The organism is Streptomyces sp. NPDC001544 (genome assembly GCF_042894285.1).
GTDB lineage: Bacteria > Actinomycetota > Actinomycetes > Streptomycetales > Streptomycetaceae > Streptomyces.
Genome location: NZ_JBIAVN010000004.1, coordinates 114,054 through 169,405 on the forward strand (window position 1 = coordinate 114,054; position 55,352 = coordinate 169,405).

Annotated in this window: 53 protein-coding genes and 1 pseudogene (2 of these 54 cut by a window edge); 29 read left to right on the plus strand and 25 right to left on the minus strand. The window is 70.8% G+C overall.

All coding sequences use genetic code 11. The features are described from left to right. Positions 1 to 226, plus strand: the 3' end of a protein-coding gene (locus ACFY0F_RS13330; protein WP_388792621.1) for a TrmH family RNA methyltransferase. It extends 524 nt beyond the left edge of the window; only the last 226 of its 750 coding nucleotides appear in the window; its start codon lies off the left edge, out of view; its stop codon occupies positions 224 to 226. A gap of 24 nt (positions 227 to 250) precedes the next feature. On the opposite strand, the gene paaN is transcribed toward ACFY0F_RS13330, so the two are convergent. After that, a complete protein-coding gene (paaN, locus tag ACFY0F_RS13335) occupies positions 251 to 1,942 on the minus strand; it encodes a phenylacetic acid degradation protein PaaN (RefSeq protein ID WP_388792623.1) in 1,692 nt (563 codons plus the stop codon). A gap of 169 nt (positions 1,943 to 2,111) precedes the next feature. Here paaN and ACFY0F_RS13340 point away from each other — a divergent pair, with 169 nt between their 5' ends. Continuing rightward, positions 2,112 to 3,623, plus strand: a complete 1,512-nt coding sequence (locus ACFY0F_RS13340) for a 3-hydroxyacyl-CoA dehydrogenase (protein ID WP_388792625.1) — start codon at positions 2,112 to 2,114, stop codon at positions 3,621 to 3,623. Beyond that, positions 3,623 to 4,213: a TetR/AcrR family transcriptional regulator gene (locus ACFY0F_RS13345; protein ID WP_388792627.1), complete on the plus strand. Its 591-nt coding sequence runs from the start codon at positions 3,623 to 3,625 to the stop codon at positions 4,211 to 4,213. The genes ACFY0F_RS13340 and ACFY0F_RS13345 overlap by 1 nt, the downstream gene beginning before the upstream one ends. Before the next feature lie 17 nt (positions 4,214 to 4,230). Here ACFY0F_RS13345 and ACFY0F_RS13350 read toward each other — a convergent pair whose 3' ends face one another. Further along, positions 4,231 to 4,731 carry an Lrp/AsnC family transcriptional regulator gene (locus tag ACFY0F_RS13350; protein WP_388792629.1) on the minus strand — a complete coding sequence of 167 codons (501 nt, stop codon included), beginning with the start codon at positions 4,729 to 4,731 and terminating at the stop codon, positions 4,231 to 4,233. A gap of 172 nt (positions 4,732 to 4,903) precedes the next feature. On the opposite strand from ACFY0F_RS13350, the gene pdhA (ACFY0F_RS13355) reads away from it, so the two are divergent. The 6 genes from pdhA (ACFY0F_RS13355) (at position 4,904) to ACFY0F_RS13380 (ending at position 11,796) form a co-directional block, all read left to right on the plus strand. Then, complete coding sequence (pdhA, locus tag ACFY0F_RS13355) at positions 4,904 to 6,040, plus strand: pyruvate dehydrogenase (acetyl-transferring) E1 component subunit alpha (protein ID WP_388792631.1); 1,137 nt, start codon at positions 4,904 to 4,906, stop codon at positions 6,038 to 6,040. Then, entirely contained in the window at positions 6,037 to 7,041 is a 1,005-nt protein-coding gene (locus tag ACFY0F_RS13360) for an alpha-ketoacid dehydrogenase subunit beta (RefSeq protein ID WP_388792633.1), read from the plus strand. The genes pdhA (ACFY0F_RS13355) and ACFY0F_RS13360 overlap by 4 nt, the downstream gene beginning before the upstream one ends. Beyond that, positions 7,041 to 8,357, plus strand: coding sequence for a dihydrolipoamide acetyltransferase family protein (locus ACFY0F_RS13365; protein WP_388792635.1), 1,317 nt, complete (start codon positions 7,041 to 7,043; stop codon positions 8,355 to 8,357). Before ACFY0F_RS13360 ends, ACFY0F_RS13365 begins: the two co-directional genes overlap by 1 nt. A 46-nt stretch (positions 8,358 to 8,403) precedes the next feature. Continuing rightward, complete coding sequence (locus ACFY0F_RS13370) at positions 8,404 to 9,324, plus strand: NTP transferase domain-containing protein (protein WP_388792637.1); 921 nt, start codon at positions 8,404 to 8,406, stop codon at positions 9,322 to 9,324. Continuing rightward, entirely contained in the window at positions 9,321 to 10,733 is a 1,413-nt protein-coding gene (locus ACFY0F_RS13375) for a molybdopterin molybdotransferase MoeA (protein ID WP_388792639.1), read from the plus strand. Before ACFY0F_RS13370 ends, ACFY0F_RS13375 begins: the two co-directional genes overlap by 4 nt. Before the next feature lie 82 nt (positions 10,734 to 10,815). Then, complete coding sequence (locus ACFY0F_RS13380) at positions 10,816 to 11,796, plus strand: NAD(P)H-quinone oxidoreductase (protein ID WP_388792641.1); 981 nt, start codon at positions 10,816 to 10,818, stop codon at positions 11,794 to 11,796. A gap of 48 nt (positions 11,797 to 11,844) precedes the next feature. Here the strand turns inward: ACFY0F_RS13380 and ACFY0F_RS13385 are convergent, their stop codons facing one another. Next, positions 11,845 to 12,384, minus strand: coding sequence for a hypothetical protein (locus ACFY0F_RS13385; protein WP_388792643.1), 540 nt, complete (start codon positions 12,382 to 12,384; stop codon positions 11,845 to 11,847). Between the two features lie 193 nt (positions 12,385 to 12,577). Here ACFY0F_RS13385 and ACFY0F_RS13390 point away from each other — a divergent pair, with 193 nt between their 5' ends. After that, positions 12,578 to 13,120 carry a bacterial proteasome activator family protein gene (locus tag ACFY0F_RS13390; RefSeq protein WP_388792645.1) on the plus strand — a complete coding sequence of 181 codons (543 nt, stop codon included), beginning with the start codon at positions 12,578 to 12,580 and terminating at the stop codon, positions 13,118 to 13,120. A gap of 69 nt (positions 13,121 to 13,189) precedes the next feature. On the opposite strand, the gene ACFY0F_RS13395 is transcribed toward ACFY0F_RS13390, so the two are convergent. Next, the gene (locus ACFY0F_RS13395) at positions 13,190 to 14,827 is read right to left on the minus strand and encodes a protein kinase (RefSeq protein ID WP_388792647.1); all 1,638 of its coding nucleotides are present in this window, start codon (positions 14,825 to 14,827) and stop codon (positions 13,190 to 13,192) included. Positions 14,828 to 15,172: 345 nt separating this feature from the next. Here ACFY0F_RS13395 and ACFY0F_RS13400 point away from each other — a divergent pair, with 345 nt between their 5' ends. Further along, positions 15,173 to 16,759 (plus strand): protein kinase, encoded by a 1,587-nt coding sequence (locus ACFY0F_RS13400; RefSeq protein WP_388792649.1) that lies wholly within the window; start codon positions 15,173 to 15,175, stop codon positions 16,757 to 16,759. 48 nt (positions 16,760 to 16,807) lie between these two features. Here the strand turns inward: ACFY0F_RS13400 and ACFY0F_RS13405 are convergent, their stop codons facing one another. Beyond that, complete coding sequence (locus ACFY0F_RS13405) at positions 16,808 to 17,824, minus strand: phosphotransferase (protein WP_388793210.1); 1,017 nt, start codon at positions 17,822 to 17,824, stop codon at positions 16,808 to 16,810. 437 nt (positions 17,825 to 18,261) lie between these two features. On the opposite strand from ACFY0F_RS13405, the gene pdhA (ACFY0F_RS13410) reads away from it, so the two are divergent. The 3 genes from pdhA (ACFY0F_RS13410) to ACFY0F_RS13420 are packed head-to-tail and all read left to right on the plus strand — an operon-like array spanning position 18,262 to position 21,903. After that, the gene (gene pdhA / locus ACFY0F_RS13410; protein WP_388792651.1) at positions 18,262 to 19,479 is read left to right on the plus strand and encodes a pyruvate dehydrogenase (acetyl-transferring) E1 component subunit alpha; all 1,218 of its coding nucleotides are present in this window, start codon (positions 18,262 to 18,264) and stop codon (positions 19,477 to 19,479) included. Between the two features lie 2 nt (positions 19,480 to 19,481). Continuing rightward, positions 19,482 to 20,468: an alpha-ketoacid dehydrogenase subunit beta gene (locus ACFY0F_RS13415; RefSeq protein WP_388792653.1), complete on the plus strand. Its 987-nt coding sequence runs from the start codon at positions 19,482 to 19,484 to the stop codon at positions 20,466 to 20,468. Positions 20,469 to 20,478: 10 nt separating this feature from the next. Beyond that, complete coding sequence (locus ACFY0F_RS13420) at positions 20,479 to 21,903, plus strand: dihydrolipoamide acetyltransferase family protein (RefSeq protein ID WP_388792655.1); 1,425 nt, start codon at positions 20,479 to 20,481, stop codon at positions 21,901 to 21,903. A 91-nt stretch (positions 21,904 to 21,994) separates the two neighbouring features. Here ACFY0F_RS13420 and ACFY0F_RS13425 read toward each other — a convergent pair whose 3' ends face one another. Then, positions 21,995 to 22,951, minus strand: coding sequence for a Bro-N domain-containing protein (locus tag ACFY0F_RS13425; RefSeq protein WP_388792657.1), 957 nt, complete (start codon positions 22,949 to 22,951; stop codon positions 21,995 to 21,997). Between the two features lie 151 nt (positions 22,952 to 23,102). On the opposite strand from ACFY0F_RS13425, the gene murJ reads away from it, so the two are divergent. Beyond that, positions 23,103 to 24,758: a murein biosynthesis integral membrane protein MurJ gene (gene murJ, locus ACFY0F_RS13430; RefSeq protein ID WP_388792659.1), complete on the plus strand. Its 1,656-nt coding sequence runs from the start codon at positions 23,103 to 23,105 to the stop codon at positions 24,756 to 24,758. Between the two features lie 60 nt (positions 24,759 to 24,818). Here murJ and ACFY0F_RS13435 read toward each other — a convergent pair whose 3' ends face one another. Next, positions 24,819 to 25,721, minus strand: coding sequence for a D-alanyl-D-alanine carboxypeptidase family protein (locus ACFY0F_RS13435; protein ID WP_388792661.1), 903 nt, complete (start codon positions 25,719 to 25,721; stop codon positions 24,819 to 24,821). A 234-nt stretch (positions 25,722 to 25,955) separates the two neighbouring features. On the opposite strand from ACFY0F_RS13435, the gene ACFY0F_RS13440 reads away from it, so the two are divergent. Both ACFY0F_RS13440 and ACFY0F_RS13445 read left to right on the plus strand, forming a co-directional pair. Beyond that, on the plus strand, positions 25,956 to 26,630 hold the full coding sequence (locus tag ACFY0F_RS13440) for a GntR family transcriptional regulator (RefSeq protein ID WP_388792663.1): 675 nt from the start codon (positions 25,956 to 25,958) through the stop codon (positions 26,628 to 26,630). After that, the gene (locus ACFY0F_RS13445; protein ID WP_388792665.1) at positions 26,627 to 27,937 is read left to right on the plus strand and encodes a nitrate/nitrite transporter; all 1,311 of its coding nucleotides are present in this window, start codon (positions 26,627 to 26,629) and stop codon (positions 27,935 to 27,937) included. The genes ACFY0F_RS13440 and ACFY0F_RS13445 overlap by 4 nt, the downstream gene beginning before the upstream one ends. A 63-nt stretch (positions 27,938 to 28,000) precedes the next feature. Here ACFY0F_RS13445 and ACFY0F_RS13450 read toward each other — a convergent pair whose 3' ends face one another. Further along, positions 28,001 to 28,522, minus strand: coding sequence for a hypothetical protein (locus ACFY0F_RS13450; RefSeq protein ID WP_388792667.1), 522 nt, complete (start codon positions 28,520 to 28,522; stop codon positions 28,001 to 28,003). Between the two features lie 716 nt (positions 28,523 to 29,238). After that, positions 29,239 to 30,063: a maleylpyruvate isomerase family mycothiol-dependent enzyme gene (locus ACFY0F_RS13455; RefSeq protein ID WP_388792669.1), complete on the minus strand. Its 825-nt coding sequence runs from the start codon at positions 30,061 to 30,063 to the stop codon at positions 29,239 to 29,241. A gap of 180 nt (positions 30,064 to 30,243) precedes the next feature. Here ACFY0F_RS13455 and ACFY0F_RS13460 point away from each other — a divergent pair, with 180 nt between their 5' ends. Next, positions 30,244 to 31,038, plus strand: a complete 795-nt coding sequence (locus ACFY0F_RS13460) for a carbon-nitrogen family hydrolase (protein ID WP_388792670.1) — start codon at positions 30,244 to 30,246, stop codon at positions 31,036 to 31,038. Here ACFY0F_RS13460 and ACFY0F_RS13465 read toward each other — a convergent pair whose 3' ends face one another. Then, complete coding sequence (locus ACFY0F_RS13465; protein WP_388792672.1) at positions 31,039 to 31,530, minus strand: LURP-one-related/scramblase family protein; 492 nt, start codon at positions 31,528 to 31,530, stop codon at positions 31,039 to 31,041. Positions 31,531 to 31,845: 315 nt separating this feature from the next. Between ACFY0F_RS13465 and ACFY0F_RS13470 the strand changes: the two genes are divergently transcribed. Further along, positions 31,846 to 32,679, plus strand: coding sequence for a calcium-binding protein (locus ACFY0F_RS13470; protein WP_388792674.1), 834 nt, complete (start codon positions 31,846 to 31,848; stop codon positions 32,677 to 32,679). Between the two features lie 25 nt (positions 32,680 to 32,704). On the opposite strand, the gene ACFY0F_RS13475 is transcribed toward ACFY0F_RS13470, so the two are convergent. Both ACFY0F_RS13475 and ACFY0F_RS13480 read right to left on the minus strand, forming a co-directional pair. After that, a complete protein-coding gene (locus ACFY0F_RS13475) occupies positions 32,705 to 32,881 on the minus strand; it encodes a DUF397 domain-containing protein (protein WP_388792676.1) in 177 nt (58 codons plus the stop codon). Between the two features lie 10 nt (positions 32,882 to 32,891). Next, positions 32,892 to 33,041, minus strand: coding sequence for a Scr1 family TA system antitoxin-like transcriptional regulator (locus ACFY0F_RS13480; protein ID WP_388792677.1), 150 nt, complete (start codon positions 33,039 to 33,041; stop codon positions 32,892 to 32,894). On the opposite strand from ACFY0F_RS13480, the gene ACFY0F_RS13485 reads away from it, so the two are divergent. From ACFY0F_RS13485 to ACFY0F_RS13495, 3 genes are all read left to right on the plus strand, one after another. After that, positions 33,021 to 33,422 (plus strand): ATP-binding protein, encoded by a 402-nt coding sequence (locus tag ACFY0F_RS13485; RefSeq protein WP_388792679.1) that lies wholly within the window; start codon positions 33,021 to 33,023, stop codon positions 33,420 to 33,422. The two genes, ACFY0F_RS13480 and ACFY0F_RS13485, sit on opposite strands and share 21 nt — an antisense overlap. Positions 33,423 to 33,880: 458 nt before the next feature. Next, positions 33,881 to 34,702 carry a GNAT family N-acetyltransferase gene (locus ACFY0F_RS13490; RefSeq protein ID WP_388792681.1) on the plus strand — a complete coding sequence of 274 codons (822 nt, stop codon included), beginning with the start codon at positions 33,881 to 33,883 and terminating at the stop codon, positions 34,700 to 34,702. Next, entirely contained in the window at positions 34,699 to 36,558 is a 1,860-nt protein-coding gene (locus tag ACFY0F_RS13495; protein ID WP_388792683.1) for a thioredoxin-like domain-containing protein, read from the plus strand. The genes ACFY0F_RS13490 and ACFY0F_RS13495 overlap by 4 nt, the downstream gene beginning before the upstream one ends. Here the strand turns inward: ACFY0F_RS13495 and ACFY0F_RS13500 are convergent. From ACFY0F_RS13500 to ACFY0F_RS13525, 6 genes are all read right to left on the minus strand, one after another. After that, positions 36,555 to 36,719: a hypothetical protein gene (locus ACFY0F_RS13500; RefSeq protein WP_388792685.1), complete on the minus strand. Its 165-nt coding sequence runs from the start codon at positions 36,717 to 36,719 to the stop codon at positions 36,555 to 36,557. The genes ACFY0F_RS13495 and ACFY0F_RS13500 overlap by 4 nt on opposite strands. Positions 36,720 to 36,773: 54 nt before the next feature. Beyond that, entirely contained in the window at positions 36,774 to 37,817 is a 1,044-nt protein-coding gene (locus tag ACFY0F_RS13505) for a glycosyltransferase (RefSeq protein WP_388793212.1), read from the minus strand. Positions 37,818 to 38,121: 304 nt separating this feature from the next. Continuing rightward, positions 38,122 to 38,379: a DUF6458 family protein gene (locus ACFY0F_RS13510; RefSeq protein WP_388792687.1), complete on the minus strand. Its 258-nt coding sequence runs from the start codon at positions 38,377 to 38,379 to the stop codon at positions 38,122 to 38,124. 151 nt (positions 38,380 to 38,530) lie between these two features. Beyond that, a complete protein-coding gene (locus tag ACFY0F_RS13515; RefSeq protein ID WP_388792689.1) occupies positions 38,531 to 38,818 on the minus strand; it encodes a hypothetical protein in 288 nt (95 codons plus the stop codon). A 113-nt stretch (positions 38,819 to 38,931) separates the two neighbouring features. Next, entirely contained in the window at positions 38,932 to 40,230 is a 1,299-nt protein-coding gene (locus ACFY0F_RS13520) for a M18 family aminopeptidase (protein ID WP_388792691.1), read from the minus strand. Between the two features lie 88 nt (positions 40,231 to 40,318). Beyond that, a complete protein-coding gene (locus tag ACFY0F_RS13525; protein WP_388792693.1) occupies positions 40,319 to 42,145 on the minus strand; it encodes an acyl-CoA dehydrogenase in 1,827 nt (608 codons plus the stop codon). Positions 42,146 to 42,357: 212 nt separating this feature from the next. On the opposite strand from ACFY0F_RS13525, the gene ACFY0F_RS13530 reads away from it, so the two are divergent. Next, positions 42,358 to 42,828, plus strand: a complete 471-nt coding sequence (locus tag ACFY0F_RS13530) for an SseB family protein (RefSeq protein ID WP_388792695.1) — start codon at positions 42,358 to 42,360, stop codon at positions 42,826 to 42,828. Between the two features lie 147 nt (positions 42,829 to 42,975). Next, complete coding sequence (locus tag ACFY0F_RS13535) at positions 42,976 to 43,953, plus strand: pirin family protein (protein ID WP_388792697.1); 978 nt, start codon at positions 42,976 to 42,978, stop codon at positions 43,951 to 43,953. A gap of 46 nt (positions 43,954 to 43,999) precedes the next feature. Here the strand turns inward: ACFY0F_RS13535 and ACFY0F_RS13540 are convergent, their stop codons facing one another. Next, on the minus strand, positions 44,000 to 46,087 hold the full coding sequence (locus tag ACFY0F_RS13540) for a SpoIIE family protein phosphatase (protein ID WP_388792698.1): 2,088 nt from the start codon (positions 46,085 to 46,087) through the stop codon (positions 44,000 to 44,002). A gap of 184 nt (positions 46,088 to 46,271) precedes the next feature. Here ACFY0F_RS13540 and aspS point away from each other — a divergent pair, with 184 nt between their 5' ends. Together aspS and ACFY0F_RS13550 are read left to right on the plus strand one after the other, a co-directional pair. After that, positions 46,272 to 48,035 (plus strand): aspartate--tRNA ligase, encoded by a 1,764-nt coding sequence (aspS, locus tag ACFY0F_RS13545; RefSeq protein ID WP_388792700.1) that lies wholly within the window; start codon positions 46,272 to 46,274, stop codon positions 48,033 to 48,035. A 121-nt stretch (positions 48,036 to 48,156) separates the two neighbouring features. Then, positions 48,157 to 49,077, plus strand: coding sequence for a dioxygenase (locus tag ACFY0F_RS13550; protein WP_388792701.1), 921 nt, complete (start codon positions 48,157 to 48,159; stop codon positions 49,075 to 49,077). 66 nt (positions 49,078 to 49,143) lie between these two features. Here ACFY0F_RS13550 and ACFY0F_RS13555 read toward each other — a convergent pair whose 3' ends face one another. After that, a complete protein-coding gene (locus tag ACFY0F_RS13555) occupies positions 49,144 to 49,842 on the minus strand; it encodes a hypothetical protein (RefSeq protein ID WP_388793214.1) in 699 nt (232 codons plus the stop codon). Positions 49,843 to 49,955: 113 nt separating this feature from the next. On the opposite strand from ACFY0F_RS13555, the gene ACFY0F_RS13560 reads away from it, so the two are divergent. After that, complete coding sequence (locus ACFY0F_RS13560; RefSeq protein WP_388792703.1) at positions 49,956 to 51,311, plus strand: polysaccharide lyase family 1 protein; 1,356 nt, start codon at positions 49,956 to 49,958, stop codon at positions 51,309 to 51,311. A gap of 47 nt (positions 51,312 to 51,358) precedes the next feature. Here ACFY0F_RS13560 and ACFY0F_RS13565 read toward each other — a convergent pair whose 3' ends face one another. The 3 genes from ACFY0F_RS13565 to ACFY0F_RS13575 form a co-directional block, all read right to left on the minus strand. Continuing rightward, a complete protein-coding gene (locus ACFY0F_RS13565; RefSeq protein WP_388792704.1) occupies positions 51,359 to 52,231 on the minus strand; it encodes a hypothetical protein in 873 nt (290 codons plus the stop codon). Between the two features lie 43 nt (positions 52,232 to 52,274). After that, a complete protein-coding gene (locus tag ACFY0F_RS13570; RefSeq protein WP_388792706.1) occupies positions 52,275 to 53,165 on the minus strand; it encodes a helix-turn-helix domain-containing protein in 891 nt (296 codons plus the stop codon). 305 nt (positions 53,166 to 53,470) lie between these two features. Then, positions 53,471 to 53,893: an ATP-binding protein gene (locus tag ACFY0F_RS13575; protein WP_388792707.1), complete on the minus strand. Its 423-nt coding sequence runs from the start codon at positions 53,891 to 53,893 to the stop codon at positions 53,471 to 53,473. Between the two features lie 119 nt (positions 53,894 to 54,012). On the opposite strand from ACFY0F_RS13575, the pseudogene ACFY0F_RS13580 reads away from it, so the two are divergent. Together ACFY0F_RS13580 and ACFY0F_RS13585 are read left to right on the plus strand one after the other, a co-directional pair. Further along, positions 54,013 to 54,222, plus strand: a pseudogene (locus tag ACFY0F_RS13580) (helix-turn-helix domain-containing protein); the annotation flags it as partial. Further along, positions 54,199 to 54,420, plus strand: a complete 222-nt coding sequence (locus ACFY0F_RS13585; protein WP_388793216.1) for a DUF397 domain-containing protein — start codon at positions 54,199 to 54,201, stop codon at positions 54,418 to 54,420. The pseudogene ACFY0F_RS13580 and the gene ACFY0F_RS13585, both read left to right, overlap by 24 nt. A gap of 22 nt (positions 54,421 to 54,442) precedes the next feature. On the opposite strand, the gene ACFY0F_RS13590 is transcribed toward ACFY0F_RS13585, so the two are convergent. Further along, positions 54,443 to 54,859 carry a hypothetical protein gene (locus tag ACFY0F_RS13590; RefSeq protein ID WP_388792709.1) on the minus strand — a complete coding sequence of 139 codons (417 nt, stop codon included), beginning with the start codon at positions 54,857 to 54,859 and terminating at the stop codon, positions 54,443 to 54,445. A 14-nt stretch (positions 54,860 to 54,873) separates the two neighbouring features. Next, a protein-coding gene (locus tag ACFY0F_RS13595; protein ID WP_388792710.1) for a hypothetical protein crosses the window boundary here: on the minus strand, positions 54,874 to 55,352 show its 3' portion. 442 nt of this gene lie beyond the right edge of the window; only the last 479 of its 921 coding nucleotides appear in the window; the start codon falls outside the window, past its right edge; the stop codon is at positions 54,874 to 54,876.

Consider the following 55,352-nt stretch of genomic DNA (forward strand, 5'->3'; position numbering starts at 1 on the left):
GTTCGCCCTCGACCCGGAGGGCGAGGACCTCCGGGGCCTGAAGCTGCCGGACGACGCGGTGCTCGCCTTCGGCTCGGAGCGCAGCGGCCTGTCCGCCGAGCTGCGCGCCCGTACCGACCACCTGGTGTCCCTGCCGATGCGCCCCCAGGTCTCCAGCTACAACCTCGCGACCAGTGTGGCCATGACGCTGTACCACTGGAGCGCCACCGGGGGCGCACCCGCCTGAGCCGGATCCGGCCCGGACCAGGCCCTACGCCTCCCGGCGGACCTCCACCACCCGGAAGCGGTTCGCGACGAAGGCGCCGTCGCACAGAGCGGCGTTGGCCGACGGGTTGCCGCCGGAGCCGTGGAAGTCGGAGAAGGCGGCCGTCTGGTTGACGTACACCCCGCCGGTGAGGTTGAGGGACAGCTGGGCGGCCTCCTCCAGACACACCTCCTCGATCGCACGTTCCACCTCCTGGTCGGTGGTGTACGCACCGACCGTCATCGCGCCCTTCTCGCGGACCGTGCGCCGCAGCAGCTCCACCGCGTCCGTCGCCGAGTCGACGGCGACGGCGAAGGAGACGGGGCCGAAGCACTCGCTCATGTAGGCGGCCTCGTCGTCCGGCTTGGCGCCGTCCAGCTTGACGATCACCGGGGTGCGCACGACCGCCGCCGGGAATTCGGGGTTGGTGATCTCGCGGGAGGCGAGAGCGACCTCGCCGAGGCCCGCCGCGGCCTCCAGACGGGCCTTCACGTCCGGGTTGACGATCGCCCCGAGCAGGGCGTTCGCGCGCGCGTCGTCCCCGAGCAGGCCGTCGACCGCGCGGGCGAGGTCGGCGACCACCTCGTCGTAGGTCTTGGGGCCCTGGTCGGTGCGGATGCCGTCGCGCGGGACGAGCAGGTTCTGCGGGGTGGTGCACATCTGGCCGCTGTACAGGGACAGCGAGAACGCCAGGTTGGAGAGCATCCCCTTGTAGTCGTCGGTCGACTCCACGATCACCGTGTTGACGCCGGCCTTCTCGGTGTACACCTGCGCCTGGCGGGCGTTGGCCTCGAGCCAGTCGCCGAACGCCGTGGAGCCCGTGTAGTCGATGATCCGGATCTCCGGGCGGGTGGCCAGCGTCTTGGCGATGCCCTCGCCGGGGCGTTCGGCGGCCAGGGCGACCAGGTTCGGGTCGAAGCCGGCCTCGGCGAGCACCTGACGGGCGACCTGGACGGTGAGTGCGAGCGGCAGCACCGCGCGCGGGTGGGGCTTGACCAGCACCGCGTTGCCGGTGGCCAGGGAGGCGAACAGGCCCGGGTAGCCGTTCCAGGTCGGGAAGGTGTTGCAGCCGATGAGCAGCGCGACGCCGCGCGGGACCGGCGTGAAGTGCTTGGTGAGCACCAGCGGGTCGCGCTTGCCCTGCGGCTTGGTCCACTCCGCGGCGTCGGGGGTGCGCACCTGCTCCGCGTAGGCGTACGCCACCGCCTCCAGGCCGCGGTCCTGGGCGTGTGGGCCGCCCGCCTGGAACGCCATCATGAACGCCTGGCCGGAGGTGTGCATGACCGCGTGCGCGAACTCGTGCGTCCGGTCGCTGATCCGCTTCAGGATCTCCAGGCAGACCACGGCCCTGGTCTCCGCGCCCGCGTCCCGCCACGCCCCCTGCCCGGCCCGCATCGCGGGCAGCAGGGTGTCGGCGTCCGCGTGCGGGTAGGTGACGCCGAGCTCGATGCCGTAGGGGGAGACCTCGCCGCCCACCCAGTCGTCCGTGCCGGGCTGGCCGAGGTCGATGCGGCTGCCCAGGACGGCGTCGAAGGCGGCCTTGCCCGCTGCCGCGTCCAGGCTGCCGTTCTCGCCGTACGCCTTCGGGTGCTCGGGGTGGGGCGACCAGTACGCGCGTGTGCTGATCGCCTTCAGCGCCTGGTCGAGGGTGGGCCGGTGCTTGGCGATCAGTTCGTGTGCGGTCGGTTCGGCGGCCATGCGGGACCAACTCCTCGTCTCAAGAGCTCTCCGTCGAGCTCATGACCTGGGCGGAAACAGAACAACCATGGGCAGGAACAGCCGGACAGAGTTAGAGTAACCGAACGATCGGTCGGGACAAGGGGGTCCGCCGCATCTGTGGAAAACCCCGTGCGGGAGGATCGCGCCCATGACAGCACTCGACCTCAGCAGCCCCGTGGCCGTGGTCGGCACCGGCACCATGGGCCAGGGCATAGCCCAGGTCGCGCTGGTGGCGGGCCAGCCCGTGCGGCTGTACGACGCCGTACCGGGGCGTGCCCAGGAGGCGGCCACCGCGATCGGCGCACGTCTGGACCGGCTCGTGGCGAAGGGCCGGCTCACCGGCGCCGAACGGGACGCCGCCCGTGACCGGCTCCGGCCGGCCGGTAGCCTCGCCGAACTCGCCGACTGCACCCTGGTCGTCGAAGCGGTCCTGGAACGGCTGGACGTCAAGCAGGAGCTCTTCCGCGAACTGGAGGGCATCGTCGCCGAGGACTGCCTGCTCGCCACCAACACCTCCTCCCTGTCGGTGACGGCCATCGGCGGCGCGCTGCGGGTCGCGGGGCGTTTCGTGGGTCTGCACTTCTTCAACCCCGCCCCGCTGATGCCGCTGGTGGAGGTCGTCTCCGGGTTCGCCACCGACGTCACCTCGGCCACGCGCGCGTACGAGACCGCCCGCGCCTGGGGCAAGACCCCGGTGGCCTGCGCCGACACCCCGGGCTTCATCGTCAACCGCATCGCCCGCCCGTTCTACGCGGAGGCGTTCGCCGTCCTGGAGGCCCAGGCCGCCGACCCGGCGACCATCGACGCGGTCCTGCGCGAGTGCGGCGGTTTCCGGATGGGCGCGTTCGAGCTGACGGACCTCATCGGACAGGACGTCAACGAGTCCGTCACCCACTCCGTGTGGCAGTCCTTCTTCCAGGACGTCCGTTTCACGCCCTCGCTCGCCCAGCGCCGCCTGGTCGAGTCCGGCCGCCTGGGCCGCAAGACCGGGCAGGGCTGGTACGACTACGCCGAGGAGGGCGAACGCCCCGAGCCGCACACCGCCGAGAAGGAGCAGGCACCCGCCTACGTCGTCGCCGAGGGCGACCTGGGCCCGGCGGCCGAACTGCTCACGCTGATCCGAGAGGCGGGCATCCAGGTCCGCGAGGAGGACGAGGACCACGGCACCCGCCTGATCCTCCCCAGCGGCGGCCAGCTGGTGCTCGCCGACGGGCAGACCTCCGTCGAGTTCCGCGACGTCGTCTACTTCGACCTCGCCCTCGACTACCGCCGTGCCACCCGGGTCGCCCTGTCCGCCTCCCAGGACACCTCGCCGCAGACCCTGCGCGAGGCCACCGGCCTCTTCCAGGCGCTCGGCAAGGACGTCAGCATCGTCGGGGACGTCCCCGGCATGATCGTCGCCCGTACGGTGGCCCGGATCGTCGACCTCGCGCACGACGCCGTCGCCAAGGGCGTGGCCACCGAGGAGGACATCGACACGGCGATGTGCCTGGGCGTCAACTACCCTCTCGGCCCCTTCGAGTGGAGCCGCAGACTCGGCCGCGGCTGGGCCTACGACCTGCTGGACGACCTGCACCTGCGCGACCCCTCCGGACGCTACGCGCCGTCCCTCGCGCTCTACCGGCACGCGTACGCCACCGAGAAGCGGGAGGGCGCGTGATGACCACCGCCAAACGCGACCCGTACACCCCCGAGAGCCTGCTCTCGGTCGCCGTGGGGGTCTTCAACGAGCGCGGTTACGACGGCACCTCCATGGAGCACCTGTCCAAGGCGGCCGGCATCTCCAAGTCGTCGATCTACCACCACGTGACCGGCAAGGAGGAGCTGCTGCGCCGCGCCGTCAGCCGGGCGCTGGACGGCCTCTTCGGGATCCTCGACGAGGAGCACGCGCGCGAGGGGCGGCCCGCGGACCGCCTGGAGCACGTCGTCCGGCGCATGGTCGAGGTGCTGCTGGCCGAGCTGCCGTACGTGACGCTGCTGCTGCGCGTGCGCGGGAACACCGCCACCGAGCGCTGGGCGCTGGAGCGGCGGCGCGACTTCGACCACCGGGTGGCCGACCTGCTGAAGGCGGCGGCGAAGGACGGGGACGTGCGCGGCGACGTGGAGGTGCGTCTGGCGACCCGGCTGGTCTTCGGGATGATCAACTCGATCGTGGAGTGGTACCGCCCCGACGGGCGCGGCACGGGCGCGCGCGAGGTGTCCGACGCGGTGGTGCGGCTGGTCTTCTCGGGGCTGCGCAGCGAACGCTGACACCCGGGCCCGCGGGGTCAGCCCTCCGGCTCCAGGTCCTCCTCCTCGAACACCAGCAGGGTGCGGGTGCTGAGCACCTCCGGGATGGCCTGGAGCCGGGTGAGCACCAGCTCGCGCAGGGCCCTGTTGTCGGGCGTGTGCACCAGGAGCAGAACATCGAAGTCGCCGCCCACCAGGGCGATGTGCGAGGCGCCCGGCAACTGTCTGAGCTGCTCGCGCACGGTGCGCCAGGTGTTCTGCACGATCTTCAGGGTGATGTACGCCGACGTGCCGTGGCCCGCCCGCTCGTGGTCGACGCGGGCACCGAAACCCCGGATCACCCCGTCCTCGATGAGGCGGTTGATCCGCGCGTACGCGTTGGCGCGGGAGACGTGGACGCGTTCGGCGACGGACCGTATCGAGGCGCGGCCGTCCGCCTGGAGCATCCGCAGGATGTCCTGGTCGACGGCGTCCAGCGGACGTGGTGGCGGCAGGACGGCATCGGACTCCGGGCCTGCGGCCATTTGTTCAGATGCCATGTCCCCCCACCTTCCCGTCGTGGACGCCCTGCGTTCATTGCAGGCTGTGGAGAACCGTTTGTCCACAGCCTCGGGGGCCCTGTAGCCAAAATGTGCCGACGACCGAACAATCGGTAGGTGAGGCGGGTCAGTGCCGACGCGCCTTCCCGAGCTCGCACGAGGAGGTGCCGTCATGACGGTCATGGAGCAGCGAGGCGCGTACCGGCCATCGCCGCCGCCCGCCTGGCAGCCCCGCACGGACCCCGCGCCGCTGCTGCCCGACGCCGAGCCCTACCGCGTCCTCGGCACCGGGGCCGCCGCCAAGACCGACCCGGAACTGCTGCGTCTGCTCTACGCCCATCTGGTGCGCGGCCGGCGGTACAACACGCAGGCCACCGCACTCACCAAGCAGGGCCGTCTCGCCGTCTACCCCTCCAGCACCGGGCAGGAGGCGTGCGAGGTCGCCGCCGCGCTCGCCCTGCGGGAACAGGACTGGCTCTTCCCCAGCTACCGCGACACGCTGGCCGCCGTGGTCCGCGGCGTCGACCCCGTCGAGGCCCTCACCCTGCTGCGCGGCGACTGGCACACCGGCTACGACCCCTACGAGCACCGCGTCGCCCCGCTGTGCACCCCCCTCGCCACCCAGCTCCCGCACGCCGTCGGCCTCGCGCACGCCGCCCGGCTCAAGGGCGACGACGTGGTGGCGCTCGCCCTGGTCGGCGACGGCGGCACCAGCGAGGGCGACTTCCACGAGGCGCTGAACTTCGCCGCCGTCTGGCAGGCCCCGGTCGTCTTCCTCGTCCAGAACAACGGCTTCGCCATCTCGGTGCCGCTCGCCCAGCAGACCGCGGCGCCCTCGCTGGCCCACAAGGCGGTCGGGTACGGCATGCCGGGCCGCCTGGTCGACGGCAACGACGCGGCCGCCGTGCACGAGGTCCTCAGCGACGCCGTGCGGCACGCGCGTGCGGGCGGCGGCCCCACCCTCGTGGAGGCGGTGACGTACCGCATCGACGCCCACACCAACGCCGACGACGCCACCCGCTACCGCGGCGACGCCGAGGTGGCGGCCTGGCGCGAGCACGACCCGGTGCAACTGCTGGAACGCGAGCTCACCACCCGTGGCCTGCTCGACGAGGACGGCATCAGGGCCGCACGCGAGGACGCCGAGGCGATGGCCGCCGACCTGCGCGAACGCATGAACCGGGACCCGGAACTCGACCCCATGGACCTGTTCGCCCACGTGTACGCCGAGCCCACTGCGCAGCTGCGGGAGCAGCGCGACCTGCTGCGGGCCGAGCTGGACGCCGAGCAGGAAGGCGGTGACCGATGACCACCGTCGCCGTCAAGCCCGCCACCATGGCGCAGGCCCTCACGCGCGCGCTGCGCGACGCGATGGCCGCCGATCCCGCCGTACACGTCATGGGCGAGGACGTCGGTGCCCTCGGCGGGGTCTTCCGGGTCACCGACGGGCTCGCCAAGGAGTTCGGCGAGGACCGCTGCGCGGACACCCCGCTGGCCGAGGCGGGCATCCTCGGCACGGCCGTCGGCATGGCCATGTACGGGCTGCGCCCGGTCGTGGAGATGCAGTTCGACGCGTTCGCGTACCCCGCGTTCGAGCAGATGGTCAGCCACGTCTCGCGGATGCGGAACCGTACCCGCGGCCGGATGCCCCTGCCGATCACCGTTCGTGTCCCTTATGGGGGCGGCATCGGCGGCGTCGAGCACCACAGCGACTCCTCCGAGGCGTACTACATGGCGACTCCGGGGCTCCATGTCGTCACGCCCGCCACCGTCGCCGACGCCTATGGGCTGCTGCGCGAGGCCATCGCCTCGGACGACCCGGTGCTCTTCCTCGAACCCAAGCGGCTGTACTGGTCGAAGGACTCCTGGAATCCCGAGGCCCCGCAGACCGTGGAGCCGATCGGCCGCGCGGTGCTGCGGCGCGCGGGCCGGAGCGCCACGCTCATCACCTACGGGCCGTCCGTGCCCGTCTGCCTGGAGGCCGCCGAGGCGGCCCTGGCCGAGGGCTGGGACCTCGAAGTCGTCGACCTGCGCTCCCTGGTGCCGTTCGACGACGAGACGGTCGCCGCGTCGGTACGGCGCACCGGGCGCGCGGTCGTCGTGCACGAGTCGGGCGGGTTCGGCGGGCCGGGCGGGGAGATCGCGGCCCGCGTCACGGAGCGCTGCTTCCACCATCTGGAGGCGCCGGTGCTGCGCGTGGCCGGGTTCGACGTGCCCTACCCGCCGCCCATGCTGGAGCGGCACCACCTGCCCGGCGTCGACCGGATCCTGGACGCCGTGGCGCGTCTGCAGTGGGAGGCCGAGGGCTGATGGCACACGCTTCTCATATGCACAGCCTGGAGTTCAAGCTGCCCGACCTCGGGGAGGGGCTGACCGAGGCAGAGATCGTACGTTGGCTTGTAGAGGTCGGAGACCTCGTCGCCGTCGACCAGCCGGTCGTCGAGGTCGAGACGGCCAAGGCGATGGTCGAGGTCCCCTGCCCGTACGGCGGCGTCGTCACCGCCCGCTTCGGCGAGGAGGGTACGGAACTGCCCGTCGGGGCGCCGCTGTTGACGGTGGCCGTGGGGCCCGCGGCCGACGGCGGGAGCACCGGCGGCTCGGGCAACGTCCTCGTCGGCTACGGCACTTCGGAGGCACCGGCGCGGCGCCGCAGGGTGCGGCCGGTCGTCGCCGCCGACGGGAAGGCCAGGAGCTCCGATCCGGCGCCTCTCGCCCCCGCCCCCGCCGCCCCGGAGCCCGTCGAGGGACCGGTCCCCGTGATCTCCCCGCTGGTGCGCCGACTGGCCCGCGACAACGGCCTGGACCTGCGCCGGCTGCCCGGATCCGGGCCCGACGGGCTGATCCTGCGAGCCGATGTCGAGAACGCCCTGCGGACCAAGGCCGCCCCCGCCGCCCCCGTGGCGGAGGAACCACCCGCCCGGGTCTCGCCCGCCCGTGACGGCGCCCGCACCCCTCTCAAGGGGGTTCGCGGTGCCGTCGCCGACAAGCTCTCCCGCAGCCGCCGGGAGATCCCGGACGCCACCTGCTGGGTCGACGCGGACGCGACCGAACTCATGCGGGCGCGGGCCGCGATGAACGCGGGCACGGCACCGAAGATCTCCCTGCTCGCGCTGCTCGCCCGAATCTGCACCGCGGCCCTCGCCCGGTTCCCCGAGCTGAACTCCTACGTCGACACCGACGCCCGCGAGGTCGTCCAGGTGGAGCAGGTCCACCTCGGGTTCGCCGCGCAGACCGATCGCGGGCTGGTGGTGCCCGTCGTCCGGGACGCCCACGAGCGCGACGCCGAGTCCCTCAGCGCCGAGTTCGCCCGGCTGACCGAGGCGGGCCGGGCCGGGACGCTGACACCCGGTGAACTCACCGGCGGGACCTTCACGCTGAACAACTACGGAGTGTTCGGCGTCGACGGCTCCACGCCGATCATCAACCATCCCGAGGCGGCCATGCTCGGCGTCGGCCGCATCGTGCCCAAGCCCTGGGTGCACGAGGGCGAGCTGGCGGTGCGGCAGGTCGTCCAGCTCTCGCTCACCTTCGACCACCGGGTGTGCGACGGCGGCACGGCCGGCGGCTTCCTGAGGTACGTGGCGGACTGCGTGGAACAGCCCGCGATGCTGCTGCGCACCCTGTGACGGACGGCAACTCCGGAAGAAGGGACCCACGGGACATACTCGGGGAGTGACCGACAACGCCCCCGCCGCCGGGACCGCCGGGACGCACGACAACGCCGGGCCCCCCGGGCCGTACGACGCCGTCGTGCTCGCCGGCGGGGCCGCCCGGCGGCTCGGCGGGGCCGACAAGCCGGCTGTGCGGGTCGGGGGCCGCCCGCTGCTCGACCGGGTGCTCGCGGCCTGCGCCGACGCGGCCGTGACCGTGGTCGTGGCCGACCCCCGCCCCACCGTCCTGCCGGTGCGGTGGGCCCGGGAGGAGCCCCCCGGCGGCGGGCCGGTGGCCGCGCTCGACGCCGGGCTGCGGCACACCACGGCCGAGCACCTCGTGGTTCTCTCCGCCGACCTGCCGTTCCTCGGAACGCCCACGGTGCGGCGGCTGCTGGCCGCCCTGCGCACCACCACGGCCGAGGGCGCTCTGCTCACCGACGCGGACGGCCGCGACCAGCCACTCGTGGCCGCGTACCGCACGGCCGCCCTGCGCCGCGAGCTGACGGCCCTCAAGAGCGTCCACGGCGGCCTCACCGGGCTGCCCCTGCGTCGGTTGACCGGCGCGCTGGAACTCACCCGCGTCCCGGATCCCGTCGCCTCCTTCGACTGCGACACCTGGGACGACATCGCCGCCGCCAGGGCACGGATCAGGGAGCATGGACACGTGTTGGATGAATGGATCTCCGCAGTCAAGGACGAGCTGGGCATCGACCTGGACGTCGACACCGGCGCCCTGCTCGACCTCGCCCGTGACGCCGCGCACGGCGTGGCCCGGCCCGCCGCACCGCTGACCACCTTCCTCGTCGGCTATGCCGCCGCCCAGGGCAAGGGAGGCCCCGAAGCGGTCGCCGAGGCCACCCGCAAGGCCGCGGCGCTGGCCCTGCGCTGGGAGGAAGAGAACAGTCCCGCCCAGCCCGCCCCCGGCCCGGACGCCGGATGACCGCCCGCGCGACCCGGACCGGCGAGCGGACCGGGAACGCCGGGAACGCCGGGAACGCCGAGGAATCGGACGACCTCGACGTCGAGGAGGCGCTCGCCCTCGTGAGGGAACCCCGCGAAGACAACGGTCCCGCCGAGGGCGGTCGCACCCCCGCCGGCCGGTCCCCCGCGCCGGCGGCCCAGGACGGGCCCGCCACCGGCGACCGTCACCAGGCCGTCCCCTGGGGCCGGGCCCGCGAGACCGCCGCCCGCGCCGCCCGGACAGGTGGCCGCCGCCCCCCGGTCTCCGTCTCCTTGGCGGACGCTCTCGGACTGACGCTGGCCGCCCCCCTCACCGCCCTCACGGACCTGCCCTCCTTCGACACCTCCGCGATGGACGGCTGGGCCGTCGCGGGACCGGGTCCCTGGCACGTCCGGGAGGAGGGCGTCCTGGCCGGGCACACACTGCCGGAGCCGCTGACGGACGGAGAGGCGGTACGGATCGCCACCGGCGCCCGTATCCCGCCGGACACCACCGCCGTACTGCGCAGCGAGCACGGCCGCACCGACGCCAAGGAGCGGCTGCACCCCACGCGCGAGATGCACCACGGCCAGGACATCCGCCCGCGTGGCCAGGAATGCCGCAGCGGCGACCAACTGCTGCCCGTCGGCACCCTCGTCACCCCCGCCGTCCTGGGGCTGGCCGCCGCCGCCGGATACGACACCCTCACGGCCGTTCCCCGGCCCCGCGCCGAGATCCTCGTCCTCGGCGACGAGCTGCTCGACACGGGCCTTCCGCACGACGGACTCATCCGTGACGCGCTCGGCCCGATGCTGCCGCCCTGGCTGCGCGCCCTCGGCGCCGAGGTCACCCGGGTGCGTCGACTCGGCGACGACGCCAAGGCCCTGCACAGGGCCGTCACCTCCAGCGACGCCGACCTCATCGTGACCACCGGAGGCACCGCCTCCGGCCCCGTCGACCACGTCCACCCCACGCTGCGCCGCATCGGTGCCGAACTCCTCGTCGACGGCGTCGAGGTGCGCCCCGGCCACCCCATGCTGCTGGCCCGCACCAAGGAGGGTCAGCACCTCGTCGGCCTGCCCGGCAACCCCCTCGCGGCCGTCTCCGGCCTGCTCACGCTCGCCGAACCACTGCTGCGCACCCTCGCCGCGCGCCCGGCCCCCGAGCCCTACACGCTGCCGCTGCGGGACACGGTGCACGGCCACCCGCACGACACCCGGCTCATCCCCGTAGTGCTGCGCGGCGATCACGCCGTGCCGCTGCACTACAACGGCCCCGCGATGCTGCGCGGTATCGCGGCCGCCGACGCGCTCGCCGTCGTCCCCCCGGGCGGGGCACGGCAGGACCAGGAGACGGAGCTGCTCGATCTGCCGTGGGCGGCCGCCGGAATCGGGGTGTGTTTCACGTGAAACCACCGGGCCCTGCCGACGCCGACCGCGACTGCGTGGGCCGGACCGGGCGGGGGCCGGTGCGAGGAGTAGCGTCGCCGCTATGCATGCGATCACGATTCCCGAACCTGGTGGGCCCGAGGCGTTGGTGTGGGACGAGGTCCCCGATCCGGTACCCGGAGAGGGCGAAGTGCTGGTCGAGGTGGTGGCCGGCGCCGTCAACCGCGCGGACATCCTGCAGCGGCAGGGCCACTACGATCCGCCTCCCGGCGCGCCCGCGTACCCCGGCCTGGAGTGCTCCGGCCGGATCGCGGCGCTGGGGCCCGGTGTCGGCGGCTGGTCGGTCGGCGACGAGGTGTGCGCGCTGCTCGCGGGCGGCGGCTACGCCGAGAAGGTCGTCGTCCCGGCCGGGCAGCTCCTGCCCCTGCCCGAGGGCATCGGTCTGAAGCAGGCCGCCGCGCTGCCCGAGGTGGTCTGCACGGTCTGGTCGAACGTCTTCATGGTCGCCCATCTGCGCCCGGGCGAGACGCTGCTCGTGCACGGCGGTTCCAGCGGCATCGGCACGATGGCGATCCAGCTCGCCAAGGCGGTCGGCGCGAAGGTCGCGGTCACGGCCGGCACCAAGGAGAAGCTGGACTTCTGTGCCGAGCTCGGCGCCGACATCCTCATCAACTACCGGGAGCAGGACTTCGTCGCCGAGGTCAAGAAGGCCACCGGCGGCGCGGGTGCCGACGTCATCCTCGACAACATGGGCGCCAAGTACCTGGACCGCAACGTCAAGGCCCTCGCCGTCAACGGCCGGCTCGCCGTCATCGGACTGCAGGGCGGAGCCAAGGGCGAGCTGAACCTCGGCGCGCTGCTCACCAAGCGGGCCGCGATCAGCGCCACCTCACTGCGCGCCCGCCCGCTCGACGAGAAGGCGGCCATCGTCGCGGCCGTGCGCGAGCATGTCTGGCCGCTGTTCGGCGGAGGCCATGTCCGCCCCGTCATCGACCGCGAAGTGCCGATGCCCGAGGCGGCCGAGGCCCACCGGGTGGTGGAGGCGAGCGGCCACATGGGCAAGGTGCTGCTCGTGACGCCCTGACCGGACGACCGGACAGGGACCAGGGCCGCGCGAGCCCTGGTCGCGCCGTCAGTCGCGCCGCACCCGCAGTCCCAGGAACGCCAACCCCAGGCCCAGCCCGATGAGGACCAGGCCGCTGCCCAGCGGCAGGATCCGGACCAGGGGCTCGACGGTGTCCTCGCCGCCGGCGACGGTCCGGTCCCCGGGCCGCGACGACGGCGAGGAGGGGACCAGACCGGCATCCCCGGGAGACGGGGAGGCGGCGGCGGTGTCCGCACCGCCGTCCGGCGGCTCCTGCGTGGTCCCCGCCTCGTCCCGCGGTTCGTCGCCCGCCTCGTCCCGCGGGTCCGGGTCTTCCTGAGCGGTGTCCTGCGGGACGGACGTCGGGTCGTCGTCCCCCTCGAACTCCACGGCGGGCGCCTCCGGTCGTCCGGGTCGCTGGCGCCCTTCACCGGCCCGGCTGCCGGCCCGGGACGGACTGGCGGAGGGGGAGGACGAGGGGCTGGGGGAGCGCGTGGCGGAGGCCGAGGGCGTGGGCCCGGCGCCGTGCGACGCGGTGGCGCCGTACAGCAGGACGACCGCGGCGAGGAGCAGCGGCAGTGGTGCCACGCGGAATGTGAAGCGCAGCCATGGAGTCACGTCGGTGACCTCCCGGAGCCCAGTCGGCAAGACCGTCGCGAACAAGCGTCACATTCACCTGTCAACCCGGCATTCCGGATTGGGCCGACGGGTCTACAGGGTGGATCAGCGTCAGGGGAGGGCACCACGGTGGTGAGGTGCAGGCGTGCGAGAGAATGGCGGCATGGAGATGCCGAGGAACGATAGGTCGCCGGAGAACCCGCAGATCCTGGTCGTGGGCCAGGACGGAATGGCGCTCGGTGGCGGTGGTGGGGACGACGACTCCCGCGAGACCCCGGTGACGGAGCAGGTGGAGCAGCCGGCCAAGGTCATGCGGATCGGCAGCATGATCAAGCAGCTGCTGGAGGAGGTCCGGGTGGCGCCTCTGGACGAGGCCAGCCGGGTCCGGCTCAAGGAGATCCACGCGAGCTCGGTGAAGGAGCTGGAGGACGGTCTGGCCCCGGAGCTCGTCGAGGAGCTCGAGCGGCTCTCCCTGCCGTTCACCGACGAGGCGACCCCCAGCGACGCGGAACTGCGTATCGCGCAGGCCCAGTTGGTGGGCTGGCTGGAGGGGCTCTTCCACGGGATCCAGACCACCCTGTTCGCGCAGCAGATGGCCGCGCGGGCCCAGCTGGAGCAGATGCGCCGCGCGCTCCCGCCCGGGGTGAGCCTGGACGGTGGCGACGACGTCCGTGGCGGCGGCCGAACGGGCGGCCCGTACCTGTAGGGCAACCGCGACACGAAGGGCCCGGCCGGGAAGCCGGGCCCTTTGCCGTACCGGTTGCCTTACCAGCGGTCAGCCGGTGGGCGGGTTGCCGGTCGACACCCTGATCTCGATCGTCGGCATGTCCTTCGGGTCGACGTCCGTGCCGGCGGTGGGGAACTGCCCCATGACCGCGCCCTGGCCGTAGGTGTTCTCGTCGACCTTGACTTCCTTCATCTGCCAGCCCGCGGCCTGGAAGCACTCTTTGACCGACTGGATGTACTTGAACTTGAAGTTCGGGACCTGCACCTTGGCCGGGTCGTTGTACGACTCCTCCGGCTCCGTGCACTCGCTGGTGTCGATCGTCTTCGAGGTGTCCGGGCCGCGGTGACCCGAGGCCTGGGACGGCGTGGCAGCGGCCGGGGAGCTCGAGCCGCCGCCCTTGGCGTCGTCGTCGCTGCCGCCCCCGTGCACGACCAGTGCGACGACCAGGCCGACCACCGCGAGCAGGGACACCGCGACCGAGCCGATGATCACCGGCCGGTTTCCCCTGCCGCCGCCCGGTCCGGGGGACTGCACGGCGGTCTGGGGCGTGAGGTCGTACGGCGGCGGGGTCGCGGGCGCCTGCTGCCCGTACCCCACCGGCGGCGGGGTCCGGTAGCCGCCCTGCTGCGGATAGCCGTACGACGGTGCGCCGTAGGGGGTCGGGGCGGGAGCCGGCTGGTAGGGGGTCTGCACGGGCCCGGTGGCCGCCGGGGCCGCCTGGTCGACCGGCGGGAACACCGCGGAGCCGACGCCCGCGCCGCTCTGCGTGGGGGCGGCGCCCGGCACGATGCTCGGTGCGGCCGGCTGCAGGGAGGCGGCGACGCGCAGGCACTCGTCGCGCATGGCCTCGGCGGTCGGGAACCGCTCGTTCGGGTTCTTCTTCAGTGCGCGGGCGACCAGCGCGTCCACCGCGGGCGGCAGTGAGCGGTTGATCGAGGAGGGTGCCACCGGCTCCTCCTGCACATGCGCGTACGCGATGGCCAGGGGTGAGTCGGCGTTGAACGGCAGCTGTCCGGTGACCAGCTGGAACAGCATGATCCCGACCGAGTACAGGTCGGAGCGGGCGTCCACGCCCCGGCCGAGCGCCTGCTCCGGCGACAGGTACTGCGGGGTGCCGACGACCATGCCGGTCTGTGTCATCGAGGTGACGCCGGACTGCATGGCGCGGGCGATGCCGAAGTCCATGACCTTGACGACACCGCGCTTGGTCACCATCACATTGCCCGGCTTGATGTCCCGGTGGACCAGTCCGCTCTCGTGGCTGATCTCCAGCGCGGCCAGCACGTCCGCGGTGACCTTCAGCGCCTTGTCGGCGGGCATGGCGCCGTGCTGCCTGATGTCCTCGTCGAGGACCGAGCCCAGCGGGCGGCCCTCGACGAACTCCATGACGATGTACGGGGTGGTCGTCCCGTCGAGGGAGTCCTCGCCCGTGTCGAAGACCGAGACGATGTTGGTGTGCGTGAGCTTGGCCACTGCCTGGGCCTCGCGGCGGAAGCGCTCGCGGAAGGCCTGTTCCCGCCCCAGCTCGGTGTGCAGTGTCTTGATGGCGACCTGACGGTCCAGTACGGCGTCATACGCCAGGTGCACCGACGCCATGCCGCCTTCGCCGAGCAGGTCGCGCAACTGGTAGCGGCCGCCGGCGAGAGCCCGCCCCGCGTACCGGCCCTGTGGGCCGTCCTGGCTCATGTGCTGCGTCCCCCATAGCCGCCGGTGACCGGAAACCGGTGACCCCGCGTCCACTGATCCAATGTGCTATTCCCGGCCAAGTCTGCCCCAGGGCCGTGGCACGTCAAGCGCGGTGCCCGTTCCGTGACCGTAAGCGAAAGAAGCGTCGCGGAAGCGTTACAGCGGGGGTACGTCAGGTACACAGAATTTGCAAGACAGCGCGTGCTAGAGGTTTGATGACCGGTCCGTCTCGGGCCGGTCCCGGATCCGATCCCGGACCGGAGGCTTGCGCGGAGGCTGTAGCGTGGCCGACGGAGACCGTAACAACACCGCGCGCACCGCGGGCAGAAACGACGGCGAGGACCGATGGCACAGACGCACAGCGCCCAGGGCCCGTCCGACCCCGAGGCGTCTGGCGGCGGCATGTCAGAGACGCCGGAGATGTGGGGCAACGGAGGGCTCGTCGGCGACGGCAGGTACCGGCTGACCCACAGGCTCGGACGGGGCGGCATGGCCGAGGTCTTCGCGGCCGAGGACGTACGCCTGGGCCGGACGGTCGCCGTGAAGCTGCTCCGCGCGGACCTGGCCGAGGACCCGGTCTCCAAGGCCCGCTTCACCCGCGAGGCACAGTCGGTGGCCGGGCTCAACCACCATGCGATCGTCGCCGTGTACGACTCCGGCGAGGACTTCGTCGGCGGCCAGTCGGTGCCGTACATCGTGATGGAGCTGGTCGAGGGCCGCACCATCCGCGACCTGCTGCTGAACGCGGAGGCTCCGGGCCCCGAGCAGGCCCTGATCATCGTCTCCGGGGTCCTGGAGGCGCTGGCCTACTCGCACCAGCACGGCATCGTGCACCGCGACATCAAGCCCGCCAACGTCATCATCACGGACAACGGCGCCGTCAAGGTGATGGACTTCGGCATCGCCCGCGCCCTGCACGGGGCGTCCACGACGATGACGCAGACCGGCATGGTCATGGGCACCCCGCAGTACCTCTCCCCGGAGCAGGCGCTCGGCAAGGCCGTCGACCACCGCTCCGACCTGTACGCCACGGGCTGTCTGCTGTACGAACTCCTCGCGCTGCGGCCCCCGTTCACCGGTGAGACCCCGCTGTCGGTGGTCTACCAGCATGTGCAGGACAAGCCGGTGCCGCCGTCGCAGGTCACCGAGAGCTGCCCGCCGGAACTCGACGGCCTCGTCGTGCGCTCGCTGGCCAAGGAGCCGGACGACCGCTTCCAGACGGCGGAAGAGATGCGCGGCATGGTCCAGTACGGCCTGCAGATGCTGTACGACCAGGGCGGTCACACGGGCACCTGGAACACCGGCCCGGTGGACGTGCACGACGGCCGGCGCACCGCGGCGGTCGGTCTCGCCGGTACGACCGTGATGCCGCACTCCGCGGACGCCTCGGGCACCGCGCAGATCCCGCAGACGATCCTGCCCGCCGGGTACGGCAGCGGCGACGACGGCGGCTTCGAGGGGCACGGCAACAAGGGCAGCGGCCGCGGCAAGCTGTGGGTCCTCGCCGTGCTCGCGGTGATCGCCGTCGTGGCCGGCGTCGCGCTGGCGCTGCATCACACGGGCAACGACAGCGGCGGTCCGGGCACCAAGGAGTCGCCGACGAGCACGCACTCCCGCAAGGAGTCCAAGCCCAGCAAGAGCCCCACCGACGAGAACACCGACCGGCCCACGGACACGTCCACGAACGACGGTTCGGGCGGCGGCAGCGGCCGGAACTGGCAGCCCTCCTCGCCCACCACGCCGTCGTACACCCCGTCGAACACGCCCAGCAGCCAACCGTCCGACGAGCCGACGGACCCGGGGACAGCGACCCAGTCCCAGCCGCAGGACCCGGGGACGGCGACCCAGTCCGAGCCGCAGGACCCGGGAGGGACGGACCCGGGCACCGGCACGGACCCGGGAAGCACGGCCGGCGACGGGGAAAATCCTTGAAGGACACCCACGCCGACTGACGCGGGGGCGACGGCCGGCTGAGCCGCTTCACTCCACGAACGCGTCGCACACCGCGTCGTACTCCTTGGTCCACCACACGGCGAGCGCCGAGGCCGCCGGGAACTGGGGGTCGGCGCGGGTGTCGCCGCGTTCGTAGTGCCAGCGCAGCATCCAGAAGTCGTTGAGGCGTTCCCACCAGACGCGGTGCACGGCGGCGGCCAGCTCGGAGGGTGTCGCCCCGGCCGCACGCCGGTACGCGCGCGCGTACGCCCGTACCTTCGGCAGGTCCAGGGTCCCCGTGGGCCGTACGAAGAAGATCGCGGCGGCGCGTACGGCCTCCTCCGCGCGGGGCTGCACACCGAGCCGGTCCCAGTCGACGATCGCCGCCGGAGCGTCCCCCTTGTAGAGCAGGTTGAAGGGGTGGAAGTCGCCGTGCACCCAGCCCACCGGCCCGCCGCGCGGCGGGCGTCGGCCGGCGTGCTGCTCCAGGAGGGCCCGGCGTTCCAGCAGCCGGTGGCGGGCCAGGTCGTCGAAGGCGTCGAAGGGGCGGTGACGGCGGACGTGGGCCAGCAGGTCGTCGATGAGGGCGAAGGTGTCGGCGGGGTCGGCGCTCTCCACGGGATGGGGGCTGGTGGCGGGGCGGGTCCGTCCCTTGGGCGGCATCACGCGTTCCAGGCAGGCGTGCACCGCGCCCAGGAGCGCTCCGAGCCGGGTGCACTGGCCGGTGGTGAGCTGGCCGCCGTGGCGGTGCCTGCCGTCGATCCAGGGGTGCAGGGCGTAGGCGTGGCCGCCGACGACGGCGACCGTACGGCCGTCGCGGTGCGCTAGGGGCGGTGCGACCGGGACACCGAGGGCGGCCAGGCGCTGGGTGGCCAGGTGCCGGCGTTCGATGGCGGCGGGGTCGGCGGTGTCCGGGTCGAAGTGGTGCTTGAGGAAGTAGCGGCCGCGGGTGGTGCACAGGCGGTAGCCGCGGTTGAGCAGACCCTGGTCGACGGGCTCGCACGTGACGGCGGAACCGGCGGCGTAAAGCCGGAGCAGGGTGCCCAGAGGGGGCGCATGGGGGATGGGGGGTGGTACACATGAGCGCGGCACGCGCCAGATGGTAGGGCACCGTCAGCCCCCGTGAGCTGGGCCTTGTCACAGCCAGTCGCGGGCGATCGCTTTCGGTCACGTCGATCACTTCGGCGCACGACTCGAACTCTTCCCGTTCCCCGGGTGCGCGGGATAACGTGCCGTTGCTCCCGGCCTCCTGCAAGGCTGTGACCAGGGCGCTTCCGGTCCTGACCGATTTACTTGGAAATCCAAGCAAAATCGCAGGTCAGGAGGGGTTTCACAGAAATGTGGCGCACTGGGTAACGTGACCGTTGCAGGGCGCTCGCCGGGGCACCTGTCACGCCTGTTCCCGGCCGAGTGGCACCCACCCCGTGCCCGGTGGCCGAGACCAGGTGAGCCGTACTGGCCTCACCGGCAACCCCGGGGGCCGGACCGACGGAGGAGCACACGTGACCGTGGACAGCACTGCCGCGCCCAAGCCGCGACGCAGCGCCGGAAGCAAGGCCGGCACCACCGGCACCAAGCGCACCACCCGCACCACCTCGAAGAGCGCCGACCCGGAGCTCGTGCAGCTGCTGACCCCCGAGGGCAAGCGCGTCAAGCACGCAGCCAACGCCGTGTACGACAAGTACGTCGCCGGGCTCACCGCCGAGGACTTCCGCGGCCTGTACCGCGACATGGTGCTCACCCGCCGCTTCGACGCCGAGGCCACCGCCCTGCAGCGCCAGGGGGAGCTCGGTCTGTGGGCGTCGCTGCTCGGCCAGGAGGCCGCGCAGATCGGCTCCGGCCGGGCCCTGCGTGACGACGACTACGTGTTCCCGACCTACCGCGAGCACGGTGTCGCCTGGTGCCGCGGCGTCGACCCGACCAACCTGCTCGGCATGTTCCGCGGGGTGAACCACGGCGGGTGGGACCCGAACAGCAACAACTTCCACCTGTACACGATCGTCATCGGCTCCCAGACGCTGCACGCCACCGGCTACGCGATGGGTGTCGCCAAGGACGGCGCGGACTCGGCGGTCATCGCCTACTTCGGCGACGGCGCCTCCAGCCAGGGCGACGTGGCCGAATCGTTCACCTTCTCTGCGGTCTACAACGCCCCCGTGGTGTTCTTCTGCCAGAACAACCAGTGGGCGATCTCCGAGCCGACCGAGAAGCAGACCCGGGTCCCGCTCTACCAGCGCGCCCAGGGCTACGGCTTCCCCGGCGTCCGTGTCGACGGCAACGACGTGCTGGCCTGTCTCGCGGTCACCAAGTGGGCGCTGGAGCGCGCCCGCAGCGGCGAGGGCCCCACCCTGGTCGAGGCGTACACGTACCGCATGGGAGCCCACACCACCTCCGACGACCCGACCAAGTACCGGGCCGACGAGGAGCGGGAGGCCTGGGAGGCCAAGGACCCGATCCTGCGCCTTCGCCGGTTCCTGGAGGCCTCGAACCACACGGACGAGGGATTCTTCGCGGAACTCGAGGCCGAGAGCGAGGCGTTGGGCAGGCGAGTACGCGAAGCGGTCCGTGCCATGCCGGACCCGGACCACTTCGCCATCTTCGAGAACGTGTACGCGGACGGGCACACGCTCGTCGACGAGGAACGCGCTCAGTTCGCCGCCTACCAGGCGTCGTTCGCGACCGAGTCCGAAAGCGGCTTCGCCGCGGGAGAGGGGGCCTGACCATGGTGGAGACGGTGAAGAAGCTGCCGATCGCCAAGGCGATCAACGAGTCGCTGCGCCGTGCCCTGGAGGCGGACCCCAAGGTCGTCATCATGGGTGAGGACGTCGGCAAGCTCGGTGGCGTGTTCCGGGTGACCGACGGTCTGCAGAAGGACTTCGGGGAGAGCCGCGTCATCGACACCCCGCTGGCCGAGTCGGGCATCGTCGGCACGGCGATCGGTCTGGCCCTGCGCGGCTACCGCCCGGTGGTGGAGATCCAGTTCGACGGCTTCGTCTTCCCGGCGTACGACCAGATCGTCACGCAGCTCGCGAAGATGCACGCCCGCTCGCTGGGCAAGGTCAAGCTCCCGGTCGTCGTGCGCATCCCCTACGGCGGTGGCATCGGCGCCGTGGAGCACCACTCGGAGTCCCCCGAGACGCTGTTCGCGCATGTCGCGGGCCTGAAGATCGTCTCCCCGTCGAACGCCTCCGACGCGTACTGGATGATGCAGCAGGCCATCCAGAGCGACGACCCGGTGATCTTCTTCGAGCCGAAGCGGCGCTACTGGGACAAGGCCGAGGTCAACACCGAGGCGATCCCCGGCCCGCTGCACAAGGCGCGGGTGGTCCGCGAGGGCACCGACCTGACCCTCGTCGCGTACGGGCCGATGGTCAAACTCTGCCAGGAGGCCGCCGACGCGGCCGCCGAGGAGGGCAAGCACCTGGAGGTCCTGGACCTGCGTTCGGTCTCCCCGCTCGACTTCGACTCCATCCAGGCGTCCGTGGAGAAGACCCGCCGCCTGGTCGTGGTCCACGAGGCACCGGTGTTCTTCGGCTCCGGCGCGGAGATCGCCGCCCGGATCACCGAGCGGTGCTTCTACCACCTGGAGGCCCCCGTGCTGAGGGTCGGCGGCTACCACACCCCGTACCCGCCGGCCCGCCTGGAAGAGGAGTACCTGCCGGGCCTGGACCGGGTGCTCGACTCCGTCGACCGCGCCCTGGCGTACTGAGGAGAGGGTCGTGACGACGATGACGGAAGCATCCGTGCGTGAGTTCAAGATGCCGGATGTCGGCGAGGGCCTGACCGAGGCCGAGATCCTCAAGTGGTACGTGCAGCCGGGCGACACGGTCACCGACGGCCAGGTGGTGTGCGAGGTCGAGACCGCCAAGGCGGCCGTCGAACTGCCCATCCCGTACGACGGCGTGGTCCGCGAACTGCACTTCCCCGAGGGCACCACGGTGGACGTGGGCACGCCCATCATCGCGGTGGACGTGTCCGGCGGGGCGGCGCCGGCCGCGCCGACGGCTCCCGCGACTGCCGCGGCTCCCGCGGAGAGGAAGCCGGAGCCGGCCGAGGCGGAGCAGCCGAAGGCGGAGGGTTCGGGACGCCAGCCGGTGCTGGTCGGGTACGGCGTCGCCGCGTCCTCGACGAAGCGGCGCCCCCGCAAGGGCCCGGAGACCGCCGCCCCCCAGGCCTCCGCGGAGGTCCAGCCGGAGCTGAACGGCCACGGCACCGCGGCCGTGAAGCCCCGCCCGCTGGCGAAGCCCCCGGTGCGCAAGCTGGCCAAGGACCTGGGCGTCGACCTGGCCACGGTCATCCCGTCGGGCCCGGACGGCATCATCACGCGCGAGGACGTTCACGCGGCGGCGGTCCCGGCCGCAGCGGTTGCCGAGCCGGTGACGGCCGCGCCCGCGCCCGTGCCCACACCCGAGGCGCCGGTGGCGGCGCCGACGTACGACTCGGCCCGCGAGACCCGCGTCCCGGTCAAGGGCGTCCGCAAGGCCACCGCGCAGGCCATGGTCGGCTCGGCGTTCACGGCACCGCACGTCACGGAGTTCGTGACGGTCGACGTGACACGCACGATGAAACTGGTCGAGGAACTCAAGCAGGACAAGGACATGCAGGGGCTGCGGGTGAACCCGCTCCTGCTGGTCGCCAAGGCCCTGCTGGTCGCCATCCGGCGCAACCCGGAGATCAACGCGTCCTGGGACGAGGCCAACCAGGAGATCGTGCTCAAGCACTACGTCAACCTGGGCATCGCGGCCGCCACCCCGCGCGGCCTGCTCGTCCCGAACATCAAGGACGCACACGCCAAGACGCTCCCGGAACTGGCCGAGGCGCTCGGCGAGTTGGTGTCGACGGCGAGGGAGGGCAAGACCTCCCCCGCGGCGATGCAGGGCGGCACGGTCACCATCACCAACGTCGGCGTCTTCGGCATCGACACCGGCACGCCGATCCTCAACCCCGGCGAGTCCGCGATCCTCGCGGTCGGCGCGATCAAGCTCCAGCCGTGGGTCCACAAGGGCAAGGTGAAGCCCCGCCAGGTCATGACGCTGGCGCTCAGCTTCGATCACCGGCTGGTGGACGGGGAGCTGGGTTCCAAGGTGCTCGCGGACGTGGCGGCGGTTCTGGAGCAGCCGAAGCGGTTGATGACTTGGGTGTGACGAGCGTCACCCGATAGTCTCGGAGAGCCGGAGGGGACGGCCGCAACTTCGTCTTGCGACCGCCCCCTCCGTCTTTCTCTCTCCGGGCCTGTCAGGCCTGGTTGAGGACGTACACCGGCGCTCCGGACTCCGCCGCACCCTGCGAACGGATGCAGGCGTGCTTCTGCAGCAGGCGCAGGCACTCGTTGACGCGGCGCACCGGAAGTCCCGTACGAGCCGCGATCGATTCGAGCGGCTCGCGGAGCTCACCCTGCTCGACGAGGACCGGGGCGATCACCACGGCCACCGTCCACACGTCCTCGGTCACGGACAGCCGGTGCCGCCAGTCGGCCAGCAGGGATTCCGTGGTGGGCAGTACCGTGGGGCGGCCACCGGGCGCCCGACGCTCGAGGACGAGGGCGTCGAGCCGGTCCGCGATGCGTTCCATCGCCCGGACCATGGCCTGCTGCACGGCGAGTGTGGACTTCTGCGTGGCCAGCATCTCCCTTTGCAGCTCCAGAGATTCCTGCTGTGCGTTCGCAAGCTGCTCGTCCAGCTGAAGGTTGTGCGCCTCGAGCCGGACGATGGCCTCCGCGACCTGCTCCGGCATGGCGTACGCGACCGGCGCGCTCGGGTCGAGGGGCTGCACCTCGGCCTCTTCGAGCGTGTAGGAACCCTCCCGCTGAACTGTCTCGATCACTTCGGCGGCCCACTGCTTGAAGGGCTCGCACGAGGGCTTTGTGCAGGCTTGGACGAGGCGGATAAGGCCCTGGAGAGAGATGACATTCAGGTCTCGGCGCCACTCCCTACCTGCGGGAATGCTGAGACCGTAACCTCCAGTTAGGGTCTCGAGACTCTCTCGATGCTCTTCCGGGACATGGTCGGAGAGTGCCTTCTGCGGGTTGGTGTGACCCAACTGCTTGCAGACATCCACCGCCGGGAACCAGTGAGCCCCGTCCGGCATCGTCAGCCGGCGCACCCGGGCACCGGTCGCCGCGTACACGAAATCGCTGACGTCGATCGCCTCGTGCCGTTCGGCGGAGTCGTGTCGCTTGCTTGGTTCGATCATGTGAACCACCTCCGCTGCGGAACGTAGAGCGGAGCAAATCGAATATGCCAACTGGAACATGGATATTCACGATTGCGAGTGAAGATCACTGATTCCGCTTCCATAAGCGGCAGTTGAACGCTCGTGATCTCAACTGACATATCCTGCACGCATGGTGACGGGGGTACACAACAGCAGAGCGCGGCACGCCAAGCGGCGTGACAAGGAGAAGGGGGGACTCGCGCGTTCCTCCGCGCTCATGGCCGTCGGTACCGTCGTCTCCCGGGCGACCGGGCTGATCCGGACGGCTCTGCAGGGCGCGGCGCTCGGCAACGGGCTGCTGGCCACCACGTACAACACCGCCAACACCGTCCCCACCAGCCTGTACACGCTGCTGATCGGTGGCGCGCTCAACGCCGTCCTGGTGCCGCAGCTCGTCCGGGCGCGCAAGACCCATCCCGACGGCGGAAAGGCGTACGAGCAGCGTCTGGTGACCCTGGTCGTCACCGTGCTGGCCGTCGGGACGGCGCTCGCGGTGTGGGCGGCGCCGTTGATCGTGCGCATCTACATGCCGGACACCCCGGGCCACCACCAGGCGTTCCGGCTGACCGTGGTCTTCGCCCGGTTCCTGCTGCCGCAGATCTTCTTCTACGGCCTCTTCTCGATCTACGGTCAGGTTCTCAACGCGCGGGAGAAGTTCGGCGCGATGATGTGGACGCCGGTGCTCAACAATATCGTGCTGTTGGCGATGTTCGGCGGCTATCTGAGCCTGATGACCGTGCCGGACTCCGTCGCGGAGGTCACCGACGCGCAGGTGCGCTGGCTCGGCGTCGGAACCACGGCCGGGATCGCGGTGCAGGCCCTCGCCCTGATTCCCTTCGCCCGCGCCGCCGGCTTCCGCTTCCGGCCCCGGTTCGACTGGCGCGGTACGGGACTGGGGTCCGGAGTCCACGCGGCCAAGTGGACCCTGCTCTTCGTCCTGGCCAACCAGGTCGCGCTCGCCGTGGTCACCAACTACGCCGCCGCCGCCGACCAGGAGCTGCCGAAGGACGGCGTGGGTTACACCGCGTACAGCTACGCGCAGACCATCTGGTTGCTTCCCCAGTCCATCATCACCGTCTCCCTGGTCACGGCGCTGCTGCCGCGGATGAGCAAGGCCGTCGCCGAGGGCCGGATCACCGACCTGCGCGCCGACCTGTCCCGGGCGCTGCGGATCAGCGGGGTCGTCATCGTGCCGACGGCCTTCCTCTTCCTCGCGCTGGGCCCGCAGATCACCACCCTGATCTTCGCGCACGGTGCCGCCGACCCGGCTTCCGCCCAGCCGATGGGACACATGCTCCAGGCGTTCGGTCTCGGCCTGATCCCGTTCTCGGCCCAGTACCTGCTGCTGCGCGGCTTCTACGCCTTCGAGGACACCCGTACGCCGTTCCTCATGGCGGTGTGGATCGGGGTGTGGAACATCGCGCTCGCCACCGCCTGCCATCTGCTGCTGCCCACCCGCCTGGCGGTCACCGGCATGGCCGGCGCCTACACCCTCTCCTACCTGGCCGGACTCGCCCTCACCGCCCGCCTGCTGGCCAGGAGGGCCGGCGGCCGGCTCGACGACGGAACCGTACGGGTCACCTACGGCAAGCTGCTGACCGCGGCCGCCTGCGCGGCGGGGGTGGGCTGGGCGGCCGCGCGGGCCTGCGGCACCGCCCTGGGCGACGGCACCGTAGCGACGGCGCTCGCCACCCTCGCGGGGACGCTCGCCCTGGCGGTCGTCTACCTCGTACTGGGCCGTCTGCTGAAGGTCGGCGAACTGCGCCGGCTGCCCGGCCTGGGATGAACGGCCGGACACGCGAAGGGCCCGCCGCTCACAGCGACGGGCCCGTACTCCGCGGAGGCGTCAGCCGAGCTTGGCGAAGCCGTAGTTGAGGAGCTTGGTGGCGTCCGTCGCACGCTGTGCGTACGTGGTGGAGGCCAGGACCGTGCCGATCACGGTCTTGCCGTTGCGGGTGGCGGCGAAGACGAGGCAGGCGCCCGCCTCCGGGCCGGAGCCGGTCTTCACGCCGATGGCGCCGCTGTAGCTGCTGAGCAGCGTGTTGGTGTTGTCCCAAGTCGGCATCGTGCGGATGCTGCCGGTCTTGGTGACCGTCTTCGCGGTGTAGTGCGGCGTCTTGACGATCGTGCGGAACGTGGAGTTCTTCATCGCGCTGCTGGCGATCTTCGTCAGGTCGCGCGGCGTCGAGTAGTTGTTGCCGTTGCCGATGCCGTCGAACGAATCGAAGTGCGTGTTCGTCAGGCCCAGGCTCTTCGCGGCGGTGTTCATCTTGCCGATGAAGTTCGCCACGCGCTTGGCGCGGGTGGAACCGGTGCCGTACTTGTCGGCCAGCGCGTAGGCGGCGTCGCAGCCGGACGGCAGCATCAGGCCGTACAGGAGCTGGCGGACGGTCACCTTGTCGCCGACGATCAGGTGCGCCTGGGAGGCGTTGTTCCTGACGACGTAGTCGCTGTATTCCTTCGCGATCGTCACCTTGGCGTCGAGGTTGAGGTTCGACTGCGCGAGCACGACCTTCGCGGTCATGATCTTCGTGGTCGAGCCGGTGGAGCGCTTGGTGTCCGCGGCCTTGGTGAACAGCGACGCGGCGTTGGCGTTGTTCATGACGTACCCGCCCTTGGCCACGATCGAGGGCGCGGTGACGGCCTGCGCGGGTGCCGCGGTGAGGGCTCCGGTGGCGAGCATGGCGCCGGACGTGATGGCGACGGCGGCGGCTCGGCGAATACGGATGCCCTTAATGCCGGTAATCAAGTAAATACCCCGATTGTCTCGAATGCCCTAGATAATGCGGCCGAGTTGAGGTGGCGCAGGAGTAGGGCCGCACGTGTCTGACTCGTAATTAGCACACATGGTTGTGCGGCTTCTCGGGGGACTTCTGGATTGCGGCTGTGAGATAGGTGACGCCCGCGGTGCCGGTGGGAGACGCGGGGTCCGCATGGTGGACGGTCGAGGATCATGCGTACGTGTTGTATCTAAGATGTGCGCATGCCTTCCGTGCCGTCCGCCGCGCCTCCCGCACCCCTGAAGCAGCCACCCGCCGCCGACCGCGTCTACAGCCATGTCAAGCACGGTGTCCTGGACCGCCGTTACGAGGGCGGCACCCTGCTCACCGAGGGCGAGCTGGCCGAGGCCGTGGGGGTCTCGCGCACGCCGGTCCGCGAGGCGTTGCTGCGCCTGGAGGCGGAGGGGCTGCTCAAGCTCTACCCGAAGAAGGGTGCCCTGGTGCTTCCGGTCTCCGCGCAGGAGATCGCCGACGTGGTGGAGACCCGGCTGCTGGTCGAGGAGCACGCCGCCCGCAAGGCCGTACCCGCCCCGGCCGAGCTCATCGAGCGGCTGGAGGAACTGCTCGCGCAGCAGAAGGCGCAGGCCGCCGCCGGTGACCTGGCCGCGGCCGCGGTCACCGACCGCTGCTTCCACGCCGAGATCGTGCGCAGCGGCGGCAACGAAATCCTCTCCCGGCTCTACGACCAGCTCCGCGACCGGCAGCTGCGGATGGGGGTCGCCGTGATGCACTCCCACCCCGACCGGATCGCCAAGACCCTCGCCGAGCACGAGGAGATTCTTCAGGCGTTGCGCTCGGGCGACGCGGAGGCGGCGGTGGGGGTCGTGCACCGGCATGTGAGCTGGTTCTCGCATCTCGCGCGGGGAGAGGTCCGATGAGCGTGACGAGCGCCCACACCACCCTTCCGGGTGACCCGCCGGGCGGCCGCCGCGCCGTCGCCGTGTGGTCGATCGGCGTCGCGGTCTACTTCGTCGCGGTCATCTTCCGTACCTCCCTGGGCGTCGCCGGGCTGGACGCGGCCGACCGCTTCCATGTGAACGCCTCGGCGCTGTCCACCTTCTCGATCCTGCAGCTCCTGGTCTACGCCGGCATGCAGATACCCGTCGGCCTGCTCGTCGACCGGCTCGGCACCAAGAAGGTGCTGAGCATCGGCGCCGCGCTGTTCACGGTGGGCCAGCTGGGCTTCGCGTTCTCGCCCTCGTACGGGACGGCGCTCGCCTCCCGCGCGCTGCTCGGCTGCGGTGACGCGATGACCTTCATCAGTGTGCTGCGGCTGGGCACCCGGTGGTTCCCGGCCCGGCGCGGGCCGCAGGTGGCGCAGTTCGCGGGGCTGGCCGGGATGGCCGGCAACCTCGTCTCCACGCTGGTGCTGGCCCGGCTGCTGCACGGGGTCGGCTGGACGCCGGCGTTCGCGGGCAGCGCGGTCGCCGGCGCGGTCGTCCTGGTCCTCGTGCTGTTCTTCCTGCGGGACCACCCGGAGGGCTGCGAGCCGGAGCCGTCCCCGCACCGGGGCGCGGCCTACGTCCGCCGTCAGATAGCGGCCTCCTGGCGGGAACCGGGCACGCGGCTGGGCCTGTGGGTGCACTTCACCACCCAGTTCCCGGCGATGGTGTTCCTGCTGCTGTGGGGTCTGCCGTTCCTCGTCCAGGCCCAGGGCCTCACCCGGGCCACGGCCGGCGAACTGCTCACCCTGGTCGTCCTGTCGAACATGGTGGTCGGACTGGTCTACGGCCAGGTCGTCGCCCGGCACCACGGGGCCAGGCTGCCGCTGGCGCTGGGCACGGTCGCGGCGACGTCGGCACTGTGGGCGGCGACCCTGGCCTACCCGGCCGAACACGCTCCGATGTGGCTGCTGGTGGTGCTGTGCGCGGTGCTGGGCGCCTGCGGCCCGGCGTCGATGCTGGGCTTCGACTTCGCCCGCCCCGCCAACCCGCCGGAGCGTCAGGGCACCGCCTCCGGAATCACCAACATGGGCGGTTTCGTCGCCTCGATGACGACCCTGTTCGCGATCGGTGTCCTGCTGGACGCCACCGGCGACGACTACTCCGTCGCCTTCTCCGCCGTCTTCGTCCTCCAGGCCCTCGGCGTCACCCAGATCCTCCGCCTCCGCGGCCGGGCGGCCCGCCGGGAGCGGGAGCGGCTGGTGGCGAGCCGGGTGGAGACGGTGCACGTGCCGGCCGTGTGAGCCTTACTGGAGCGGAGCGCCTCCGCGCCGTGCGTCGGGGAGGCGCTCCGGCCCCTCGGCCTCTCAGCCGTGGAGCAACGGCGAGCCGGTGAGCTCCTGGGTGATCGGGCCCTTACCGTCCCCTTCGATGTCGTAGACGACCGTGGAGTCCGTCGACCAGAAGACCTCGCCGTCGTAGACGGAGGACGCCGGGACGCAGTTGTTGGCCGGCTCACCGCTGGACCGGGCGTCGTTGAGGGGCTTGGTCAGGTCACACGTCTTCGTGGTGACCACGTGGTCCTCGGTGGTCTTGGTCAGCCGCTCCTCGATCCGCGTCGTGATCTTGAAGCTGGTGAACCGCTTGGGAGTGTCGACGGCCACGAGGTCGAGGATCTGCCAGCTCAGCGACGACTTGCCCGTCACCATGCCGTTCTTCAGCTCGACGGTGTTGTCCACGAAATAGGTCTGCGCCGGCCGCGTGTCGGGGTAGATGACATCGAAAGAGGAGCTGGACGTGAGCCCGGCGGCGAAGGCCGGCGCGGCCAGCAGCATGCAGACACCCGTGGTCGAGGCGCCCAGTCCGAGGACGGTGACGAGCTTGCGCATGGGGTGGTCCCTTCCGTTGACGATTGATAAAGCCGCTGCCGGCGGCGGGTCACCGACAACTGGTCACTGGTGGCGGCCCGCCGGGGCGCGCGTCGACGTGGGACCGGCCCTCGCACGGGCGGCACGGATGAAGGGCGAGGGCAGGGCCGGCGAAGGACGCGTCCAGCAGGATGGGAAAGGCTCGCGCCTCTACCTGGGCGAGGGCAGCTCGCAGCAGGGCGTGCGCCGACGGCATGACGGCATGGCGAAGTCCTTCCCCCGTGTGCGCCGGTGGTCGGCCTGGCGCTGATCGAAGTTCCGGTGGGGTCAGTGAGACCGACCGGGCGACGCCAACCATAGGCAGAAGCTCAGGGTGATCAAAGAGCTGACCCCACACCTGACGTGAAAGAGGCGGTGCGGGGACAGTGAACCGGAACATGCGCTGTGGCCGCACAAGCCGTGTGGTTCCTGTGCCGGCTCAGTGAAGTGAAGGTCCGCGGCGAGTCCGGGTGACGGGGGCGCATAGCCGGATTTCGACGGTGGGGAAGGGCGGTCCGCCGAGATCGTCTCCAGGACGGGATCCCGACGAAGGGATCACGACGACGGGATCACGACGACGGGGTCACGACGAAGGGATCACGACGACGGGGTCACGACGAAGGGATCACGACGACGGGTCATGCCCACGGGGTCACGACGACGGTCACGGAGGAACGCCCAAGCCGCTTCCGGTCGCGCTACGGCGTCACCGCGAAGTTCCGCAGGATCGCCGCCGCGAGATCGGGGTCGCCCTCCGACTTCACCCGGTCGGCCACCGCGTCCGGGGAGACCCGGCCGCAGGCCAGCCGGAAGTACGTCTCCCAGTCGAGGGTGAGGATGGCCGCCGGGCCGAGGGCGGGGGTGGCCTCCAGGGTGCCGCGGCCCTGGATGTCGACGCGGATGGTGCGCAGGAACTCCACGGGCCCGTGCACGTCGAAGATGATCGCCGAACTGCGCGGAGCGTCCGCGTCCTTCGCGACGACGCGGGGCAGTGCCTCCAGCAGCAGGTCCCGGGCGACGTACGCGCCGGGAGAGTCGAGGTTGCCGGGCCGGCCCAGGGCCGCGCGCAGGTCCTGCTCGTGCACCCACACGTCGAAGGCCCGCATGCGCATGGACTCCTCGAGCGTGATGTCCTTGCCGAGCGGGCCGCGCACCTTGTGGCCGGGGTCGCGGGACTCGCCCCGGAGCTGGCGGTTGCGGCGGATGACCGTGTACTCCAGCTCGGAGGTCATCTCCGGCGCCGTGTGGTGCCGGCGGACGTCGACCTGCAGCTCCATGTAGCGCTGGTGCTCGGTGACGACGTGGAACAGGTCGCGCGGCAGTGAGTGGATGGGGCGCGGGTCGCCGAGCATCTCGCAGTCCATGCCGATGACGTGCGAGACGACGTCGCGGACCGACCAGCCCGGGCAGGGGGTCCGCCGGTTCCACTCGCCCTCCACGAGCGGCTGCACCAGTTCGGATATCGCTTCGATCGAGTGGGTCCAGGCGTCGGCGTAGGGCTGGAGGGTGGGATGCAGACTCACGGAACGGGACCCCTCGGCGGTCGGTACACGGGCAGGTTGTGGCGGCGTTGCCAGCGGGACGTAGCTGTCGGCGGGTGTCTTGGAACGCTAAGTTACGCTGCTGAGAGGCACCCCGGCAGTGCTTTCGTGTGACGATCGTAGGCCCGGTATGGACGGCTCGAATGCCAGGACGGTGGTAGTGTGCGCGCCTCGCTGATCCAGATCGCCGTGAACGAGGACGAATCGGTCGAAGACCGGCGGCTGCGGGTGGCCGCGCTGGTCCCTGAGCAGGCCGGGTCGGACCTGGTCGTGCTGCCCGAACTGTGGACGACGGGTGCCTTCGCGTTCGAGGAGTTCGCACGGCGGGCCGAGCCGCTCGAAGGCCCGACCTACGAGGCGATGGCGAAGGCGGCGAGCGACGCGGGCGTGTGGCTGCACGCGGGCTCGATCCCCGAACGAGACCCTGAGGGCCCCCTGTACAACACGTCCCTCGTCTTCTCCCCCTCCGGTGACCTGGCCGCCGCCTACCGCAAGATCCACCGCTTCGGCTTCGACAAGGGCGAGGCCGTCCTGATGGGCGCGGGCCGGGACCTCGTGGCGGTCCGTCTGCCCGAGACCACGGTAGGCCTGGCCACCTGCTACGACCTCCGCTTCCCCGAACTGTTCCGTGCCCTGGTCGACGCCGGCGCCGAGACCCTGGTGATCCCGGCGGGCTGGCCCGAGCGCCGCCGCGCGCACTGGACGCTGCTGGCCCGGGCGCGGGCGGTCGAGAACCAGGCGTTCGTGCTCGCCTGTGGAACGGCCGGGACACACGCCGGCGTTCCCCAGGCGGGTCACTCGATCGTGGTGGATCCGTGGGGCGAGGTACTGGCCGAGGCGGGCGCCGGCGAGGAGGTGCTCACGGTGGAGTTCGACCCGGCGAGGGTGGGCGTGACGCGGGAACAGTTCCCGGCGCTCAAGGACCGCGTCCTGGGCCTGGAACCGCCGCGCCGCTGATCAGTCCTCCCGTTCCTGCTCCGCCAGGTGGATCACACATACCGCCACCGCGATCAGCAGCGCCGGATCGGCGTCGTCCCGGACGACGTCCACGCCGTACGTGTCCCGGAGGTGCAGCCAGCGCCGGGAGATCACCGCCAGCAGCTCGCCGTCGTACTCGACGGCGAACTCACGGTCGAGGATCTTGCCGCTGACGTCCAGCTCCGTGCCGTCCGTCAGGGACACCCGGTAGTGGTTGCGCAGCAGGGACAGCCGCTTGCGCTTGATCCGCGCCAGCGGCTCGCCGTCCCGCTCGATCACCATGGTGTTCCGCAGGGAGAGCATCTTCTGGTGGATGTCGATGAGGACCCGCCCCTGGGTGTCCTTCAGCTCGAAGGTGTCCCGCAGCCGCATCGCCTTGCCGTCGACGAGGAACACCCTGTTGCCGTGGTCGTCCTCGATCCAGTAGTCGTCACCGATGCCGAGGATCCGGTCGCGCACGAGGAATCTCATGTCTTACGGGTTCCCCGGGCACCGGTCCGGGACGCGGAGGGTCGTCCGATGGGATGATCGCGGCGGGTTTCTTCCGAGGGGGCGGCGCCGTTGTTCGCCCACAAGGGCTACGGAGATCTCGGCGGCGCCTCTTCTGACGGGTTCTCGGAATCCGCCTGGCGGCAGGGTGTCACGCGACTGAACTTCCGGTGTGTATGGGTGAGTTGACCAACCAGGGACGTTGGCCACGAGTCGAACACTGCGTAAGTCGCAAACGACCCGTACGTTCCTCCCGGAGGCCCCGCAATGCCCTCTCGTCCTTCCGTCCGTCGCCGGATGTCACGCGCCGTCCCGGCGGCGGCGCTGGTCCTCGGTACCGCCCTGGGCGTCCCGTTCGCCCTGGCCACGACCGCCGGTGCCGCACCGGCGCCGGCCACCGCCTCGGTCAACCAGGCCGGCTGGGGGCTTACCTACAACGCCGCCGCCGGTCAGACGAACAAGGCCACCGTCACCGCGTCGCTCACCGCCGACCGGACGGGCATCACCTACGTGATCGACGACGCCGTCCCGATCAGTGCGGGCCACGGCTGCGCGTACCCCGTCGGCACGGACCACACGAAGGTCTCCTGCACGGTCACCAACGTGGACAGCCAGGATCCGTACGCCGCCCTCGTCATGAACCTCGGTGACGGCAACGACACGGTCGCGTACAAGAACGCCACCGACCAGGTCTACTTCTACGCCGAGATCCACCTGGGCGCGGGCAACGACAAGGCGACCGACTCCGGCCCCCTCGACGGTGCCTACGTCTCCGGTGACGCGGGCAACGACGACATCACCGTCGGCGCGGAGGGGCTGGTCTGGGGCGGCGACGGCAACGACACCGTCCACGCGAGCGGCGGCGACAACATCATCCAGGGCGGCAAGGGCGCCGACGTGCTCTACGGCGGCTCCGGAAGCCAGTACCTGTCCGGTGACGACGGCAACGACAAGCTCTACGGCGGCAGCGCGGACGACACGCTCAACGGCGGCAAGGGCAACGACGTCCTGTACGGCCAGAGCGGCAACGACAAGCTCTACGGCAACAGCGGCGACGACAAGCTGTACGGCGGCCCGGGCAGGGACACCCTCTCCGGCGGCCCCGGCAGGGACGTGATCCACCAGGACTGACCGCGCGGCCGGGCGCCCGCCCTGCTCACCGTTTCAGGGTGGTGAGCAGGGCGTGGAGGGCGGTGGGGGTGGGGGTGAGGACTGTGGTCGGGTCGTCGCTCTCCCGTAGGTGAAGGGAGGGGGCGGCGGCTATCTCCAGGCAGTCGTTGTCCGAGTCGCCTGCGGAGTACGACGACTTCTGCCAGCGGAGTGCTGAAGACACGGGGGCCCTTTCACAGTTCCTGAGCGATACGCCGAATGAGGTCGAGGGAAGCGTCCTGTCCGAGCGCGGCGCTGTCAATGCGTTCGAGTTTGGCTCGGTAGCGGTTCAGTTGGGCAGGCGCGTCGACGAACTCGGCGCCGTGGGGTGTATCGATCTGCACCGTGTCCAACTGCTGGGTGACCCCGCCGTCCTCCGGGAGCTGAGACTCGGCGACGAACTCGTGGACGACGCGACCCTGTGCACCTCGGAACTCGTCACCAACGCCTGCGTGCACGCCAAGGGCGACGGCGCGGCGCTCTGGCTGGCGGTCGAGAAGGGGCGGCTACGGGTGGTCGTGTACGACGGTGACGAGAGCCCGCCGGTGATGAGGGGACTGACGCCCGAGACCTGGGAGACGGGCGGCCGGGGCGTGCACCTGGTGGACGCCCTCACCGGGGGCCGCTGGGGCCATGCCCCGGACGTTCCGTACGCCGGCCCGCCACGCCCGGCGGGGAAGGCGGTGTGGTTCGACCTGCCCGCACAGCGGCTCGCGGCACCGTGATCGGCGAGCCGCAGATGGGGTTCGACCGCGACGTCGAGTGGTGGAACTCGTGCGCTTCGTGCCCTTCCCAGGGCCCGAGGCCATAGCCGCCGCACCGGCTCGCACACCCCGCCGCCCGGCTCCTCGGCTTCAGCGGCGCGGGTTTCACCGACGAACTCCGCATGCTCGTCGACATCGGCCCCACGGTCCAGTTGGCTGGCCTCGACCGGCTCTACCAGGGCGAATGAGATGCGGGATAATCCTTTGATCCGTCCCAGTTCAGGCGGAACACTGTCGCGGTGCTGTGCCTGGCCGTAGACCGCCAGGCCGTGACCGATTCGACGTTCCGGGAAGGTCCACCGATGTCAGACCTCGTGTCTGCCTTACCTCCGGGCTATCAGGCAGCCCCAGCGACAGCCGATGACATCAGCGCCATCCATCGCCTCGTCTCGGCTTGCGAGCGCGAGGTGCACGGTCGGGTGCGGACCGACCCCGGGGGCATCGCTGCCGTCCTCGCCCGGCCGGGACTGATCCCGGAGCTGGACACCCTGCTGATCCACGACCAGGCGGGCCGGCTGGTCGCTCGTGCCTGGGTCAACCGGCGCTCCGAGGTGGACGTCCACCCCCGGCATCGGGGCCGCGGTCTCGGCACCGTGCTCCTGGACTGGGCCGAGGCCAGGGCCCGCCGGGCAGGGAGCGACCAGATCGTCCAGACCGTGCCGGACGATGATCTGGACGCGGTCGCACTGCTGCGCTCCCGCGGATACGAGCCGATGGTGACCGAATGGCTGCTGGAGTTCGCCATGCCCGCCGAGCCGACGGTACCCGAGCCGCCCTCGGGCATCGTGGTGAGGCCGTTTCGCCGCGGCGATGAGCATGCTGTGCACCAGCTCATCGAGGACGCCTTCGACGAATGGCAGCAGCGGCGCAAGTCCTACTCCGAGTGGGCCCGGCACACCGTCGAACGCTCCGCTTTCGCTCCCGCGATGTCAGCACTGGCGTTCAACGGCACCCAACTGGTCGGCGCCGCCATCTCACTGGACCTCCGAGAGACCGGCGAAGGCTACATCGAGGAGGTCGCCGTACACCGTGACCACCGCAATCAGGGCATCGCCCGCCTGCTGCTACGTCACTCCTTCCGGGCCTTCCACCGGCAGGGCCGGCGGATCTGCACCCTCGCGACGCACTCTGATACCGGCGCGCTCGCCCTGTACCTACGTGTGGGCATGACGGTTCGACACAGCTCCACGGTCTACCGGAAGAGCCTGCGGACGGCCCCGGATGGCAGGCTTGAAGCATGAACGATGCCGCCCTCGTGCCCGCCCCCGCGCCCCGCCGTGCCCGTGTCCGTGCCCCCGAGCTGGTCGGCAAGGGGGGCTGGCTGAACACCGGAGGAAAGCAGTACAGCCTCGCCGACCTGCGGGGACGTATCGTGATCCTCGATTTTTGGACGTTCTGCTGCATCAACTGCCTGCACGTCCTCGACGAGCTCCGTGAGCTGGAGGAGAAGCACCGGGACACCGTCGTGATCATCGGCGTGCACTCCCCGAAGTTCGTGCACGAGGCCGAGCACCAGGCGGTCGTGGACGCCGTGGAGCGGTACGGGGTGGAGCACCCGGTGCTCGACGATCCCGAGCTGGCGACCTGGAAGCAGTACGCCGTGCGGGCCTGGCCGACGCTGGTCGTCATCGACCCGGAGGGGTACGTCGTCGCGCAGCACGCCGGTGAGGGGCATGCGCATGCCATCGAGCGGCTGGTGGCCGAGCTGGAGGCCGAGCACGAGGCGAAGGGGACCCTGCGGCGCGGCGACGGGCCGTACGTGGCGCCGGAGCCGCAGCCGACGAGTCTGCGCTTCCCCGGCAAGGCGCTGCTGCTGCCCAGCGGGAACTTCCTGGTCAGCGACACGACCCGGCACCAGCTGGTGGAGCTGGAGGCGGACGGGGAGACCGTCGTGCGGCGCATCGGCACCGGCGGGCGCGGGTTCGCCGACGGCAGCGCCGAGGAGGCCTGCTTCAGCGAGCCGCAGGGGCTCGCGCTGCTGGAGGACGGGGCGTCCGTGGTCGTCGCCGACACCGTGAACCACGCCCTGCGCCGCCTCGACCTGGGCACCGGCGAGGTGACCACCCTCGCCGGTACCGGGAAGCAGTGGTGGCAGGGCTCACCGACCTCGGGTCCGGCCCGCGAGGTCGACCTCTCCTCTCCCTGGGACGTGGCGGTCTTCGGGGGCAAGGTGTGGATCGCCATGGCCGGGGTGCACCAGCTCTGGGCGTACGACCCGGCCGACGGCACCGTCGCCGTCGCCGCCGGTACGACCAACGAGGGGCTGGTGGACGGGCCGGGCGCCGAGGCCTGGTTCGCGCAGCCTTCGGGGCTCGCGGCGACCGCCGACCGGCTGTGGCTGGCCGACTCCGAGACCTCCGCGCTGCGCTGGGTGGACCTCGACGGCAGCGTCCACACTGCCGTCGGAACCGGCCTGTTCGACTTCGGGCACCGCGACGGCGCCGCCGAACAGGCCCTGCTCCAGCACCCGTTGGGTGTCACCGCGCTGCCCGACGGCTCCGTCGCGGTGGCCGACACCTACAACCACGCCCTGCGCCGCTACGACCCCGCGACCGGCGAGGTCACCACCCTCGCCACCGACCTGCGCGAGCCCAGCGACGCCGTGCTCGTCGGCGAGGACATCGTGGTCGTGGAGTCCGCCCGGCACCGGCTGACCCGGCTGCGGCTGCCGGAGGAGGCGGTGCGGGTGGAGTCCGTCGCCCACCGCACCCAGCGCGCGGCGACCGAAGTCGTCCCCGGGGCCCTGCGGTTGGATGTCATTTTCCAGGCCCCCGCGGGACAGAAGCTCGACACCCGCTACGGGCCCTCCACCCGCCTGCTGGTCTCCTCCACCCCGCCCGAGCTGCTGCTGAAGGGCGAGGGTGCGGACACGGACCTGGCCCGCACGCTGGAGCTCAACCCGGAGGTCACCGAAGGCGTGCTGCACGTCTCCGCGATGGCGGCCTCCTGCGACGACGACCCGGCCAACGAGTACCCGGCCTGCCACGTCCACCAGCAGGACTGGGGCGTCCCGGTCCGTCTCACCGAGGGCGGGGCGGACCGGCTGCCGCTCGTCCTCGCCGGGATGGACGAGGGGCAGCCGGACTCGACGAGCTAGCGGCGGCGCGGGCGCGGCGCCAGCTTGAACAGTGCCACCCCGGCGGCCACCAGCGTGGTGGCCGCCACCATCATCGCCATGCTGTTCATCCACAGGCCGGTGGCGGCCAGCGTGGCGCCCGAGGCGCCGGTGGTGCCGGCGCCTATCACTCTTCCGTACATGTCGTTCTTCTCCTTGGAGCGGTGGGTGCGAGGTTGGCCGTGGGGGGCGGCGGTTCAGGTGGCGACCCACTTCTGCTCGCTGCGGCGCAACAGGCCCCACAGCGAGGCGAAGTAGACGGCGTGCTGGAACAGGTCGTAGAGCATCTCCGGGATCATCAGCACCGCGACCAGGACCGCCAGGGGGCCGGCGCGGCGTACGGAGACGGTCTTCTCGACCATGAAGACCAGGCCGATCGCGGTCCAGAACGGCGACAGCCCCGGCCAGCCGTACAGCGCCGTGTACGTGAGCACGAAGGTGAGGTAGACGAGGAAGGACAGTGCGCCGAACCCCATCAGGAACTGCTGGAGGAAGTAGCGGGCGGTGACCCGGGTCCAGCCGTAGTCGCGCAGGTTCTCCAGGGCGCCGCGCTGCCAGCGCAGCCGCTGGTGCCACAGTTTGGCCAGGTTCGGCATGACCTCGGTGGTGACGGCGCAGCCGGCCGGTGACATGGTGCGGTAGCCGAGGGTCTTGACCGCCTTGGTGATCTCGTCGTCCTCGGTGAGGGAGGCGAGGCTGTAGTAGCCGTTGCCGCCGCCGAGCACGCCGGAGCGGCGCGCCGTGCGCACCTCGCGCAGCACCCGGGCCCGGAACATGGTGCCGGTGCCGGTGAGCACCTGGGCCTTGCCGCCGGTGCGGTCCAGTTCCCAGGCGTAGCGGTGGAACTCCATGCGCTGGAGCAGGCCGAGGAAGCCGCCGCCGTCCTCGCCGTAGAAGACGCCGCCCACGGCGCCGACCTTGCGGTTGAAGGTGGCCATGGCGGTCTCGGTGAACCACGGGTTGAGGACCGTGTCGGCGTCCTGCACCAGCAGCAGGTCGCGGTCGTCCAGGTGCGGCAGGACCCAGGCGATGGCCTGGTTCAGGGCGCCCGCCTTCTTGTGGGTGTTGCCCCGGGTGTGGAAGACCTGGGCGCCGAGGGCGGCGGCGATCGTGGCGGTGCCGTCGGTGCAGTTGTCGGCGACGACGATGATCAGGTCCGGGCGCCGTGCCTGCTTCCACAGTCCGTCGATCGCGGCGGCGATGCGGTCCTGCTCGTTGTGCGCGGGGATGAGCGCCGCCAGGCGCGGGCTGTCGGCCGGTTCCTCCGCGGCGGCGTGCGCGCGGCGGGCGGCGTGCCGTGGCACGTGCCGGGGCGGTGCGGCCAGGTGGAACACAGCGGGAGCCCCCCGTCGCGGTACCGGGGGCAGGGGCGCTCGGCGCCGTCCCCTCAAGACCTTCGGTGAGCCCGAGTGTTCACGACTTCCACACAACCCGACAAGATGGTTCCGGTAACGGAATGCTCAAGGATGTCGTCGCATGTCGCGGCTTGTCCTTGAGCGCCCGCTTGTCCGGTGCGCGGCGTACGTGGTGATCCGACGCGGTGGGCTAGATGCCGTACCCGTCGGTGTAACCGCTGCCGTGGTGATGGTGGTGCCGCTCCTCCTCGACGACCGTGGTCGTCGGGGGCGGAACCACGACCCGCCTGCGTCGCGCGATGCTGGCGAACGTCGCGACTCCGATCAGCCCGACGATCATCAGAATGAAACCGACCAGGTGAACGTTCAGGCCGCTCATGTGCCAGTCGGTAGCGAACGTGAGGATGGCTCCCACGGCGATGAGGATGATGCACCCGCCGAGGCCCATGGCTGTCGCCTCCTGTCCGGACCGGCCGTTCCGGTCCGCAACTGCGGGTACCCCCGTTGTCAACCCGCATGCGGACGCGGACCGTTCCCGGACACGGGCCGGGCCGGGTTGGCCCGGGCGACTGTGAACTCCGCGAACTCCCGCCCCAACCTCAGCCGAGACCACGATGGGCGGCCCACAGTGCCCCGGCGCGGTCGGCCGCCTCGGCCACCAGGGCGGCCAGTTCGGGTTTGTCGGGGACAGGGAAGGAGACGTACGCCCCCCGGCCGCCGCCGACCGGCCGGCCGTAGGCCTTCGCGGCGAGGTGGCCGTCCGGGAGGAGCCGGACGGTGAGTGTGGTCAGTGTGAACTCTTCACCGCGTCGAGTGTCCGTCCAGCGGAGCGCCTCGGGGACCGCGACGTTGATCGCGAGAGCATTCACTTCCGGCTCGCTGCTCATGGAGGGATGCTCTCACGCGAGTCGGCGCCGGAGGCCGACTGCGCGACAGCCGGGGTGACTTCGGCCGATGCGGCCCGCTCCGGTGGCCGGACCGGGCCGCATCCGCCGGACTCCTAGCCCTCCAGGAACGCCCCCAGCGCGTTCGCCAGCAGGTACGGGTCGTCCGCGCCGCACAGTTCGCGGGCGCTGTGCATCGACAGGATGGGCACGCCGATGTCGACGGTGCGGATGCCGTGCCGGGCCGCGGTGATCGGGCCGATGGTGGTGCCGCAGGGCATGGAGTTGTTGGAGACGAAGCTCTGGAAGGGGACGTTCGCCTTCTCGCAGGCGGCGGCCCACACGGCCCGGCCGGAACCGTCCGTCGCGTAGCGGTTGTTGACGTTGACCTTGAGGATCGGGCCGCCGTTGACGCGGGGGTGGTGCGTCGGGTCGTGCCGTTCCGCGTAGTTGGGGTGGACCGCGTGGCCGGTGTCGGAGGACAGGCAGACGGTGGCGGCGAAGGCGCGCGCCCGGTCCTCGTAACCGCCGCCGCGCGCGAACACCGAGCGCTCCAGCACCGTGCCGAGCAGCGGCCCGTCCGCTCCGGTGTCCGACTGGGAGCCGTTCTCCTCGTGGTCGAAGGCGGCCAGCACCGGGATGGCGGGCAGCGGCTCACCGGAGCCGGCGACGGCCGCCAGGGCGGACACGCCCGCGTGCACGGACAGCAGGTTGTCCATGCGCGGGCCCGCGACCAGCTCGCGGTCCCGGCCGAGGTAGGCCGGCGGTTCGACCGAGTGCGTCATCAGGTCCCAGCCGGCCACCTCGCCCGCCGGTAGCCCGCACTCCGTCTCCAGGAACGCGATCAGGTCGCCGTCGCGCACATCGCCGCCGAGACCCCACACCGGCTGCAGGTGCCGCTGCTTGTCCAGCTTGAGCCCCTCGGACGACACCGTCCGGTCGAGGTGGATGGCCAGTTGGGGCACCCTGAGCAGCGGCCGGTCGATGTTGACCAGGTGGGTGGAGCCGTCGCGCAGCGTCAGCCGCCCGGCGAGTCCCAGGTCGCGGTCGAGCCAGGAGTTCAGCAGCGGGCCGCCGTAGATCTCGACGGCGACCTGGCGCCAGCCGTGCGCCCCCGCGTCCGGCTGCGGCTTGACCCGCAGGTTGGGGGAGTCGGTGTGCGCGCCGACGATCCGGAACGGGGTGTGGGCGGCGGCGCCCTCGGGGACGTACCAGGCGACGATGGCGCCGCCGCGCAGCACGTACTTGCCGCCGGTCGTCCCGTCCCAGGCGTCCGTCTCCGCGACCTGCCTGAAGCCGGCCTTCTCCAGCCGTTCGGCGGCGTTCGCCACGGCGTGGTACGGCGACGGGCTCGCCGCGAGGAAGGACATCAGGTCGTCGGTGTGGCCGCGGTCGAAGCGGGAGGGTGCGCTCATAGTCTTCACCTTAACGACGTACGAGGGCCCGCTCCCCCTTACCGGGAGCGGGCCCTCGTGACTGTTCAGGAAGGACGGGACGGCCGGATCAGAACGCGGCCTCGTCCAGCTCCATCAGGTCCAGGTCCACGCCCTCGGCCACCTTGCGGGCCAGGGTGACGCCCGGCAGGACGTTGGCGGCGAAGAACTTCGCCGCGGCGATCTTGCCGGTGTAGAACGCCTTGTCCTTGGCGGAGGCGGTCTCGAGCTTCTCGGCGGCGACCGCGGCGCCCTTGAGCAGCAGGTAGCCGACGACCACGTCACCGGAGGCCAGCAGCAGGCGGGTGCTGTTGAGGCCGACCTTGTAGATGTTCTTGACGTCCTGCTCGGTGGCCGCGAGGTCGGTGAGCATCAGGCCGACGATGGCCTCCAGCTCGACGGCGGCCTTGGCCAGGTGCTCGCGGGCGCCCGCCAGCTCCTCGCCGCCGGTGCCGAGCGCGAGGAACTTCTTGATGTCCTCGGCGAGGGAGTTCAGCGCGGCGCCCTGGTTGCGGACGATCTTCCGGAAGAAGAAGTCCTGGCCCTGGATCGCGGTGGTGCCCTCGTACAGGGTGTCGATCTTGGCGTCGCGGATGTACTGCTCGATCGGGTACTCCTGCAGGAAGCCGGAGCCGCCGAAGGTCTGCAGCGACTGGGCGAGCTGCTCGTAGCCCTTCTCGGAGCCGTAGCCCTTGACGATCGGCAGGAGCAGGTCGTTGAGGGCGTGCTCGGCGGAGGCGTCCTCGCCGGCGGCCTCCTTGACGGCTATCGCGTCCTGGATCGAGGCGGTGTAGAGGACGAGGGCGCGCATGCCCTCGGCGTACGCCTTCTGCGTGATCAGGGAGCGGCGCACGTCCGGGTGGTGCGTGATGGTGACCTTGGGCGCGGTCTTGTCCATGAAGTTCGCCAGGTCCGGACCCTGGACGCGCTCCTTGGCGTACTCCAGCGCGTTGAGGTAGCCGGTCGACAGCGTGGAGATCGCCTTCGTGCCGACCATCATCCGCGCGAACTCGATGATGCGGAACATCTGGCGGATGCCGTCGTGCTTGTCGCCGATCAGCCAGCCCTTGGCCGGGTGGCGGTCGCCGAAGGTCATCTCGCAGGTGTTGGAGGCCTTCAGGCCCATCTTGTGCTCGACGTTGGTGGCGTAGACGCCGTTGCGCTCGCCGAGCTCGCCGGTCTCGAAGTCGAAGAGGTACTTCGGGACGAGGAAGAGGGACAGGCCCTTGGTGCCGGGGCCGGCGCCCTCGGGACGCGCGAGGACGTAGTGGAGGATGTTCTCCTCCATGTCGTGCTCACCGGAGGTGATGAAGCGCTTCACGCCCTCGATGTGCCAGGAGCCGTCCTCCTGCTGGACCGCCTTGGTGCGGCCGGCGCCCACGTCGGAGCCCGCGTCGGGCTCGGTGAGCACCATGGTCGAACCCCAGGTCCGCTCGACGGCGATCTGGGCGATCTTCTTCTGGACCTCGTTGCCCTCGTCGAAGAGGATCCCGGCGAACGCGGGGCCGGAGGAGTACATCCACACGGCCGGGTTGGCGCCGAGGATCAGCTCGGCGTAGGCCCAGATCAGGGACGGGGGAGCGGTCGTGCCGCCGATCTCCTCGGGCAGGCCCAGGCGCCAGTACTCCGAGTCCATGAAGGCCTTGTAGCTCTTCTTGAAGGACGCCGGGACCGGCGCGGTGTTCGTCTCGGGGTCGAAGACCGGCGGGTTACGGTCGGCGTCCGCGAAGGACTCGGCCAGCTCGTTCTCGGCGAGGCGGGTCAGCTCCTCCAGAACGCTCTTGGCGGTGTCCGTGTCCATCTCCTCGAACGGGCCGGTGCCGTAGAGCTTGTCGCGGCCGAGCACTTCGAAGAGGTTGAACTCGATGTCGCGGAGATTGGACTTGTAGTGCCCCATGGTGACGGCTCCGTATAGGACTCGGCGAGGCACTGGCTCCTCGCATCTGGTTCACGTACCAACAAGTGGCTACGATGATGCTACCCGTCAGTAATAAGAAGCAAGCCCCGCCGGTCAAGTGTGAGAAGGGTCTACATACGCCCGCCCGGAAACGGACCGGGAACGCTCGACGGGCCTGATGCGCGGGGGGCTGTCTCGGTACTCTTACGCGCATGTACGGCTACGACCAGAACGTGGGCGGCGCTCAGCAGCAGTACGCCCCGCCGCAGCAGCCCGGCGGCCTCGGCGGGTACGGCCAGCAGCCGCCGCTCTACCCGGAGCCGTCCCCGCCCTCGCTCGCGGACGCCGTGCGCGCCTTCACCACCGGTCAGATGGCCGCCGAGGACTTCCAGCAGGTCTTCGCCACCTCCAAGGTGTACTGCCCGCGCGGTGACAACCCCGGCTTCCTCGCCCTGCACAACACCCAGCAGCCGGTGATCCCGATGTTCACCTCCCTGAAGGAGCTGCGCCGGTACGCGGGCAAGGAGTCCAAGTACTTCGTCATCACCGGCTCCGAGGTCATCGACCTGCTGCCGACCGGCTACGGCTTCGTCCTCGACATGGAGGGCGAGCACCGCATGGTCTTCGACGCGAAGGCGGTCGAGCAGATGGTGGAGTTCGCGATGCGCCGTATGTACGGCTGACAGCTCCTCGCCGGCCTGCGCGGCCACCTGCGCGGCCACTTCGACGGCACCCCGACGGCCCGGAGGGAATTCCCACCGGGCCTTCTCTGTTCTTGGTGGCAGAAAGTTCAACGCTCAACTAAACTGGCCGCACAAGGAGGTACCGACATGCCTGCAGTGACCGTCGAGAACCCGCTGACGCTGCCCCGGGTGACCGCGCCCGCGGACGCCGTGGCACGTCCCGTGCTCGCCGTCACGACCGCGCCGAGCGGTTTCGAGGGTGAGGGCTTCCCGGTGCGCCGGGCGTTCGCCGGGATCAACTACCGCTACCTCGACCCGTTCATCATGATGGACCAGATGGGCGAGGTGGACTACGCGCCGGGCGAGCCCAAGGGCACCCCCTGGCATCCGCACCGCGGCTTCGAGACCGTCACCTACATCATCGACGGCATCTTCGACCACCAGGACAGCCACGGCGGCGGCGGCACCATCACCAACGGTGACACCCAGTGGATGACCGCCGGTTCGGGCCTGCTGCACATCGAGGCGCCGCCGGAGTCGCTGGTCATGTCGGGCGGCCTCTTCCACGGCCTGCAGCTGTGGGTGAACCTGCCGGCCAAGGACAAGATGATGGCCCCGAAGTACCAGGACCTGCGCAGCGGCGAGGTCGCACTGCTCACCACGCCGGACGGCGGCGCGCTGATCCGGGTCATCGCCGGCGACCTCGACGGCCACCGGGGTCCGGGTGCGACGCACACGCCGATCACCATGATCCACGCGACGCTCGCGCCGGGCGCCGAACTGACGCTGCCCTGGCGGGAGGACTTCAACGGTCTCGCGTACGTACTGGCCGGGCGCGGCTCGGTCGGCGCCGACCGCCGCCCCGTCCACCTGGGGCAGACGGCGGTCTTCGGCAGCGGTGGCTCCCTGACGGTCCGCGCGGACGAGAAGCAGGACTCCCACACCCCCGACCTGGAGGTCGTCCTCCTCGGCGGACAGCCCATCCGCGAGCCGATGGCCCACTACGGCCCGTTCGTCATGAACACCCGCGACGAACTCCAGCAGGCCTTCGAGGACTTCCAGAAGGGCCGCCTGGGGACCGTCCCGGCGGTGCACGGCATGACGGAGAGCGGCCCGCAGGGCTGAGCCGCCCAAGTGAACGCCCGGGTGCGATCCTGGCCCGCCCGGGCGGTCACGCCCCCTCGCAGAGCACGAACCAGATGCTCTTGCCCTCGCCCCGCGGATCCACCCCCCACGATTCCGCGAGCAGTTCGATCAGCAGCAGGCCGCGGCCGGAGGAGGCCAGTTCGCCGGGGCGACGTCGGTGCGGGAGGTCGTCGCCGGCGTCGGTGACCTCCACCCGCAGCCGGCGCTCTCCCTTGTCGCCGGTGACCTCGGCGAGCAGCATCGCGTCGGCGTCGGTGTGCACCAGGACGTTGGTGACCATCTCGGAGACCAGCAGGACCGCGGAGTCGACCTGGTCGGCCGAGGTCCAGTCGTGCAGCAGTTCCCGCACGTGCTGGCGGGCCTCGGCGATCCGCTCCGGCTCGTCCTGCGCCACCGACATCAGGGTGCGGCGTGTCCGGGCCCGCGGGGCCGTACCCGGCCGGACGCCTGCCGCGGTGCGGGACAGCAGCAGCACCGCCATGTCGTCCTCGCGCCGGCTCCCCGTCGGTCCGTGCACCGCCTGCACCAGATCGTCGGCGAGCGGCTCCAGGTCGTCGCCGTCCGGATCCGGCAGATGCCCCTCGAGGATGCGGCGGATACGCCGCCAGCCGCTCTCCATATCGTGCCCGCCGGCCTCGATCAGGCCGTCGGTGCAGATCATCATCGTCTCGCCGGCCTCGAGGGTGAACCGCGTGGTCGGGTAGTCGGCGTCCGGGTCGATGCCGAGCGGCAGCCCACCCGCCGTCGGCCGGGTCATCACGGTGCCGTCCGCCATCCGGATCGCCGGGTCCGGATGCCCGGCGCGGGCGATCTCCAGGACGCCGGTCGCCGGGTCGGCCTCCGCGTACAGGCAGGTCGCGAAGCGGGCGTCCGCCCCGTCGCCGGCCATCCCGTGCAGAAAGCGCGAGGCCCGGGAGAGCACCGCGTCCGGGCGGTGGCCCTCGGCGGCGTACGCGCGCAGGGCGATGCGCAACTGCCCCATCAGCCCGGCCGCCCGCACGTCATGGCCCTGTACGTCACCGATGGCCAGGGCGAACCGGCCGCCGGGCAGTGGGATCAGGTCGTACCAGTCACCGCCGACCTGCAGCCCGCCCCCGGTCGGGATGTAGCGGGCGGCGACGCACATCCCCGGGATCCGTGGGCCCAGCGACGGCAGCATGGAACGCTGGAGCCCCTCGGCCAGCTCCCGCTCCGAGTCCGCCACCCCGGCCCGGGACAGGGCCTGGGCGAGCATGCGGGCCACGGTGGTCAGCACCGACCGCTCGTCCGGTGTGAAGGCGACCGGGTGGCTGAAGGCCGCCATCCAGGCGCCCATCGTGCGGCCGGCCACGGTCAGCGGCAGGAACGCCCAGGACTGCCGGCCGAAATGCTGGGCGAGCGGCCAGGCCACCGGGTAGCGGGACTTGTAGTCCGCGGGCGAGGAGAGGTAGACGGCGCGGCCGGTCCGCACCACCTCGGCGGCCGGATAGTCGGTCTCCAGGGGCATCTGGGTGAAGGGTCCGTCGTCGCCGGGCCGGTCCCCGTGCTGCCCGATGATCGTCAGCCGGTCACCCTGGACGCCGAACACCGCGAGCCGGTCCGGTGAGAAACCCGGCATGGCCAGCCCGTCCGCGACCCGGAGCACCTCCGCAGTGGACCGCGCCTCGGCCAGCGCCCGGCCCGCGTCCAGCAGGAACGCCTCCCGGGAGCGCCGCCAGTCACCGGTGACCGTACGCCGGCCCGCCGAGGGGCCCGGGCCCGGCTCGGTGACCTCCTGGAGGGTGCCGATCACCTCGTACGCCTTCTTCACCGGGTCGAAGGACGGCTTGGAGCGGCTGCGGACGACCCGGACGACCCGGGAGTGCTCGTCCATGATCCGGATCCGCACCTCGGCGAGCGTGCCCTCGGCCACCGCCAGTTGGATCACCGCGGTGATCTCGTTCCAGTCGACGGGATGGAGCCGGGCGCGTGCCTGGGCTTCGGTGAGGGTGGTCCGCTCGGCGGGCAGCCCCAGCAGCCTTGCCGCTTCCTCGTCCACGGTGACCAGTTCGTTGCCGGTGCTCCAGTGCCACAGGCCGGTCGCGAGGGTGGCGAGGACGTCCCCCGCGGCTGGCAGGGCCTCGCCAGTGCGCATTGCCCCACTTTAAGAAGAGGCGATCCGTGACTGCCACCGATACCGCCATGGAATACCCGAAGGACGTGTGCTTTCTCCTGCCCCCTTAATGGTGGGGAGCCGATCTCGGGGTGCCCGGTACCCTGGGGAAGTCCGGGCACCGGGCCCCGGAGATTCCCGATCCGCGAAGACTGGATGAACGACGATGCATCGGTACAGGTCCCACACCTGCGGCGAGCTCCGCGCCTCTGACGTCGGCACCGACGTCCGGCTGAGTGGCTGGCTGCACAATCGGCGCGACCTGGGCGGCATCCTCTTCATCGATCTGCGCGACCACTACGGCATCACGCAGCTCGTCGCCCGCCCCGGCACGCCCGCCTACGAGGCCCTCGACAAGGTCTCCAAGGAGTCGACGGTCCGTGTCGACGGCAAGGTTGTTTCACGTGGAACCGAGAACGTGAACCCCGACCTGCCGACCGGTGAGATCGAGGTCGAGGTGGGCGAGGTCGAGCTGCTGGGTGCCGCCCAGCCGCTGCCCTTCACCATCAACACCGAGGACGGGGTCAACGAGGAGCGACGCCTCGAGTACCGCTTCCTGGACCTGCGCCGCGAGCGCATGCACCGCAACATCATGCTGCGCACCTCGGTGATCTCGGCGATCCGGCACAAGATGACGGCGCTGGGCTTCAACGAGATGGCGACGCCGATCCTGTCCGCCACCTCCCCCGAGGGCGCCCGCGACTTCGTCGTGCCCTCCCGGCTGAACCCGGGCAAGTTCTACGCCCTGCCGCAGGCCCCGCAGCAGTTCAAGCAGCTGCTGATGATCTCCGGCTTCGACCGCTACTTCCAGATCGCGCCCTGCTTCCGTGACGAGGACGCGCGCGCGGACCGCTCGCCGGGCGAGTTCTACCAGCTCGACGTCGAGATGAGCTTCGTCGAGCAGGAGGACGTCTTCCAGCCGATCGAGAAGCTCATGACGGAGCTGTTCGAGGAGTTCGGAGGCGGCCGCCACGTCACCTCCCCCTTCCCGCGGATCCCGTTCCGCGAGGCGATGCTCAAGTACGGCTCGGACAAGCCGGACCTGCGGGCGAAGCTCGAGCTGGTGGACATCACCGACGTCTTCGAGGGTTCGGAGTTCAAGGCCTTCGCGGGCAAGCACGTACGCGCGCTGCCGGTGCCGGACGTCTCCGCGCAGCCCCGCAAGTTCTTCGACCAGCTCGGCGACTTCGCGGTGACGCTGGGTGCGAAGGGTCTGGCCTGGGTCCGTGTCGCCGAGGACGGTTCGCTGACCGGTCCGATCGCGAAGTTCCTCACCGAGGAGAACGTCGCCGAGCTGACCAAGCGGCTCTCCCTGTCGGCGGGTCACGCCGTGTTCTTCGGCGCGGGCGAGTTCGACGAGGTCTCCAAGATCATGGGCGCGGTGCGGGTCGAGGCCGCCAAGCGTGCCGGGCACTTCGAGGAGGACGTCTTCCGCTTCTGCTGGATCGTCGACTTCCCGATGTACGAGAAGGACGAGGAGACCGGCGCGATCGACTTCTCGCACAACCCGTTCTCCATGCCGCAGGGCGGCCTGGAGGCCCTTCAGACCCAGGACCCGCTGGACATCCTGGGCTGGCAGTACGACATCGTCTGCAACGGCGTCGAGCTGTCCTCCGGTGCGATCCGGAACCACGAGCCGGAGATCATGCTGAAGGCGTTCGAGATCGCGGGCTACGACCGGGAGACCGTCGAGGAGAAGTTCGCCGGCATGCTGCGCGCCTTCCGCTTCGGCGCCCCGCCGCACGGCGGCATCGCCCCGGGCGTCGACCGCATCGTCATGCTGCTGGCGGACGAGCCCAACATCCGCGAGACCATCGCCTTCCCGCTCAACGGCAACGCCCAGGACCTGATGATGGGCGCGCCGACGGAGCTGGAGGAGGCACGGCTGAAGGAGCTGCACCTGCAGGTGCGCAAGCCGCAGCCGAAGTAAGGCACAGCTGGGCAGGAAGGGCTCGAACCGGCGTCTGTTTCGAGCCCTTCCTCGTTGTGTCTGACCAGTCAGTGATGTTTTCCAAGGTCGCTGACAGGCTTCGCGCCTAGCTTCCCGGCCCATGGCAGACAACGAGCAGGCTTCAGCCCGAGCAGACCTGACCCGTCGAAAGGTCCTTGTCGCCGGGGGTGCGACGGTGGTCGCGGTGGGTGTCGCCGGTACCTTGGCGGCGAACGCGTCGGCGGACGAGGCGACCTCCGAGGCCACGGGCGACGCGTGTTACACGCTCACGTCCGAGCTGGTCGAGGGCCCGTACTACATCGACGCCGACAAGATCCGCCAGGACGTCACCGAGGACCAGGAGGGCATCCCCCTCACCCTCACGCTCAAGGTGATCGACTCCGAGACTTGCAAGCCGCTCAGGAACGCGGCCGTCGACATCTGGCACTGCAACGCGGTGGGCGTCTACTCGGGCTACGAGGCGATGGGCAGCGGCGGTGGCGGCCCGGCCCCCACGGGCGAACCCCCCACCGGCGAACCCCCCACCGGCGGCCCCGGCGGAGGCGGCGGACACCAGGAGCCGACGGACGACGACCGCTTCCTGCGCGGCACCTGGCACACCGACCGGCACGGCCTCGTCACCTTCAGGACGGTCTTCCCCGGCTGGTACCAGGGCCGCTGCGTCCACATCCACGTCAAGGTGCACGTGGACGGCGAGTGGACGGACGCCGGCTACGAGGGCGGGCACACCTGCCACACGGGCCAGCTGTTCTTCGACGAGAAGTCGGTACTGCTGACCGAGTCGGTCGAGCCGTACGCCGGCAACACCACGACCCGCACCACCCTCGACGAGGACACCATCTACCCGGACAACGGGCACGAGGGCGGCCTCCTTCACCTCACGTACGACCGGAAGCACATCGCCCGTGGCGTACGCGCCCACCTGACCCTGGGCGTCGACCCCAGCACGACGCACGACGGCCAGGGCGGGCCCGGCCCCCGGCCCACCTCCTCGGCGTCACCTTCCGCTTCGGCGAGCTGACCCCGACCGTGAGCCTCCCTTGCCGCGAGGGACGGCGGGGGAGGCTCACGGCGTACGTCGTACACCTCACTCCCCCGGCTCGTCCGGGGACACCCCCTCCTCCAGCAGCCGCTCGGCGATGTCCGTCGACCAGGCCAGGGCCCAGGCACGGAGCTGCGTGACCTCGTCGTCCGCCAGTCCGTACGCCGTGAACGCCGAGTCCGCGTAGTAGTCCATGCCTTCCAGGCGGCTTTGGAGGGTGGGCAGGTCGAACTCGTCCCGGGCGTGGCGGCGGGCCAGTTCCTCCAGTTCGGGCCAGGTGTAGCGGGCGGAGGCGGCCCGCGCGTCGATCAGGTCGACGGCGAGCCCGCGGTCGTAGAGGGCCCGGATCTTCGTACCCACCGCGTCTTCCAGAGAGAGTGCCGGGCCGTGGGAGGTCTCGACGGGCGGGCTCCAGAAGGTCTCCTTGTGCAGGGCCAGAGCGGTGGCGGGGCCACCCGTCTGCGGGTCCGTGACGGACAGATGGGCGGAGAGCGGGTCCGTGTCCCGGAGCGTCACCTCGCGTCCCCGGGTGGTGAGCGCGTCGCCGAGCGCGCGGGCGATCCGCTCCATCGGCTCGGTGCTCTCGGTGGCCAGGTCGACGTTGGCGTGCGGGCGCTCGAGCAGGCCGTGCGCCTGCAGGGCATAGCCGCCGGCCAGGGCCAGCGGAACGGGCGCGGCCACGGCGAAGACGTCGGCGAGGAGGCGGAGGTGGGCCTCCGGCCCGGGCTGGGGGAGGTGCGACAGGTTCACCCCGGGAAGTCTTCCCCAATCGCGGCAACCTTCCCGCCACCCGCGGCCACTGACGGTTCGTAAGCCGTATCAGTCATACCGTCGCACCTGCACGTAAGGACTCCTCCGTGGCATCCCCTTCGCAGCGCCCCTCGCACCGCCGGTCCCTCCGCAAGCGGCGCGTCCTCGTCGTCTCCGCCGCCGCCGTGGTCGCCGGTGCCGGTGCCGGTTTCTTCGTGATGAACGCGAACGCCAGCGGCACCGACCTGTACCACCAGACGCTGGCCGACAAGGACGGCTGGGCGTCGTCCGGCTCCGGTACGACCGGCGGGGCGAAGGCCGACGCGGCGCACACGTTCACCGTCTCCACCCGCGCGCAGCTCGTGAAGGCACTGGGGTCGGCGTCCGACACGACGCCCCGGATCATCAGGGTCAGCGGGACCATCGACGCCAACACCGACGACTCGGGGAAGAAGCTGACCTGCGCGGACTACGCGTCCGGCACGGGCTACTCGCTCTCCGCCTACCTGAAGGCGTTCGACCCCGCCACCTACGGCCGCTCCAAGCTGCCCTCCGGCACCCAGGAGAAGGCCCGGGCCGCCGCCCAGACCAAGCAGGCGAAGAACGTCACCTTCAAGGTGCCGGCCAACACCACGATCGTCGGTGTGCCGGGCACCAAGGCCGGGATCACCGGCGGCATGCTCCAGATCCAGGGCGTGGACAACGTCATCGTCCGCAACCTGACCTTCTCCGCCACCGAGGACTGCTTCCCGCAGTGGGACCCGACCGACGGCGACGACGGCAACTGGAACTCGGAGTACGACTCGGTCACCCTGCGCGGCGCGACCCACGTCTGGGCCGACCACAACACGTTCACCGACGCCCCGCACTTCGACAGCGCCAACCCGAAGTACTTCGGCCGCGAGTACCAGATCCACGACGGCGCCCTCGACATCACCAAGGGCTCGGACCTGGTGACCGTCGAACGCAACCAGTTCACCAACCACGACAAGACGATGCTCATCGGCAGCAGCGACACCGACAGCATCGGCAAGCTGCACGTCTCCATCCACCACAACGTGTGGAAGGGCATCGTGCAGCGCGCCCCCCTGGCCCGGATCGGCCAGGTGCACCTCTACAACAACCTCTACGACACCGCGACGGTGAACGGCTACGCCCTGCAGTACAGCGTCAACTCCCGCGCAAAGGCCCAGGTCGTCGCCGAGGACAACTACTGGAAGATCCCCGTCGGCCAGAAGGTCTCCAAGCTGCTGAGCGGCGACGGCACGGGCTCGGTCGCGGGCAGCGGCAACCTCGTCAACGGCACGGCGACCGACCTGGTGGCCGCGTACAACGCCGAGAACTCGAAGAAGATCAAGACCACGGTCAACTGGACGCCGACGCTGACGGCGGGGCTGGAGACGTCGGCGAAGGACCTGCCTACGTCGCTGGCTACGACCACGGGGGCCGGGGTGCTGGACTAGCCGAGGCCGGCCCGTGTGCCGGGTCGGCCTCGCCGCCAGGTCCGGGGCTACTCGTCCTTGAAGATCGCTTCGGCTGTCGGGGCTGTGACGGCGCGCCGGTGCCAGTGGCGCAGGATGTCCGGGTCGCCGCAGCCGGTGATGCGTTCCCGGACCGCTTCGGGGACGTCGATGCCGCGCACGTCCAGGACGTCCAGGATGTCCTCGGCCCGGCCTTCGGCCCGGCCTTCGTCCCGGATTTCTTCGGAGAGGTCTGACTTGTAGAAGGAGAGGTCCACGGCCACCAGTTTCCTCCACAGCTGTGCGGCTGGGTGCTTGCCCAGGCCTTGTGCGATGAGTTCGATGATCGGGTTGGCGACGTTCTGCGGGGTGTCCCGTAGAACGGTCGTCATGGACTTGAGTATGACCCCGGCGTCCGGATGCTTGGCGTGGGTGATCGTGGCCAGCGTGGCGAGGACGAGATCCTTGCGGACTTCGGCCGGGTCGGTGATCACCGGCATGTTGTGCGGTCCCGCGACCAGCGGCCGCAGTGTCAGCAGAGGCCACTGTCGAGGACCGAAGCCGACCTCGCGCGCGGCCCACTCCGCGGTGGCGCGGTCCTGGCAGACGACCAGCAGCATCGGCTGCAACCGGTACTTGGTGAGCAGGTACGAGGCGTAGTACGCCCAGCTGGCGGGCTTGTCCGGGTCCTTCCCGCCCTGGGACTCGACCGCGAGGAGCAGCGGTTCGTCGTTCTCCGTCTCCAGTCGCACGAGGGTGTCCACGCGGCGTTCGACGGGACTGGTCTCGGTGAGGTCGTTGGGCAGGACGGTGAACGAGGTGGGCCGGGGAAAGTCGAGGCCGAGTACCTCGGAGACCCCGGAGAAGAGGTCTGGGTACTGCTGGAAGATGCGGTGCATCGCCTCGTGGGGCGAGCTGACCATGAGGGTTCCTGTGCGGGTGAGGTGACAAGGGACTAGCGACGCGTCAGGTGGTCGTGGGCATCGGCTGCCGCTGTTCGAGGCACTCCCGGCAGCTGCGTGGGTCGGGGCCCCGGTAGCCGCGGTCGCAGGTTTCGCAGTTCCGTACCGGATGCCTGGCGGGTGGGGATGGTTCGGGGGTGCGGAAAGGCGGTAGGGGCGGGAGCTGGGCGGCGAGACGGTGGGCCAGGAAGGCGGCCGGGCGGCGCAGGGGCTCCCATGGCAGGTCGGTGGTCAGGGCGTGGCGTACGGCCGTGGGGGTGAGCTCCCGTTCCAGCCAGGCGGCGACGCCTGGGGCGAGGTGTTCGGCGTCGGTGGCGGAGAGCAGCAGGCGGGGGTCTGCGCGGCGGAGACCGGCGAGGACTTCGGTGGCCGTCTGGAGGAGGGCGGGGGAGGCGTACACGGGTTTCGGTACGGCGGGGAGGGCGCGGCGGCGTTCGGGTTTCTGCTGGGGGGCGGTGGCCGCGCGGCGGGGCGGGGGCTTGGGTGCGGGCGCTTCGGACGTGTCGCGGTCGCGGTGTCGGCCCGGCTGGTTGCAGGAGACCGTACGTGTGACGATGCGGCCCTTCTTCGTGCGCTCGCGGGTACGCCGCAGGTAGCCGTGGTCCTCCAGCTCGTTCAGGGCGGCGGCGATCCGGGTGGGTCCCTCCTTGAAGCGGGCTGTGAGGGACTTGATGTCCACGGGGGAGCCGGTCGGCAGCGACTGGATGTGGCAGGCCAGTCCGATCGCCAGGAGCGACAGGTCCGGGTGCTGCGTGAGGTGGTTGCCGATCACCGTGAAGCGCGTCGTGTGGCGGGCGTTGTCGTGGATGACGCCGCTGGGGTGCGCGTGCGGGTGGTTTTTCCCGCTGTTACGGGACCGGACGCGCGGGCGCGCGCTAGTGTTTTGGGTGTCCATCGGGAAGGTTTGGGCTTCCTAGGTGGTCAGGCCCTCGCAGTGGGATGCCAGTCCCGGCGAGGGCCGTCGTGTGTCTGGGGTCCTGCTGTGTCGTGTTGCGCTGAGCGTAGGGCAGACGACCCGTCAGGAATCCAGCTGAGCCGGTGATGTTCACCCACCCGAGTGATCGTGTGCCGAGCGTGCGCCGTGGGCGGGAGGGGTGGGGCTTGGTTCGGGTTCTTTCCCTCTCGTGGTCCTTGGTAAGGACCGCCGACGGCACCGGAGCACACGCGACCATGCTGCGGCGCGTGTGCCGTTTCCGCTGATCAGGTGCGCGGCAGGTCGAGTTCCGCCCATACGGTCTTGCGGGGGACCGGTCCGAGCTTCACGCCCCAGCGGTCGGCGAGGGCGTCGACGAGGAGCAGGCCGCGGCCTGACTCGCCGTCGGGGGTGGCTGGGCGGCGGCGTGGGAGGTCGTCACCTCGGGTGTCCGTGACCTCGATGCGGAGGGTCGCGTCACGGACCAGGAGGGCGAGGCGGAAGTCGCGTCCGGGGAGCCGGCCGTGGGTGGCGGCGAGCTCGGCGACGAGGTGTACGGCGGCTTCGGTGACGCGGTGGGGCAGCTCGCGGGTGTGCAGCCACTCCGCGGCGAGGAGGCGGGCGAGGCGGGCGCCGCGGGGTGTGGGTGACAGGAGCACGCTGAAGTGGTCGGCGGGCGAGAGAAGTTGGGTGGACTTTTCCTGGTTCACGTCTCTGAGAGTGGCTGCGCGTGCTTACCGTGAACAGTGACAGAGCTGATACGTAGGGTGACTGTCCGGGGCTTGTCCGCTGGCGTCCGGGCTGTCTGAGCTTTCCAGAGGGGTGCGGTATGTCGGTCGACGGAGAGGTGCGGAGGCTCAAGGGCGAGGCGGACGAGCCGGGATGGGAGGTGGAGCCGGACGATGACTGGGGCCTGGCGGTCATCGCCACGGTGGGGCGACAGTTGAGGCTGCGGCGGGAGTCGGTGGGGATGAGGGCCGGCGAGTTCGGGAAAGCCGTCGGCTACGGCGAGGACATGGTCTACAAACTCGAGGGCGGCAACTCTGCCGGAGATGCCCCTGGCCTGGCGTGGTTCAAGAGCAGCTACAGCAGCGGCAGCGAGGGCGACTCCTGCATCGAGGTGGCCACCGTCCCCGGCACGGTCCACGTCCGTGACTCCAAGCAGGCCGAAGGCCCCCGGCTCGCGCTGACGCCGGGGGCGTGGGCGGACTTCGTCACGTACGCCTCGGGAAGCTGAAGCGGCCCGGGGGCAGCTCACTTCAGGGGGTAGGAGCGAAGATTCCCTCCGCTGTGTCGACTGTGATGGCGCGGTCGAGATAGCGAGTGAGGGCGTTCGGGTCCGGACACACGTAGAGGGGGCGGAAGACCTCCTTGGGTAGCGCGATGTCACGTACCTCCAGGACCCGGAGGACCGCTGCGGCCCACGCCGCGGTGTATCCGGCGGTGTACCCCCGGACCCAGTCCTCGTCCTCGTGTTCGTTCTCGGGCTGCTTGTCCACCCTGGCCCGGATGCGGGCCATCTCCTGGAGAGGGAGGGAGCCCTGTTGTCTCAGCTCCTCCAGCCCGAAACGGAAGTCGCCCACGATGCGCTCCAGCGGGATGCCCAAGTCCATGCATGCCAAGGTGAACCAGAGCAGGGCGTGCAGGTTCGATGAATCGTTGAGATCGTCGGTCACGATCGTTTCCTGGTTCAGGCTTCGGCCTGGTCCGCGGTGGGTCCCGAGTCCTCAGCGAAGAGCTCGTCGACGCTCTTCACGTGCGGCGTGCGGTCCAGCCAGCGGTTGAGGAGGTCGAGGTCGGTGCAGTCGGCGATGCGGTCCCGGGCCTCCTCGGGGACGGAGACGCCCCGTGCTTCGAGGAAGCGGAGGATGGCCTTGGCCTCGCCCTTGGCCTCGCCTTCGGCCTTGCCCTCCAGGTACGTCTGCTCGAAGAGGGTTCCCCGGCCGGGGAAGTAGGTGGCGACCATTTTCTGAAGCCCTTTCCATGTCTCCCTGGCTGGAGTGTTCTCCAGGCCGATTTCCACGAACTCGCACCAGTATTTCGCTGTGGCCTTGTCGAAGGCCCGGATTCCGCGGGCCAGCATCTTCAGTATGGCGGGATGGTTCTTGCTCTCGCTGTGCACGATGGCAGAGATCGTCGCCATCGCCGGCCCCTCGGCGACCATCGACG

What these genes read in the sequence shown, in the direction of transcription:
- paaN (WP_388792623.1), bottom strand. Translation starts at nt 1,942, where the DNA reads ATGGCCGCCGAACCGACCGCACACGAACTGATCGCCAAGCACCGGCCC.
- ACFY0F_RS13340 (WP_388792625.1), top strand. Translation starts at nt 2,112, where the DNA reads ATGACAGCACTCGACCTCAGCAGCCCCGTGGCCGTGGTCGGCACCGGC.
- ACFY0F_RS13345 (WP_388792627.1), top strand. Translation starts at nt 3,623, where the DNA reads ATGACCACCGCCAAACGCGACCCGTACACCCCCGAGAGCCTGCTCTCG.
- ACFY0F_RS13350 (WP_388792629.1), bottom strand. Translation starts at nt 4,731, where the DNA reads ATGGCATCTGAACAAATGGCCGCAGGCCCGGAGTCCGATGCCGTCCTG.
- pdhA (WP_388792631.1), top strand. Translation starts at nt 4,904, where the DNA reads ATGACGGTCATGGAGCAGCGAGGCGCGTACCGGCCATCGCCGCCGCCC.
- ACFY0F_RS13360 (WP_388792633.1), top strand. Translation starts at nt 6,037, where the DNA reads ATGACCACCGTCGCCGTCAAGCCCGCCACCATGGCGCAGGCCCTCACG.
- ACFY0F_RS13365 (WP_388792635.1), top strand. Translation starts at nt 7,041, where the DNA reads ATGGCACACGCTTCTCATATGCACAGCCTGGAGTTCAAGCTGCCCGAC.
- ACFY0F_RS13375 (WP_388792639.1), top strand. Translation starts at nt 9,321, where the DNA reads ATGACCGCCCGCGCGACCCGGACCGGCGAGCGGACCGGGAACGCCGGG.
- ACFY0F_RS13380 (WP_388792641.1), top strand. Translation starts at nt 10,816, where the DNA reads ATGCATGCGATCACGATTCCCGAACCTGGTGGGCCCGAGGCGTTGGTG.
- ACFY0F_RS13390 (WP_388792645.1), top strand. Translation starts at nt 12,578, where the DNA reads ATGGAGATGCCGAGGAACGATAGGTCGCCGGAGAACCCGCAGATCCTG.
- ACFY0F_RS13395 (WP_388792647.1), bottom strand. Translation starts at nt 14,827, where the DNA reads ATGAGCCAGGACGGCCCACAGGGCCGGTACGCGGGGCGGGCTCTCGCC.
- ACFY0F_RS13400 (WP_388792649.1), top strand. Translation starts at nt 15,173, where the DNA reads ATGGCACAGACGCACAGCGCCCAGGGCCCGTCCGACCCCGAGGCGTCT.
- ACFY0F_RS13415 (WP_388792653.1), top strand. Translation starts at nt 19,482, where the DNA reads ATGGTGGAGACGGTGAAGAAGCTGCCGATCGCCAAGGCGATCAACGAG.
- ACFY0F_RS13425 (WP_388792657.1), bottom strand. Translation starts at nt 22,951, where the DNA reads ATGATCGAACCAAGCAAGCGACACGACTCCGCCGAACGGCACGAGGCG.
- murJ (WP_388792659.1), top strand. Translation starts at nt 23,103, where the DNA reads ATGGTGACGGGGGTACACAACAGCAGAGCGCGGCACGCCAAGCGGCGT.
- ACFY0F_RS13440 (WP_388792663.1), top strand. Translation starts at nt 25,956, where the DNA reads ATGCCTTCCGTGCCGTCCGCCGCGCCTCCCGCACCCCTGAAGCAGCCA.
- ACFY0F_RS13445 (WP_388792665.1), top strand. Translation starts at nt 26,627, where the DNA reads ATGAGCGTGACGAGCGCCCACACCACCCTTCCGGGTGACCCGCCGGGC.
- ACFY0F_RS13450 (WP_388792667.1), bottom strand. Translation starts at nt 28,522, where the DNA reads ATGCGCAAGCTCGTCACCGTCCTCGGACTGGGCGCCTCGACCACGGGT.
- ACFY0F_RS13465 (WP_388792672.1), bottom strand. Translation starts at nt 31,530, where the DNA reads ATGAGATTCCTCGTGCGCGACCGGATCCTCGGCATCGGTGACGACTAC.
- ACFY0F_RS13470 (WP_388792674.1), top strand. Translation starts at nt 31,846, where the DNA reads ATGTCACGCGCCGTCCCGGCGGCGGCGCTGGTCCTCGGTACCGCCCTG.
- ACFY0F_RS13495 (WP_388792683.1), top strand. Translation starts at nt 34,699, where the DNA reads ATGAACGATGCCGCCCTCGTGCCCGCCCCCGCGCCCCGCCGTGCCCGT.
- ACFY0F_RS13500 (WP_388792685.1), bottom strand. Translation starts at nt 36,719, where the DNA reads ATGTACGGAAGAGTGATAGGCGCCGGCACCACCGGCGCCTCGGGCGCC.
- ACFY0F_RS13510 (WP_388792687.1), bottom strand. Translation starts at nt 38,379, where the DNA reads ATGGGCCTCGGCGGGTGCATCATCCTCATCGCCGTGGGAGCCATCCTC.
- ACFY0F_RS13515 (WP_388792689.1), bottom strand. Translation starts at nt 38,818, where the DNA reads ATGAGCAGCGAGCCGGAAGTGAATGCTCTCGCGATCAACGTCGCGGTC.
- ACFY0F_RS13520 (WP_388792691.1), bottom strand. Translation starts at nt 40,230, where the DNA reads ATGAGCGCACCCTCCCGCTTCGACCGCGGCCACACCGACGACCTGATG.
- ACFY0F_RS13525 (WP_388792693.1), bottom strand. Translation starts at nt 42,145, where the DNA reads ATGGGGCACTACAAGTCCAATCTCCGCGACATCGAGTTCAACCTCTTC.
- ACFY0F_RS13530 (WP_388792695.1), top strand. Translation starts at nt 42,358, where the DNA reads ATGTACGGCTACGACCAGAACGTGGGCGGCGCTCAGCAGCAGTACGCC.
- ACFY0F_RS13535 (WP_388792697.1), top strand. Translation starts at nt 42,976, where the DNA reads ATGCCTGCAGTGACCGTCGAGAACCCGCTGACGCTGCCCCGGGTGACC.
- ACFY0F_RS13540 (WP_388792698.1), bottom strand. Translation starts at nt 46,087, where the DNA reads ATGCGCACTGGCGAGGCCCTGCCAGCCGCGGGGGACGTCCTCGCCACC.
- aspS (WP_388792700.1), top strand. Translation starts at nt 46,272, where the DNA reads ATGCATCGGTACAGGTCCCACACCTGCGGCGAGCTCCGCGCCTCTGAC.
- ACFY0F_RS13550 (WP_388792701.1), top strand. Translation starts at nt 48,157, where the DNA reads ATGGCAGACAACGAGCAGGCTTCAGCCCGAGCAGACCTGACCCGTCGA.
- ACFY0F_RS13565 (WP_388792704.1), bottom strand. Translation starts at nt 52,231, where the DNA reads ATGGTCAGCTCGCCCCACGAGGCGATGCACCGCATCTTCCAGCAGTAC.
- ACFY0F_RS13570 (WP_388792706.1), bottom strand. Translation starts at nt 53,165, where the DNA reads ATGGACACCCAAAACACTAGCGCGCGCCCGCGCGTCCGGTCCCGTAAC.
- ACFY0F_RS13585 (WP_388793216.1), top strand. Translation starts at nt 54,199, where the DNA reads ATGGTCTACAAACTCGAGGGCGGCAACTCTGCCGGAGATGCCCCTGGC.